Raw genomic sequence first — 49141 nt, 5'->3', positions numbered from 1 at the left:
GTTGCGGCTGGACCCCGGTTCCCTATCGGCTACAATTTCCGGACAGCAAAATCGGGACGATGAATGAGTTGCGGCTGGACCCCGGTTCCCTATCGGCTACAATCAAAACCACGGTGACCAGCACTAGCGTCAAGTTGCGGCTGGACCCCGGTTCCCTATCGGCTACAATCCATGGGGCCGCCTCGTCCGGTCTGGCACAGTTGCGGCTGGACCCCGGTTCCCTATCGGCTACAATGATCACGCCGACAAGGCCGTCCCCCCAGGCGTTGCGGCTGGACCCCGGTTCCCTATCGGCTACAATCCGCTCGCGGCGATCGGCGACGCCCGGATCGTTGCGGCTGGACCCCGGTTCCCTATCGGCTACAATGGGCGCCTGGGGATACCTGGGATGTTTTGTTGCGGCTGGACCCCGGTTCCCTATCGGCTACAATGCTGCACTGCGACGGGGTGGACGGCAGTACGTTGCGGCTGGACCCCGGTTCCCTATCGGCTACAATAGCGGCGATCAGGGCGCGGCCACGGCTAGCGTTGCGGCTGGACCCCGGTTCCCTATCGGCTACAATTGGCCGCCGCCCCGCCGTGGCCGCAAGCAGTTGCGGCTGGACCCCGGTTCCCTATCGGCTACAATCCCCGGTTCGGTTGGGATGCCGGCACCCATGTTGCGGCTGGACCCCGGTTCCCTATCGGCTACAATCTGCGCTGTTATGTCCTGATCGGCTTCCCGGTTGCGGCTGGACCCCGGTTCCCTATCGGCTACAATCACCATCGGCGCCAGACCGCACGCTGGAAGTTGCGGCTGGACCCCGGTTCCCTATCGGCTACAATAAGGTTGACCAGTTCACCAAGGGTTTGTGGGTTGCGGCTGGACCCCGGTTCCCTATCGGCTACAATGGCGCGGTGAAGACGGCGGCGAAAGCCATCGTTGCGGCTGGACCCCGGTTCCCTATCGGCTACAATGGAGGCGGATGATGGGTCGGTACCCTGGTAGTTGCGGCTGGACCCCGGTTCCCTATCGGCTACAATCCGGCCATCGGCCGGGCGGTGGACGTCCGCGTTGCGGCTGGACCCCGGTTCCCTATCGGCTACAATTCCGGACGGAAATGGACGGCATGATCCCGGTTGCGGCTGGACCCCGGTTCCCTATCGGCTACAATATCGGCGGCGGAACCCCACTTTCCCTGGTCGTTGCGGCTGGACCCCGGTTCCCTATCGGCTACAATCAACCGGCCTGGTGGCCAACCGCATGTGATGTTGCGGCTGGACCCCGGTTCCCTATCGGCTACAATCCAGCGGTAGATGTGGCCGACCGACTTGCCGTTGCGGCTGGACCCCGGTTCCCTATCGGCTACAATACAACGAGAAGACGCGAAGGCACCTGTACGGTTGCGGCTGGACCCCGGTTCCCTATCGGCTACAATTTGCCCGGCTTGGCCCAGATCGGGCTATCGGGTTGCGGCTGGACCCCGGTTCCCTATCGGCTACAGTTGCGGCTGGACCCCGGTTCCCTATCGGCTACAATACAAACCCTTGCAACGCCCTGGAAACAGGGCGTTTTTTTTGGCCGTGCGGGGTGAAAAACAGGAGGGCATGGGTCAGAACAGGGCCAGTTGCTCGGGTTTTTTCGGATTGGCTTCGCGACCGCGTCCGACGAAGGAGATGCTTTGCTCGAACTGCTTGTCGGTGAAGAAGACGATGCTGACCTTGCCCGCCTTGGGCACGGACTTCTCGATAGCCTTGACGTGGGTTTCCGCCTGTTCCCGCCCGGTACAGAAACGCAGATAGACGGAAAACTGGCTCATCTCGAAGCCCCGGTCGAGCAGGAAATTGCGGAAACGGGTCGCCCGCCCCCGTTCCTCGCGGGTCCCCACCGGCAGATCGAACAACACCATCATCCACATCAGGCGGTATCCCGATAGAGCCGTCATGCCTCCGGCCTGCTCTCACCCCAGGCCGCCAGGTCCAGGGGCGGCGGTGGGTCCGGCAGGTCAAGCTCGGGCGAGCCGCTCTCGAAGGAGCGCGCCACCGACAGGGCCAGCCGTTCCAGGCACGCCGCCAGGGGCGTCCGGCCCTCCGCCGTCGGCAGATCGGCCCAGGACAGTCCCGCCAAGATCCGCTTGCTGTCGCGGTCCACCTCGCGCCGACCGCCATCGGCCAAACGCACCACCGCCAGGTCCACTAGGGGCCGGAAGGGCTCCATCAGGTCGTCCACCAGCCGCATGGGATTGCCCCGGTTGCTGTGGAACAGCCCCAGGGTGGGATGCAGCCCCGCCCCCATCACCGCCCGCGCCGTGGCCGCCCGGAGCACCGTGTAGCCGTAGTTCAGGAGGCCGTTGATCTCGCTCCCCTGGGGGTCGCGGCGGAAGTCCGCCCCCATCAGCAGGGGCCAGTAGCGCCGCGCCGCCTGGGCCTCGATGTTGTCGGGATCGCCGGACCGCACCTCCCGCGCCAAGGCCTCGAAGGCCCCGGCGGGCTGGCCCCGGGCTTCCAGGATGGCGCCCTGCATCTGGACCTTGGCCTTGACCAGCCCTTGCCAGAGGCGCTTGCGCAAGGGCTGGGGCGCGGCGATCTGGGCATCCATGCGGGCGGCCTGGACATGATGGCCGTCCACCGGCCACAGGAAGGCCTCGGGCCGGTGGTGGGGGCCGCACAGCACCACCGGCGCCCCCCGACGGGCCAGTTCCAGCAGGGCGTTGTTGCTGTAGGTCAGGCCATGGGCGTTGGCGATCAGGGCCGCGATGTCGTCCAGGGGCACCCGGCCCAGTTCGCGGCCCTTCTCCGTCACCACCAGGAAGCCCCGCTCCACCGCCAGGTGGCGGTTGTCCTCGGCGATTTCCACGAAGCGCCCCGGCATGGCACGGGCCTCACTTCGGAGGCGGAACGGCGAAGATCCGTCCCAGGGCATCCACCCGCACCCGGCGGGCCTTGCCTTCCTTGAGGCGGGAATAGGACGCCAGCAGCCAGCGGAAAGAGTCATCGGGATCGTCGTGGCGTTCCTGCAGGGCGCCTCCTTCGTTATGCGGAACCAGATGAACACGGTTCGCCGAAGGGGCCAACTGCACCACCTGCATGACTTGGCGCTTGCCGTCGTGGTCGATTTCCACGAAGTCCTTCTTGTGCAGCACCATCACCAAGCGGGCACCGGGAAACTCGGTACGCCAGCGCGGGCGATGGTCCTTCTGGTTGGCCTGAAAGACCGTCACCGCCTCGCCGGCCCAGGTGCCGTCCGCCTTCGCGAAGATCTCGATGCGGTGGTTGTCGCCGGGAATCACCGCCTTGTAGGCCTTGCCCTGACGGTTCAGGATCGGCACCACGTCCTTTTCCGGTTTCAGCAGGCGGATGTGGCGGATGCCTGTCTTTTCGGCGAAGGCGGACAGGATCAGCTTGAGCTTCTTGTCCGGCGCGGCTTGCCGTTCCTCGGCCACCCAATCGAGAATCCGTTGCCGCAGTTCCTTGTCGCGGATGCGGTCGATCTCCTTGTCGCTCAGGCCCGCCAGCGGCTTGCGGCGGACCAGGTTGCAGCCGTCCCAGTCCTCGGGCTTGCGCACCAGCCCATAGGCGGTATCCTCGTGCAGGCGGCCGCCGGTGCCATGTTCCGCCCGATGCGCCACCACCATCCGGTCCAGCGCGGCGCGGAAGTCCTCGCGGAAGCCGTCCCAGGGTTCCGGGAAGTTGGACAGGATGCGGCCCCGTTCGTCCGGATGGCCGGCGGTGGCGATGCGCTGCAACATGCTCCGGTCGGTGAGCGCCACCACGAAGGCATCGATGGCATGATGGCGGTGGTCGTCGCGGTTCTTCCGGTCGTTGTCCGACAGCAGGCCGTTGAGTCCCCATTTGCCACGCAGCATCTCGGTCAGCCGTCCCGGCACCACCCAGACCTGGTTGGGATCGCAGACATGGGCCAGGTAACGGCGCGACAGCCGCGCCAGGTACTGGGTGTCCTGAAGCTGGCGGTCCAGGAAATTCCGTTCCTCGTTCTCGAAGCGATCCATGGCGTCGGGATCGAAGCGCCAGCGCTTGTTGCCCGGCAAGGTCTGGGCGCGGGCCAGGATATCGGGCCAGTGGGGCTGGTGGCCGAAGGCCTCGAAGGGGGAGTCGTTGGTCTTGCCGCGATTGCAGGCGCGATGCACCACGGTCTTGTTGGCCGCCGAATTGTCCAGGGTGCGGCTGAAGGGCAGGATGTGGTCCACCTCCACCGCATCGGATAGCAGTTCGGCGGAACCGATGGTCCTGCCGCAGTAGACGCATTGGCGCTTGAAGGGATCGGCGCTCAATTCCTCCCACAGGCGGAGGCGGAGGCGGTTCTCGCCGGTGTCCGCCAGTTGCATGCCGTGCAGTTCCCGACGGCGTTCGTCGTTCTTCTCCCGGTTGGCGGCGTTCTCCTGCTCCTTCCTCCGGCGCTCCTCGCGGCTCAGCTTCAATTCGCGGGCCAGTTCCACCACCACCTGGGCCGGCGGCCCGTTGGCGTCGATGACGGCGTTCACCACCCGGCGCAACTGGTTCAGCCCGATATGCACCGTGGGATTGGGATAGCGGCCGTAGCGCCGTTCGGGGCCATCGGAAGGATCGCCGGTGCCCGCCAAGTCCTCGGCCAGCACCTGGCCGTAGTAGGGCAGACGCGGCAGAATGTTCTTGGGCCGGCGATCGGAGTGGTGCAGTTCCAGGCGGGCGATGGCCTTGTCCTCGCGGACGGGCACCGCCAGCACCTCGCCGGTGGCGGTGTCGGTCCATTCCACCGCTTCCCTTTCCAGGACCGGCACCAGCCGCGACAGGACACAGCGGCCGAAGCGCACGTGGCGTTCCGGCAGCAGCGTATCGGAAACCTTCTCGGCGGCTTCCGGCGCCAGGCCGCACTCGCTTTCCAGCCAGTGGATCAGGTCTTCCTCGTTCTCGTCGGCCAGCAGGCGCTCGACGATGGCGTGCTGGCGGACTGGCGGCAGGTCATGCCAGGCCTTGCCGAAGGCGTCCTTGTGAGCCAGGCGAGCCGCCGTTTCGTCGCCCTTCAGGCCCTTGCGGCCGACCCGTTCCAGGTTGAACTCCCAGTCCGTCTCCAGCTTGAGGGTCTTGCGGATGGCGTCGAAGGAAACCTCCTTGGCCCGCAGCAGCTTGCCCAGCAACAGGTCGCGCTGCGCCACGGTCAAGGGGCGGGAGGCCTGACCGGGCAGGCGGATTTCCAGGTTGGCCAGCTCCTTGAGGATGCGGAAACGCTGGGCGATGGGCAGCGCCCAGGGCGCGCGCTCGTGGCGGAGCTTCGCCTCTCCAGGAGTCAGGCCATCCCGGTTGTCGGGATCGAAGGCGCAGGGCTTGCCGGGGTCCAGGGTGCAGCGCCCCACCGGCACCGGCTTCAAGGGCCGCTGGTGCAGCAGGATGCCGCGCAGAACGTCACGGGCCGCACCGGGCAGGGTGGGATCGAGGCGGGCCTGGGTTTCCCAGAGAAGATCGAATTCCCGCGCCGTCATCTCGCGGGTGGGGTAGAGGTCGTATTCGGCCTTGGCGCCTTCGCCCCTAAGCCGCGCCCGCACCGGCTGGCGCTGGGCGTGCAGCAGGGCCAGGTATTCGCCCAGGGTGCGGGCACCGGCATCTTTCATCGCCGCTTCCAGCTTGCGCGTGGCCGTGCGGATCTTGCCCTTGTCGTCGTCGCCGCCCTTGTCCACCTTGCGGTTGCTGGCGAAGCCCCGGCGCTGGTTCATATGGAAAAGCGCCCGCCCCAGGTGGGCACGCGGCAGGAGTTCGTCCAGACCCTGGCGGCGCAGGCAATAGGGGTCCAGGGCTTCCAGCGCCTTGCGGTGCTTTTCCTCGGCGGGCATCAGGCCGAAGGCGATGAGCTTGGCCATCAGGGCCGCCTGGCGCCTGAGGAAGCGGTCGCGCCGCTTGCGGGCCGAGCGGGCCAGCCGGCGATCCTCGGCCAGCGAGGAGCCCTTCTTGGGGTCGCGGCCGTCGCCGAAGATGCGCGCCCCGGCGGCGGCGAGCGCATCCGGCTCCCCGTCGTCCCCCAGCCGCAGCACACACCAACCGATGGATTTGCTGCCCACGTCGATCCCGAGTCGATAGGTCATGACTCCCCCCACGAGTATGGATTGTACATGGCGAGACTATCCTATGGTGTATTGCCAAGGAAGACCATTTCCTATAGGGTGAGACCTTGATAGGTGGCTCCAATCTATTTAGCCGATAGGGAACCGGGGTCCACCCGTTAACAAGCCTTTTAAAGGCACAAGATGAGGGCAGGCTCCGGCCTGCCCTCGTTCGTTTTGCGCTACGCATGGTGATGATCTTGGATGCAGAAATCCACCACCAGTCAATTGGACATCTCGAAAAACCATCATTCTGACGGTGTCCAGTATGGCCTGATTGCGGACACGCTGGGTGGGGTGGCGGCCATGTTCAGGCGCCCTTCACTTCGGAGGTGCTGGAAACCTTCCGTGCAGAAGGGCCGGGGCAATGCTCCGGCGGCCCCCGTCGGAATCCCGGCCTGAATCCTTTACTCCGCCGTTCGCCTGGCGCAGACTGGAAAGCCGGTAGGGGCCTTGGATCGGCGGCGGGCGTTATGGCTGGAGTGGCGGAACTCATCGCGGCGCTATCGATTCTGATCAGCTTGGCGGCCATCTGGATGGTCTCGGACCTGATGAAGAAATCGGATGCCAACAACCGCGAATTCTACCTGATGCACATCAAGACCCTGAAGGATGCGGTGGCCGACCAGAAGGCCACCCTGGACGCCGTCATGCGCCGCATGGGCGAGGTGGAGCGCCAGTCCGCCGCCGCCCGCGAAACGGCCGAGCGGGCCGAGGCACGGGCCGCCGTGATGGAAAACGCCTTGCGCGGCCTGGCCGAAGGTGTCGCCGCCCTGGACCGCAGCATTCCGCAGCGCTATCGTGTCGCCGGCAGGCAGGCAGGCGATTCCGCCAAAGGCGGGGATCAGCCGAGCGTGCAATAGCCCGTTCGGGTGGGACTCCCCTCCCCGGTTGGGCGTCATCTATCGGAAAGATAAGAGTTTTTCTTGCCAGGCACGGGGGTTGCTGCTAACACGCCCGGCGCATTGCGGAAGAACGCGGAATTCAGCGAAGGAACCGACACCATGACAGCGTCCGCCAATCTGCCCACCCGGCATCCCAAGGTGTTGGCCTGGCTCGAGGAAGTGAAGGAACTCTGCCAACCCGATTCGGTTTATTGGTGCGACGGTTCCCAGGAGGAATACGACCGCCTGTGCCAGGAAATGGTCGACAAAGGCACCTTCATCCGCCTGAACCCGGACAAGCGCCCCGGCTGCTTCCTCGCCCGTTCCCATCCTTCCGACGTGGCGCGGGTGGAAGACCGCACCTTCATCTGTTCGCGGAACGTGGAAGACGCCGGCCCGACCAACAACTGGTCCAATCCCGAGGAAATGAAGAAGACTCTGCGCCGCCTGTTCAAGGGCTCGATGCGCGGGCGCACGCTCTACGTGGTTCCCTTCAGCATGGGCCCGTTGGGATCGCCCATCGCCCATATCGGCGTGCAGTTGTCCGATTCGCCTTACGTGGCGGTCAACATGCGGATCATGACCCGCATGGGCGCCAAGGTGTGGGACGTCCTGGGCGACGACGGCGACTTCGTGCCCTGCCTGCATTCGGTGGGCGCCCCCCTGGAACCCGGCCAGGCCGACAGCCCCTGGCCCTGCGAGGGCGATCCGGCCAACAAGTACATCGTCCACTTCCCCGAGGAAAAGGCCATCTGGTCCTACGGCTCGGGTTACGGCGGCAACGCGCTCCTGGGCAAGAAGTGCTTCGCCTTGCGCATCGCGTCTTCCATGGCCCGCGAGCAGGGCTGGCTGGCCGAACACATGCTGATCCTGGGCCTCGAAAGCCCCCAGGGCGAGAAGACCTACGTCGCCGCCGCCTTCCCCAGCGCCTGCGGCAAGACCAACTTGGCCATGATGATCCCGCCCGAAGGATTCCCGGGCTGGAAGACGCTGACCGTCGGCGACGACATCGCCTGGATCAAGCCCGCCCCCGACGGCACGCTGCGAGCCATCAACCCGGAAGCCGGTTATTTCGGCGTGGCGCCCGGCACCTCGATGAAGTCCAACCCCAACGCCATGATGATGCTGGATCGCGACTGCATCTTCACCAACGTGGCGCTCACCGACGACGACGACGTCTGGTGGGAAGGCATGGACGGCCCGGTGCCGTCGCACGCCATCGACTGGCAGGGCAACGACTGGACGCCCGACGCGGGCCGTCCGGCGGCCCATCCCAACGCCCGCTTCACCGCGCCGGCCCGCCTTTGCCCCAGCCTCGATCCGGCCTGGGAAGACCCGGCCGGCGTGCCGATTTCCGCCTTCATCTTCGGCGGGCGCCTGTCCAAGACTTTCCCGCTGGTCTACGAGGCCTTCGACTGGTCGCACGGCGTCTACCTGGCGGCGACCATGGGTTCGGAAGCCACCGCGGCGGCCATCGGCCAAGCGGCGATCCGCCGCGATCCCATGGCCATGCTGCCCTTCTGCGGCTACAACATGGGCGATTACTGGAAGCACTGGCTGGAGATGGAAAGCCGCAGCCAGGAGTTGCCGAAGATCTTCCGCGTCAACTGGTTCCGCAAGGATGCCAACGGCAAGTTCATCTGGCCGGGCTTCGGCGAGAACATGCGGGTGCTTAAGTGGATCGTCGATCGCGTCCACGACCGCGCGCACGCGGTGGAAAGCCCCTTCGGTTTCATGCCGCGCTACCTGGACCTGGAATGGAAGGGTCTGGACTTCGGTGCCGAGACCTATCACCGCCTGATGTCCATCGACCGGGCCGAGGCGGCGGCGGAAGCGGAAGACCAGAAGGAACTGTTCACCCGCTTCGGCCCCCACCTGCCCAAGGAACTGGAGTTGCAGCGCCAACTGCTGGCCGAACGCATCGCCCGCGCGCCCGAGGTGTGGGAACTGGAACGCTAGCAATTCCGCTCTTGACGGAATTGCGTCGTCGCTCCGCCCGGAGGGCGGGCGGCCAAAAGCAGTGACGAGGGCCGATTCCGTGATTTCCGGATCGCCCCCCTTCAGTCACGGGCTGTCCGGTTGCAAGGCGAATCGCGGTTTCGTAGTATCGGACACCGCGCTTGCGCCGAATGCATAGGGAGGCCTTCATGTCCGCCATGCTGCCCGCCACGCCCATCGGGGCGCTGGATATTTCGTCCACCAGCCTGAAGCTGAAGATGCATCTGGCTGTGACGGCGGCGAAGCTGTTCGGGTTCTGGAAGCGACCGGACCCGAGAGCCGCGACCACGTTCGAGGAGATGGGCCTGCGGGACATCTTCTACTGGGTCTACAAGTGCACCCACCCCGTAACCCGGCCCGAGGCCGGGGTGGACATGGCGAAGCTTTTGATGCGCGATGCCGGCAGCGTCCGCCTGCCCGACGGGTTCGAGAAACAGGCGACGCTCACCCTGGGGGCCGGCGGGGACCTATTGCAGGCCAAGGGGCTGGCCCATTCCAAGGACGTCCTGTTCGAAAGCGTGGCCGACCTGCTGTTCGGCCAGACCGTCTCCTATGCCAATTTCGAATCGCCCATCACCACCCAGGAACTGAAGGAAGAAGTCATCAGCGACCGCGAAGCCCCCTACGAATGCTGTTCGCGCGACCAGTTCGACATCCTGAAGGGCCACAAGGGCAAGACCTTCACCGTGATGCATACGGCGAACAACCACATGTTCGATTACAAGGTGGAAGGCCTGGAGACCACGCAGAAGGTCTTCGCGGAAGAAGGCATCCTGCCGGTCGGTACCAACGCGACGCCGGACCGGTACGGCCGCGGCCGGGTGCTGGAAATCGGCGGGATGAAGCTGGGCTTCGCCGCCGCCACCTTCGGGCTCAACGGCCATGCGATGCCGGACGAGGAAAAGTTCCGCATCCATCATGCGAAGCTGTCCTCGAAATTCGCCGATCCCGACCTGGACCTGGTGGGGCGCCAGATCGAGGACTGCAAGGCCCAGGGCTGCGACTTCATCTTCGCCTCCCTGCATTGGGGCTGGGAGTTCGAGTTCTTCCCGCGCCGCCAGCAGGTGGAAGCGGCCCGGCGGCTGGTCGAAATGGGGGCGGACGCCGTCCTCGCCCACCATCCGCACGTCATCCAGCCGGTGGAATACTACCGCACGCGGCGCGATCCCGACCGGGTGGCGGTCATCGCCTATTCCCTGGGCAGCCTGACCTGGGGCTATTCGGCGCCCCATCTGGTCCTGAGCGCCATTCTCAACCTGTCCCTGGCCAAGGGGCGCCACCAGGGGCGCGAGGCCACCTACATCGAGTCCGCCAGGGTGACCCCGATCTTCCGCAGCGCCGCCGACGAAGGCGGCCGGCTGGTGACCCGCCTGGAAAGGCTGGCCGACCATGTGGACGGCCGCGGCACCCGCCATCCGCCGGCCTATATCGCGGAAATCAAGCGCCTGTCCGACCTGGTGCTGGGACCGGAGGTCTTGGGCTGAGGCGAGGCAACCCCAGGCCATCCAGAAGGTTGCATCTCGCGCAAAAGCATGCGATTTCTTGGCGATGCAGCCTTTGACCCCGCCCTTCGCCACCCTTCTGGACAACCTGAACCGGCCTTCCGCGCCGGTCGGACATCAGGCGATGGCGGACAACTTCCTTTGGGAAAACCGGGTGGCGGAAGACCGCCAGCGGGGCTACGAAACCGGCTATCCGCCGGTATTGCCCCGCCTGGCCCGCACCAAGGCCCCCGTCGCCGCCGCCCCCTGGACGGCGGCCCATGGGCGCTATCTGGCGGACCGTATCCGCAGGTCCCTGCCCGAAACCTTCCAGGGGGGAAACCCGGCGGGCCTCTCCGCCATCGACGAAGGCATCACCCTGGTGCGCCTGGAAGACCTGGACTGGGCCTTGGCCGGAAGCCGGGTTCCCGCGGACAGGCTGCTGGATGCCTTCGCGGCCCATAGCGAAGATCGCGACCGGGGGGGCATGACCCCCGACGAGGGGCGGGAACTTCTGGCGAAGGCCCTGCGCCGTCTCCATCGCATGCGGGACGCCCGACCGGTCTTCGCCACCTTACGCGACTGCGTTCCCGAAGCGGCGGGTGCGGACTGGGCGGAAGCGCTCTGCCGCCGCCTGGGCCTCGCCCATTACCTGGACGGCCGGCGGCGGCTGCTTGCCCGCTTCGAATACAAGGTCGGCGAGGTGCTGCGCCCGCTGCCGCGGGCGGAACGCCCGGACGCCTTCAGCCAGCCCACCTTGCTGGACGGCGACCTGCACGGCTGGTTCATGCCGGTGCCGCCGGGACAGGACTACGGGCGGGCGGTCTTCCTGGGCCCGGCGCCGGGGGCCGGCGCGGCGCCGGAAATCCTGCACCGCAAGAAGCTCTATGGGCTTTCCGACCTGAAGGGGCTATCCTACCTGGAAGCGACGGCGACCGAAGACTTGGCCCAATGCCGCGACGCCCATCTGGAACGGCTCCGGACGGCATCGGGGGCCGGGGCGTTCGGTCGTTTCCTGGCGTATCGAACGGGCAGCCCATGACCCATCACCGCTGGCTGGACAGCTTCGCCTTGGACCCGGACGGGCAATTGGATGCCCTCACCGGCGGCTTCGCCGACATCGCCCCCTACGAACGCCTGCCGGCCGACGAAATCCTGGCCGCCCTGTTCGATCCCCTGCCGCCCGACGACGAACGGCGCGGGCAGTTGGACGCGGCGGCGCTCGGCTGGTTCCGCTACCGCATGGCCTGGACGCCCGCCGACCGCCTGGAATACGGCATCGACGGCTACGTGGCGGAAGCGGTGGAAATGCTGCGCGCCGTCCACCGCCTGCCGCTGGAACGGACCGGCAAGGCCATCCACGACGACTTCTTCCGCTTCCACCGCTGGGCCTGGCCCCTGGTGCAGGGGCCGGAACGGGACCCGCTGGACGAACTCCGGCGCGTGCTGGCCGGCTTCCAGCGGGACCGGCGCTGGCTGCCCCTGTGGTACCGGCTGTGCGAAGGGGCCGGGACGGACACGGAAGGCCGGCTGGACGCGGGCATCCTGGGCCTGCGCCGCCTGCCCAAGGCCGCCGGGACCGATCCCGACCTGCGCGACGAGGTCCTGATCGGCCTGCTGCGCTGGAGCCAGGATTTCAAGGGCGCGGACAGGAAGCTGTTCGAACGGGAACTCCTGGTCCTGCGCGCCCTTTACCCCTATCCCGAGGCCGACTGGCGCCGCCGCCTGGCCCAGGCCGCCGCGGGCTTTCCGGGGCATCGGGCGGTAAAGTGGCTGGGGTTGGAGGATTTGTCGAACGCGAGCCCGCGGCGGCCCGAACGCCAGGAACGGGAAGACTTGCTGAACGACATCGACGAGGCTCCCCTCGCCGACCTGGAGCCCCGCATCCATGACCTGATCGATCGCCACGAAGCCTACGCGCGGGCCACCGGGACCGGCGAACACCTGGTCAAGACCGCCTGCAACATCGCCAACCGCATTCGCGACCGGGACGCCGATCTGGCCGTGGAACGCCCTGGCGGCGGCCGGAAAGGCGGATGCCGCCCTGGCGGTGGCCTGGGAAGCGGCGGAAAACCGCTTTCCCCATGTCGTCCAATGCCGTGCCCAACTGGCCGAATGCCTGATCGCGGCCGACCGGCCCGCCGAGGCCGAGGCCGTCTATCGCCAGGCGATGGCGGACTTTCGGGAGAATGTGGTTTGCCGGGCCGGCCTGGCGAAGGTTTATTTGATGCAGGACCGCCATGCCGAGGCCGAGGCGGCCTACCGCGAAGCGCTGGCGCTCGACGCCGGGAACAAGGTGACCATGACCGGTCTGGCGGACGTGCTGTGGAAGCTGGGCAAGGACGAAGAGGCGGCGGCCCTGACCCGCCAAGTCATGGAGCGGTGGCCGGACGATCCTTATACCCGGAGCCTGGCCGCGAGGCTGGCGGACCACGACGCCGGCGGCCATGTGACGGCGGTTCCCTCACCCCAGACTGCTGGCCCGCAAAGGAAAGGGGGCACGCGGCCGTCCCGTCGGCCGTGGGGGGCGGAGATTGCGGAGATCGCAGAGGCGGCGAAGGCGGCCGAGGCCCGCTTCCTGGCGCGGCTGGACGCGGAAAACGGCGATGCCCCCTGGTACGTTCTTCTGCGCGACCGGTTCCGCAACCAGGGGACGGCCAGCCTTGGCGAGGCGGTGGAAAGCCGCCAGAACGACGTCTACGCCCGCCTGACCCTGGCCCTCCACCAGCCGGAAGAAAAGGCGAGGCTGGCGGCCGAGGCCGCCGCCTTCCCGGGGGCCTGGAGCGTGCAGGCGATGGCGACCCTGGCCGCGGGCGGGGCGGCCAACTGGAACGCCCTGGACCGCCGCTTCCCCACCCACGCGGGGGCCACCGCCCTGGCCGGCCTGCTGGCGGCGGCGGACGCCCAGGCCCGTCGGCAGTTCTGGGGGCGCCAGGAAGACTGGACCCGCGCGGCACCGGAAAGGGACGCCCTGGCGAAGGCCTTGCGGGACGGCCTGTTCCAGGGCCTGGGCGACGGGCCGGCCGCGCCAACGGGCGACAACTTAATGGCAGGCAAGCTGAAGGCCGCCATGCGGGCCCGGATCGACGACGATTTCATCCGCGACCGCCTGGAAGCGAAGCGGGCCGACCTGGAAAAGCTTCTGGAATCGCACCTGCTGGCCGACGCCGCCGGCGCCCTGGCCGCCTGACCCGTCCGTCAGCCGCCCTTGATTTCCACCCGCTTCGGGCGCTTGCTGCAGCGCTTGGGCAGGGTCATGTGCAGGACGCCTTGGTCGAAGAAGGCGGTGATGCGGTCCGCGTCCACCCGTTCGGGCACCGGAAAGCTGCGGCGGAATGAGCCGTAGCTGCGTTCGGCGATCAGGGAATTCCGCCGCGCCTCCTGGCGTTCCGTCCGCTTCTCGCCCTTCACGGTCAGGGTGCCGTCAGCCAGGATGACCTCGATGTCGTCCTCGTCCATGCCGGGCAGTTCGGCGCTGACGGTGAATTCGGTGTCGGTCTCGCCCACCTTGACCTTGGGGGTCAGCGGGCAGGTGGGCGCGATGGCCCGTTCCAGATGCCGGAAGGGCGAAAGATTCCATCGCCCCGATCCATAGGGCGAGGCCTTGTAGAAGCTGTCGACCAGGGTGTCGATCTCCCGGCGCAACGCCACCAGGGAATCGGCGATGCCCAGACTCAAGGGTTCCGGGCCCGCCGGGGCTCGCGCGGCCTTCCTGGATTTGGCGACCTTGACCTGCATGGCGGTCTCCCAAGGAAAATGCCGCCTGCAGAAGGCGGCTCTCCCCTCCGCGGCGTTTTCCATTATACCACGAAATGCGGCATTCTTGTGGTGGGACGCCGGCTCAGCCGCCGAAACTCTTCACCAGGCTGCCGACGATCATGTACCAACCGTCCACCAGCACGAAGAAGATGATCTTGAACGGCATGGACACGATCACCGGCGGCAGCATCATCATGCCCATGGCCATCAGCACCGAAGCCACCACCATGTCGATGACCAGGAAGGGAATGAAGATCAGGAATCCCATCTCGAAGGACCGGCGCAATTCGCTGATCATGAAGGCCGGCAGCAGGATGCGGAACGGCGCGCCCCCCTTCAACTCTTCGTCGGAGACCTTGGCGATGTCGGCGAACAGGTGGAGATCCTGCTCGCGGGTGTAGCGGACCATGAACTTGCGGAAGGGCTCGGCCGCCTTGGTGAAGCCTTCCATCTCCTCCATGCGGTTCTCGATCATCGGCCGGATGCCCTGGTCGTAGGATTCCTGAAAAGTCGGCATCATGATGAACAGGGTGACGAACAAGGCCAGGCTGGTCAGGACCTGGTTGGGCGGAACCGACTGGGTACCCAGCGCGGTGCGCAGGAACGACAGGACGATGATGATGCGGGTGAACGACGTGACCATGACCAGCAGGCTGGGCGCAATGCTCAGTACGGTCATCAAGGCGACGAGTTGCACCACCCGGGCGGTCGCCATGCCGCCTTCCTCGCCCAGGTCGAGCTGGATGGACTGGGCGGCGGCGGGCCCCGCGAGAAGCAGGCCTCCGAGGCCGACGGCGGCCAGGGCGATCCACGGGCGGCGGTTCATGGCTTGATCTCCGCGACGGGGGCGGGAATGGCGGTCTCGACGAGCAGGTCCGCCTGGGTCCCCAGCAGCACGAGATGCTCGACGCCATCGCGGCGCAACAGGACCAGGCGGCGACGGGTGTCGATGGGGATGATCTCGACGATGGCGAGGCGGCGCTGTCCGGCGCCGCGCAGGGCGGGGCCGTAGCCGAAGCCGAACCGCCGGGCCATGGCCGCCCCAAATCCGATCAGCGCCAGCACGAAGATCAAGGCCAGAACGAAGCGAATGTAGCTTTCCGGTTCGCTGGGCATGGCTACTTGCCTTCCCGCAGGATGTCGAAGGCGCGCGCCGCCTGGTGGCGCAAGGGCGCCGGGAAGGGATCGCCGTGGCGGGCCGCCAAGTCCCTTTCCAACCCGTCCAGATCCTGCAGCAGATGCCCAAGGAGCGCCCGCGCCTCGCCCCGTTCGGCGCCATCGGCCGGCGGATTGCCGGCCAGCATGACGCAAAGGGCGCGGACCCGGCCTTCGAGGGCCGAAAGGTCCACCGACCGGCCAGCCGCCAGATGACGGCGGGCCATGGCGATCAGGGCGCCCACCCGCTCCGCGTCGGCCCGGAAGGCACTCATGGCCCCTGCTCCCGAGCCTCGGGCGGTGACTGGCGATTGACCTTGTAAAGGTAGACCAGGATTTCGGCGACGGCGGCGAAGGCCTCGACGGGAATCTCGCTGTCGACGTCCACCGCGGCCAGAACTTCCGCCAGATCGGCGTCCTCGCGCACCTTGACCCCGTGGGCGAAGGCGATCCCGAGAATCTGTTCGGCGATCACGCCCCGCCCGCTGGCCACCACCACCGGCGCGCGCCCCCCGGTCCCATCGTAGTCCAGGGCGACCGCCACCGGCCGCTTGGCGGGGGCATCGGTCTTCTCGCCGCCGTCGTCGTCCCGGATGTCGATCACGCAGAGGTATCCCTTGCCGATTCGCTCTCCAGGATGGCAAGGCATGCTTAAGGAAGGCTTAAGCGGGAACATCGGGCGTCATTCGGCGGCGGGAAGGCAGGGAATTTACGTCTTGTTAACGATAACCGCGCATACTGGCTTCCTCGGAGCGAAGAAAGGCGGCGTTCCATGGAACTCGAAGATCCCATGTTCGGCCTGATGAAGCAGCGCATGAATTGGCACGCGCAGCGGCAAGAGGTCCTGGCCCACAACGTCGCCAACGCCGACACGCCGCGCTTCCGGCCCCGCGATCTGATGCCCATGAAGTTCACCCAGATGCTCCAGCGCCAAGCCATGCAGGTCAACATGGACGTCACCACGCCGGGTCATTTGCCAGGCACGCGCAAGCGCGTCCGCGATTTCACCGAGCAGGAAGAGGCCAAGCCCTTCGAAACGGCACCCGCCGGCAACGGGGTGATCATGGAAGAGCAGATGGCCAAGCTGAACGAAAACCAGATGGCACAGAAGATGACCACCGAGCTTTACAAGAAACACATGAACAACATCCGCGTCGCCATCGGCAAGCGGTAATCGGGTTCGGGACGGAACGCCATGGACGACATCTTGAAGACATTCCGCATCTCGGCGGCCGGCATGAAGACCCAAGGCACGCGCCTCCGGGTCATTTCCGAGAACGTCGCCAATGCCAATTCCCTGCCCCGCAAGCCGGGCGACCAGCCCTACCGGCGCAAGGTGGTGACCTTCAAGAACGAGTTGGACAAGGCGACGGGACTGCCCCTGGTCAGGATCGACAAGATCAAACCCGACCGCTCCCAGTTCGAGAAGCGCTTCGACCCCCACCACCCGGCGGCGGACCAGGACGGCTACGTGCAGGTGCCCAACGTCAACAGCCTGATCGAGATGTCCGACATGCAGGAAGCCCAACGCAGCTACGAAGCCAACATGAACGTCATCAAATCCTCGAAGAGCATGATGACCCAGACCATCGACATCCTCAAGTAGGCCCAAGGAGCGAGCCATGTCCGGCCCCACGACCAGCTTCAACGACGCCGTTTCCGCCTATGGCCGTATCGCCAAGATCGCCGGCGGCGCCAAGCCTGCGGCATCCGTGGGCGGCGGCGGCGAGGACGATTTCGCCGGTCTGGTCAAGAGCGCCATCCAGGAAGCGGTCCGCATCAACCGCGACGGCGAGAAGTTGTCCATCAAAGCCTTGCAGGACAAGGCGGATCTGAGCCAAGTGGTCAGCGCCGTGGCCGAGGCCGAACTGACCCTGCAGACCTTCGTTGCGGTCCGCGACAAGGTGGTGGAAGCCTACAAGGAAATCCTCCGCATGCCGGTCTGACCCCCGGACGGCTTGGCGAAAAGGAAACGGGGATGGATCAGGCGGCCGTGCTGGAGGTGGGACGCGACGCCATGTGGGTCATTCTCGCGACCTCGGCCCCCATCATGTTCGCCGGCATGGTCGTCGGCATCCTCATCGCGCTCTTGCAGGCGCTGACCTCGATCCAGGAAATGACCCTGACCTTCGTGCCCAAGATCGTGGTGATCTTCCTCGCCATCCTGGTCTTTCTTCCCTTCATGATGAACACCGTCCTCGAATTCGGCTTGCGCCTGTTCGATCGCATGATCGCCGTCGGGTCATAGTCGCGGAAGGCTCCCAACGGTCATGAACATCCTCGAAGAGTTCCTGACCTCCAACATCTACGCCTGGATGCTCATCTTCGCCCGGGTCGGAACCGCCTTCGTGCTGCTGCCCGGTTTCAGCGCGCCCTACGTCGACGTCCGGATGCGGGTCGCCATCGCCCTGGCTCTCAGCCTGTTGCTCATGCCCAGCCTGGTCGGCAAGCTCCCGACGCAACCCGTGTCGGTTCTGGCCCTCACCCTCCTATTCACGGGCGAGATTCTGGTCGGAGCCTTCCTGGGGGTGGTCGGCCGCGTGCTGGTCGGCGCGTTGCAGACCGCGGGCGTCCTGTTGGCCATGTTCGCTTCCCTGGCCAATGCCCTTACCCAGGACCCCATCGTCGAACAGCAGAGCGCCACGGTGGCGACCCTGCTTTCGACCATCGGCCTGGTTCTGGTCTTCGCCACCGATCTGCACCATTTGATGCTGGTCGCCGTCGCCGACAGCTATAGCCTGTTCGACCCCAATACCGCGTTTCAGGTGGGCGATGTGGCCGATCTTCTGGCCCACAAGGTCGACGACAGCTTCGCCATCGGCTTGCAGCTCTCGGCGCCGTTCCTGATCGTCTCCATGACCTATTACGTCGGCCTGGGCATGATCTCGCGCCTGTCGCCGCAGATGCAGGCCTTCTTCTTCGCCGCCATGCCGTTGCAGATCATGGTGCAAATTGCCGTGCTGACGATGACGCTCTCCAGTATCATGTTGGTCTTCCTTAGGTACTTCCAGGACGGGTTCACACCCTTCCTCGCCCCCTAGGCGTCCCATGGCCGACGACGACGACGACGCAAGCAAAACAGAAGAACCGACAGGCCGAAGGCTGAGCAAGGCCCGCGAGAAGGGCCAGGTCGCCCTTTCGCAAGAAGTCAAGATCGGCTTCCTGCTGCTGGGAACCGCCTTCGCCCTGTTCACCTTCATCCCGTCGATGGCCAAGCATATCCAGGCCATCTCGACGCCTTACATCGAGTCGCCCCATTCCATTGCTCTGGACCCAGGGTCTCTGCAGCGCATGATGGTCGACCTGTCGCAGGAAATGGCGATTGCCACTTGGCCCATCTTCATCCTGTTGATGGTGATGGCGGTCGCCGCGACCATCGGGCAGATCGGACTGCTCTGGGCACCGGAAAAGATCCGGCCCAAGCTCGCGGCCATCAGCCCCCTCGCCGGCTTCAAGCGACTCGTTTCCATCCAGCAGATGGTCGAATTCGCCAAGGGAGTGGCGAAACTGATCGCCGTCGGCGCGATTTCCTATTTCATGGCCATGCCCCTGCTCAAGGACCTGGACCTGATCCCGGGCATGGGCATGGGCGCCATCGTCCAGCGGCTGGAGGACATCACCTTCAGCCTGATCGCCAGTACGGTGGCGGTCATGGTGGCCCTGGCGGGACTCGACTGGTTCTATCAGAAGTTCAGCTTCATGAAGAAGATGCGCATGACCAAGCAGGAGGTGAAGGAAGAGGTCAAGCAAACCGAAGGCGATCCCCACATCAAGGCCAAGATCCGCAGCTTGCGGGTGGCCCGGGCGCGCCAGCGAATGATGCAGGCGGTCCCCCGGGCCAGCGTGGTCATCACCAACCCGACCCACTACGCGGTGGCGCTGCACTACGAGATGGAAGCCATGGGCGCGCCCCGCCTGGTCGCCAAGGGCGTCGACCACATCGCCTTGCGGATTCGCGAGGTCGCGGAGGAAAACGACGTGCCGATCGTCGAGAATCCACCCCTGGCCCGCGCGCTCTACGCCACCGTGGAACTGGACCAGGAGATTCCGCCCGAACATTACAAGGCGGTCGCCGAGGTTATCGGCTATGTGATGCGCCTGCGCGGCGAGTTGAAGGGCGAGCCCGAACGGCCGAGGACGCAATAGGGGGAAAGCTTGGACGGCAAGACGACGGCAAAGGGACGGATGTCCACCGGCAAGGACCGGCTCCGCACCGCCTTCCTGGGCGACGGCAACCTGCCGCCCTGGCGGCAGCCCCCGGTCTGGGCGGCGACTTCCGCCCTGGCGGCGGGGGCGGCGGGCGGCGTTCTTGCCCTGTCCGGAGAGCCGGGGGGGGCCGGAGCCTTCGCCGTCGTCGGACTGGTCGCCACCCTGGGGTTGGCGGCACTCATGGGACGCCGCTGGGACGGGCCGGTGGCGGGCCTGCTGCTGGAGGCGGCCGAAGAAAGCCCCGCGGCGCGCATGCTGGCCGATGGCGAGGGCCGACTCATCTACGCCAACCCGGCGTTCCATCGCCTGTTCGCCATGGCCGTGTCCCTGGACGATATGGCCGCCATCCTGGACGGCGAGGATGCCACCGAGGCCTTCCGCCGCTTGCGTGGCAGTGCGGCGGCGGGAATCCCCGATCGCGCCGAGGTGCCCCTCAAGCTGGCGACCTCGGGAACACGCGAATGGCGCCGCATCTCGGTGGCCCCCCTGAAAGGGCACCGCCACATGGTGCTCTGGCAGGCCGAGGACATGACACCCGAGCATGAACTCGACCAGGTGCGCCGTCGTGAAGAAGATCGGCTGACCGACTTTCTCGACCACCTGCCGGCCGGCTTCTTTTCGGTCGATGCCCAGGGCCGCATCGTCTTCGCCAACCAGACCATGGCCGACTGGCTGGGATTGCCGGTCGAGGATATCCTGGCCCGCCGTCCACCCTTCGCCGAGTTCGTGGTTTCCACCGCCGGACGGCCGGAAGCCGGCACCGGAGGCGATGGAGACGTAGTGCTGCGCGCCGCCGACGGGGACACCTTTCGCGCCAGCCTGGTGCAGTCTGCCGCCACCGACGGGCGGGGCCGCCTGGCCTTCACCCGCTCCCTGATGCTGCGCGATCTGGCCTGGCGCCAGGAAGAGGACGAGCGCCGCCAGGCCGCCTTACGCCGCCTGCACGGCCTCTTCGACGAAGCCCCCGTGGGCATCCTGCTTCTCGACATGCAGGGGACCATCACCGACTGCAACCGGGCCTACCTCAAGCTGATCGGGCTCCATCGCGATGCCGTGGTCGGCCGTTCCTTCGCCGAACGGCTGAACAAGGAGGACCGCGCCGATGCCCTGGCCCAGCTTTCCAAGGTGGTGATGGGCACCTCGCGCGCCGCCACCCTTGACGTGCGCATGCCCGGCGCCCGCGAGCGCCAACTGGTGGCCTCGCTCTATGCCAACCGGCTGGAGGACGAATTGGGCGAGGTGGACGGCTTGGTGCTGCACTTCATCGACACCACCGAACGCAAAGACCTGGAAGTGCAGTTCGCCCAGGCCCAGAAGATGCAGGCCGTCGGGCAGTTGGCGGGCGGAATCGCCCATGATTTCAACAACCTGCTGACCGCCATGATCGGCTTCTGCGACCTGCTGCTGGAACGGCATGGCGAAGGCGACCCCTCCTTCGCCGACATCATGCAGATCAAGCAGAACGCCAACCGGGCCACCAATCTGGTACGCCAGATGCTGGCCTTCTCGCGTAAGCAGACCCTGAAGCCGGTGGTGCTGCACGTCAACGACGCCCTGTCGGAACTGGCCAATCTGCTGCGCCGGCTGATCGGCGAGAACATCGACCTGAAGATGGAAAGCGCCCGCGACCTCCATTCGGTGCGGGCCGATCCCAACCAGTTCGACCAGGTGATCGTCAACCTTGCGGTGAACGCTCGCGACGCCATGCCGCGCGGCGGCACGCTGGCCATCCGCAGCGCCAACGTGACCCTGGACCAGCCCGTCGAGCGGGGTGCCGAATCCATGCCGGCCGGCGATTATGTGCTGATCGAGGTGGCCGACACCGGCACCGGCATCGCCAAGGAGAACCTGGGCCGCATCTTCGAACCCTTCTTCTCCACCAAGGGGCCGGGCAAGGGCACCGGCCTCGGGCTCAGCACCGTCTGGGGCATCGTCCACCAGAGCGAGGGTTTCATCTTCGTCGATTCCGCACCCGGCGAAGGCACGGTCTTCTCGCTCTACCTGCCGCGCTACGAACCCGGCGACGACGAGCTTCCGGCCCCGGCGGGGGTGGAAGACATGCGTGCCAAGCCGCCGGCCGCCGACCTTACCGGAGCGGGCACCGTACTGCTGGTCGAAGACGAAACGGCGGTCCGCATGTTCGGCTCGCGCGCGCTGCGCAACAAGGGCTACCAGGTGCTGGAGGCGGCAAGCGGCGAGGAAGCCCTGGAGGTGGTCAACCGGGCCGGACGGCCCATCGATCTGATCGTTTCCGACGTGGTGATGCCCGGCATGGACGGCCATACCCTCATCAAGCTGCTGCGCCAGGAGTTTCCGGACGTCAAGGTGATCCTGATGTCGGGCTATGCGGAAGACGCGCTCAACGAGGAAATCCAGAACGATCCGACCATCCATTTCATCGGCAAGCCCTTCACCCTGAAGGACCTGGCCAGCGCCGCCAAGCGGGTAATGGGATCCTAGGAATGACCATCGCGACGCTTCTCCAGCCGTTCCGGCCTCTTCGCATCATGGATGTCGGCGCCATGCCGGAAGGAAAGCCGCGCTACGCCCCGCTTCTCGAGAGCGGCGGCGCCACGGTCGACGCCTTCGAACCGGACCCGCGTTCCCTCGCCCGGCTGCGCGAACAGGCGCCCGAAGGATACCGCTATCATGGGGTCTTCCTGGGCGATGGGGACGATCATGACTTCCACATTACCCGCTACCCGGGCTGCTCTTCTCTTTTCGCGCCCGACCCGACGATCATCGATGCCTTTATGACCATCGGCACCGGGACGGAAACGGGCAATTTCGGCCTCGTCCGCAAGGAGCGGGTCGCCACCACGCGCCTTGACGACGTTCCCGGCCTGGCGCCGCCGGACCTGATGAAGCTCGACGTGCAAGGTGCGGAATTGCTGGTTCTGCAACACGGGAAGCGCACCCTGGCTTCGGCTGCCGTCGTCGAGATCGAGGTGGAGTTTCTGCCCCTATACCGCGGACAACCCCTGTTCGACGAGGTCTTCACCTTCATGCGGGAACAGGGTTTCGTGTTGCACAAGCTCATCGACGTGGCGGGGCGAACCCTGCGCCCGATCGTTGGGCCCAACCGTTTCCTGCCGCTCAGCCAAGTCCTGTGGTCCGATGCCGTGTTCGTCCGATCCTATTTCGACCTGGAAGGATGGAGCCTGGATACCCTGACGGCGGCGGCCATCGTCCTTGGCGACGTCTATCGATCCTTCGACGTCGTCTTCCGCCTGGTCACCGAACTGGATCGCCGGGAGGGAAGCGCGCGGATCGTGCGTCTGGCCGCCGAGTTGAAGAGCGCGGGCGACCTGAACCGGCTTTACTTCAACGAGCGGGATACCCCGTGAACGGAAACCCGATCGACCAGGGCCGGGCGCTTCATCGCGCCGGCGACCTGGCGGGCGCCGCCGCCCTTTACGAAGAGGCGCGGCGACAAGATCCCGGTCATCCGGAACCCTGGCACCTGCTGGGTGTGATCGCGCTGCAGAAGGGCGACGCGGCGGGCGCCGAGCGGCTGATACGCGAAGGAATGGAAAGGGGCCAGGCGACGGCCGCCATGCTGTCCAACCTTGGCGCCGCCTTGCTGGCCCAGGGGCGCAAGGATGAAGCGGAAGGCGTCTTCGTCCGCGCCACCCGTCTCGCCCCCGACGATCCCGCCGGCTGGTACAATCTGGGCAGCCTATGCCAGGGACAGGGACGGAACGCCGAGGCAAGGGAGGCCTTCGAGCGGGTCGTGGCGCTGCGTCCCGACCATTCCGCGGCCTTAAACAACCTCGGGGTCATGGCGCGCGAAGGCAACGACTTCGCCGCCGCCCGGACTTGGCTCGAAAGGGCGGCGGCCGTGCCGGGCGGGGGCGCCCTGCCCTTTCTCAACCTGGGCGGCCTGTTCAAGGAACGGGGCTTGGCGCCGGCCGCCGAAGCCGCCTTCGCCGAAGCCGCCCGCCGGGGGGCCTCGGATGCGGCGGCCGTGCAGGAAGCGACGCTGCTGCCCGCGCTTTATGACGACCTGGAAGACCTGCAACGCTGGCGGGCCCGCTTCGAAGCCGGCATCGCCAACCTGGAAAGCCGCCCCCTGACGCTACGGGACCCGCTGCGCGAGATCGGGCTCTGCGCCTTCTACCTGGCCTACCAAGGCCTGGACGACCGGGCCTTGCAGGAAAGGCTGGCCGCCGTCTACCGGCGCGCCTGCCCGGCCCTGTCCTACACCAGCCCCCACAGGGCGGAGCGGCGGCGGGACGGGCGCCTGCGCATCGGCCTGATTTCCAAATACTGGCGCAACCATACCATCGGCAAGCTGAACCGGGGCCTAGTGGAACGCCTGGACCGAAACCGCTTCGAAGTCGTCTTGCTGGCGGCGCCTGGGCCGGTCGACGAGACGGGGCGGCAGATCCGGGCTGTCGCCGACCGGGCCGTCGCCCTGCCGCCCGACCTATGGGCGGCCCAGCGGGCGGTGGCCGCAGAGCGGCTGGACCTGCTCTATTTCACCGACATCGGCATGGACCCTTTCACCTACTTCCTGGCCTTCGGACGCTACGCCCCGGTCCAATGCGTCGCCTGGGGCCATCCGGTCACCACCGGCCTGGATACCCTGGATTGGTTCGTCATCCAGAAGGACATGGAAGATGCGGGCGGGGAGGAGCGCTACACCGAACGCCTGTTGCGGCTGAACGAGATTCCCACCTTCTATCGCCGCCCCCCCGCGCCGCCCCGGCGCGACCGCGCCCATTTCGGGCTGGCGGAGACGGGCACCCTCTACCTTTGCCCCCAATCCCTGTTCAAGCTGACGCCGGCCTTCGATCCCGTCTTCCGCGCCGTGCTGGACGGCGACCCGACAGGGCGCCTGGTGCTGATCGACACCATGAGCATCGCCGAACACCGCGACGCCTTGGACCGCCGCTTCCGCCGGCACTTGGGCGAGGCGGCCAGCCGCGTCCATTTTCTTCCCCGCCAGACGGAAGAGGATTTTCTGGCCCTCACGGCCCTGGCGGACGTCATCCTCGATCCCTTCCCCTTCGGCGGCGGCAACACCTCGCTGGAGGCGCTGTCGGCCGGCACCCCCATCGTCACCCGCCGCACCGGCATGCTGCGCGGCGATCCGACGACGGCCATGCTTTTGCGCCTGGAGGTTCCCGAACTGGCGGCCGCCGACGAGGCGGGATATGTCGCGACCGCCCTCCGCCTGGGCCGGGAGCCGGATTTCCGCCAGGCCATGCGGGACCGCATCGCGGCGAAGGCGGGAATCCTGTATGAGAACCAGACCTACATCGACGAAATATCGGCCTTCTTCGAACGGGCGGTCGCCTTGTCCTCTTGACGGCGGAAGCGGAGCAAGCCATTGCTCTCCCCTTCCCGGAGACTGGAGGACGCCCATGACCCCCGACGCCCTGTTCGATTCCGCCCTCGAGAGCCTGCCTTTGCTGCGCAAGGGCAAGGTCCGCGACGTTTACGCGGTGGACGAGGACAAGCTGCTGATCGTCGCGTCCGACCGCCTGTCGGCCTTCGACGTCATCCTGCCCACGCCCATCCCCGGCAAGGGCCGCCTTCTGACGTCGGTGTCCAATTTCTGGTTCGAGCGTACCAACGCGACGATGGACAACCACATCCTGGATATCCCCCTGGAGCAGGTGCTTTCCGACCCGGCCGAACGCGAACGGGTGCGGGGCCGCGCCGTGGTGGCCAAGCGTTTCAAGCCCCTGCCGGTGGAAGCCATCGTGCGCGGCTACATCGTGGGAACCGGGTGGAAGGACTACCAGGCGAGCGGCGCGGTCTGCGGCGTCAAGCTGCCCGCCGGCTTGCGTCTGGCCGATCGCCTGCCCGAGCCCATCTTCACGCCTTCCACCAAGGCGGCCGTGGGCGAGCATGACGAGAACATCAGCTTCGACGAAGCCGCCCGGCTACTGGGCGGCACGGTCGCGGAACAGGTTCGCGACGCCACCCTGAAGGTCTACAAGGAGGCGCGGGATTTCGCCGCCTCGCGCGGCATCATCATCGCCGACACCAAGATGGAATTCGGCATGGACGACGACGGCCGGGTCGTGCTGATCGACGAGTTGCTGACCCCCGACTCGTCGCGCTTCTGGCCGGCCGACGAATACAGGCCGGGCGCCAACCCACCCAGCTTCGACAAGCAGTATGTCCGCGACTGGCTCGAAGGCTCGGGCTGGGACAAGAAGCCCCCCGCACCGGACCTGCCGGCCGACGTGGTGGCCCGTACCGCCGAGAAATACCGCGAGGCGGAAAGGCGCCTCACCGGGAAGTAATACCTGCGGTGTGGAATAACAGAGGCAGGGAGTTTAGCTCGGCGACGACGAACGGCGAGAGCCGGGCTCCCTCTTGAACCCCTTCCGGATTCCCTGGATAAAGAAGCCCATGGCAAGGGAAATCCTCCGATGAACCCGATCATCCGCGGCATGACGATCCGGTACGGGCTGGTTCTTTTCGGATTGGCGCTGCTGACGTTCGGCTCGCACCTCCTCCTCGCCAACATCCTGGACAGCGAGCGGACCAGCGCCGCCGAACTCAACCTTGCCGGCCGCCAGCGCATGCTCAGCCAGCGCATCGGCCTGTTGGGTATGGAACTCGACCGGCTGTCGGAAGGCCCCTTGCGGGCGGCGGTGCGCGCGGAATACCGCCAGGCCTTGGATCAGATGGACCGGTCCCACCGCATCCTCGTCCAGGGTGACCCCACGCTCGGCATCCTGCCGCCGCGGACCGAGGCCTTGCACACGCTCTATTTCGGGCCGAGACGTTTCCTTGATCGCGACGTAGTCTCGTTTCTCGATCAGGCCCGCCAGCTTTTCGAGGAACATGCCGTCGGCGTTCCTTCCCGAGAGGCCGGCCATGACCATGCGGAGGACTTCGCCATCCTGGCCTTCGGCCGCTTACTGGATGGCTTGGAGGAAGCGACCAGCCAGCATCAGGCGGATAGCGAAGAACGCCTTCAAGATCTGGCGCGGTTGCAGGACGCCACCTTGGGGGCGATCCTGCTGGTCCTCGTGCTGTCGGCCTTCGCCGTCTTCCGTCCCACCGTGACCAGGCTCGCCGCTCATATCCGCGAAATCACGGAAGTCCAGGAAAGCTTGCGCAAGCTATCCCGGGCCGTCGAGGAGAGTCCGACCTCGATCGTCATCACCGACGCCCATGCCCGCATCGAATACGTCAATCCCAAGTTCTGCGAACTTACCGGCTACACCATGGCGGAGATCCTGGGCCAGAATCCCAGCATCCTGAAGTCCGGCAACACCCCCGCCGCCGCCTACGGGAACATGTGGCGGGCCCTTAGGGCGGGCCAGGAGTGGCATGGAGAGTTCCTCAATCGGCGCAAGGATGGAACCACCTTCTGGGAAATGGCCTCCATCTCCCCCATCAAGGACGCCGCCGGAAGCGTCACCCATTTCGTCGCCGTCAAGGAAGATATTACCGTACGCAAGGCGATGGAACATAGCCTCCGCGCCGCCCGGGCGGAATACGACAGCCTGCTGACCAGCATCCGCGCCGGAGTCAACAAGATCGATCTGGAGGGCTCCGTCACCTTCGCCAATGCCGCTCACGACGCCATGTTCGGCCTTCCGCCCGGCGGAAGCCTGGGTCTGAAGGTCTGGGATTTCGTCGATGCGGCCGAACGTCCCGCCATGCTGGAGATGTTCCGCAGAGTCATCGCCGAGCACCCGGAGCCCACGCCTTACGTGGCCGTCTTCCGCCGGACGGACGGGACCGAAATGGTGGTCCAGACCGACTGGGGCTATGAATTGGGGGCCGCTGGCGACGTGATGGGCTTCGTCTCGGTGATGAACGACATCACCGACCGGAGGCGGGCCGAGGTCCAACTCCAGGAGGCCAAGGAAGAAGCGGAACGCGCCAACAACGCCAAATCCGAGTTCCTGTCGCGCATGAGCCACGAACTGCGCACCCCCTTGAATGCGATCATCGGCTTCGGTCAACTCCTCGAATACAACCCGAATGAACCCCTGACCGAAAAGCAGAAGTCCTCGGTCGCTTATATCGTGCAAGGGGGACACCACCTGTTGGAGTTGATCAACGAGATCCTCGATCTGGCGAAGATCGAAGCCGGGCACCTCGAGCTGTCCTTGGAAAGCGTGGCCGTGGCCCCGTTGGTTGCCGACTGTCTGCCGTTGATCCAGCCGCGGGCGGACGAACGGCACATTACGGTGCGGGTCGCCGCGGACCAAGGCAGGGTGGTCAGAGCCGACCATACCCGCCTGAAGCAGGTGCTGCTCAACCTGATGTCCAATGCCGTGAAATACAATCGGGACGGGGGCGCTATCGACATCTTCTATTCCGACGCGCCGAACGGCCTGCTGCGTATCGCGGTCGCCGATACCGGTCCCGGCATCCCGGAGGAGCACCAGGGGGAAGTCTTCCAGCCTTTCAACCGTCTGGGGGCCGAGGGTTCCACCGTCGAGGGTACCGGCATCGGTCTCACCATTACCCGCCGCTTGATCGAGGCCATGGGAGGCCGCATCGGTTTCGCCAGCAAGCCGGGCGAGGGGACCACCTTTTGGGTGGAAGTGCCGACCGCCGACGCCCTGGCCTCCGCCGAGGCGGCGCCGGAGTCCGAGGCGGGAGCGGGGGTGGGGACGGAGCCGCATGCCTGGGCCGGGGCCCGTGTCCTCTACGTCGAGGATAACCCGACCAATGTCGAGTTGATGCAGATATTCCTGGCAGGAACGAAGGGCTTCCATCTTCTCGTCGCCGTCACGGCCGAGGAAGGGCTGGATATGGCGCGGCGGGAAAGACCCGACATCATCCTGATGGACGTCAATCTGCCGGGCATGAGCGGCGTCGAGGCCGTCCGGCGGCTCAAGGCCGATCCGGAAACCCGAGGCATCCCGGTAATCGCCGTCAGCGCCGCCGCCATGCCGCGCGACGTCGAAGCAGGCGTGGAGGCCGGCTTCGACTCATACCTGACCAAGCCCATCAACCTGCGAGAAGTCCTGAAAACCATCCACCACCTGCTCGCGAACCGAGCGAGCGTCCTGACATAAACAGAAGATCAACGAATGGCCTATGCTCCCGCCCAGGGATCGCCTTCCCCCTGGGAGCGCGGGCCTCCGGCGGATGGAACGCGCTTCCAGAGCCCGACGCAGCCTAGAATGATGGTGTATGAGCCGTCCGCGCTGAGGCATAATCCGACGTCATGGCGATGCGACCTTCATCCAATCCGGCGATCCAGGGACCGCAGGCGACGTTGCCTTTGGGGGGAGCCAATCCCAGCCCCGAAGAGCGGGCCGAGACCCTGATCCGCCGCCTGGAACAGTTCATCCGCGAGGGAAAGTCCCCCGACGGCATCGCCATGCCGTTCCGGAAGTGGCAGGAGATGGCCTATATCGAAATCGCCGAGGCCATCCGCGATGCCGAACGGATATGGCGCCAGGACCAGCGGTTCGTCGATCGCTTCTTCATGGTGGGCGCGGCAGCGCTGGTGACGCTCGGCATGTGGGGTACGGCCCTGGCCTTTCAGGCCGGCCCCGACCGGCGGGTGACCGCCTTCCTGTTCCTGGGGGCCGGGGCGACGGTCTTCTTCCTGCTGGCGCTCTGGGGCATCCACAAGGTGCAGAAATACTACCGGGCGGGCGAACGCCGCCGCATGTTCCGGCGCGTGCGCACCATGGACGCCCGCTTGCGGGCCCTGGAAAAGCACCTGGAAAAGCGTCTCGACCGCCTTGAGGAAATCGAAGCGGAAATCGGCGAGCGCGAAACCGCCGCCACCGCGCCACGCGGCGAGACCTGATCAGGAAGAAGCGACGGGCAGGCGCTTGGTGCGGGAGGGAACCCGGGCGGTGGGCAGGCGGCGGGATTCGCGGCCGTTGAGGCCGGCGACCTGCTGCTTGATCTCGCGGATTTCGGCCGCCTGGGCCTCGGCACGCCGCAAGGCGGGAGCGATGAGGGCGCTGCGCAAGGTCTCCAGGTCGGCCGCCGCCCGTTGGAACAGGCCAGTCACGCCACCCACCGCCAAGCGCGCAGGCACGGCCAGAGGGCCGAGAAAGGCCAGGACGTCTTCCAGCACCTCGATTTCGGCGCCGTCGACCGCATTGCGCAGGGCCACCACGGCACCGGTGTCGCCTTCGATGGTCAGATCGCGGGCGAAGAACATGGCATCGCCGTCGATCTTGCCCTCCAGAAGTTGGATCAGCGTAAGCAGGGGGCCGCGGATGGTGGCATCGGCTTCCAGCCCCTCGACATCGGCGAAGACTCGCAAGGAAGGCAACAGGGCATCGGGCTTCAGCAGGAAAACAAAGGGCAAATCGGTGGGCACGATCAGGAAAGCCGGATCGCCCACGCCCGACAGGCGGTCGAACAGGCCGGGATGGCGCCGCTGGATCGCCCGCATGGCGAAGTCCAGCGCCGGCTGTAGCGCGGCCGGCGGCAGGGGGCGCAGGGCCAGCCCCGCCAGAAGGAAGGGCGTCAGGGGCGGCGGCATGGGACTCGGCTTGGCGACGGTCATCACCGACCTATACCGCAGGGAGCCGGTATCTTTCAACGCCGCTTGTCGCCTCCCCCCCCACGTGGCACGATCTGGCGTATTCTCCCGTTGTCGGGAGGAACGGAACGGCGAGGCGGGCCAAGTGCGAGACGCGGAACTCCTTGAACAGATCCAGGCCGGGGACGCGGCAGCCATGAATGCCGCGGAGGCTCGGGCATCGGCCGAGCCCGACCGGACGGCCGCCATGGCCCGAATCCTCGTCGAACGGGGACGGCGGCTGGAAGCGCGCCGCCTCCTCATGCCGCTCCTCGCCGCCCATCCCTGGCATGCGGCCGCCTGGGTGGCGATGGCCGAGGCCCAGCGGTCCGTCGACCGGATCGGCGAGAGCCTCGAAGCCTGGTGGCGGGCCACCCAGTCCGATCCCGGCTTGGCCGAGGCCCATTTCGGCTTTGCGGCCTTGCTGGCTTATGTGGGCGACTCGGATCTGGCGCTGGTCTCTTTTCGACGAGCCCTGGAGTTGATGCCCGACTCCCCGCAGGTCCACAGCAGTTATCTGGTGGCCATGCAGTACACCTCGGGCGTAGGGCGGGAAGACATCGCGGCGGAGCACCGCCGTTGGGCGGCCAAGTTCGCTCCCACCCTCCCGCCCCGCCCGGAGCTGCGAGATCCCGATCCGGAGCGGCGGCTGCGGATCGGCTTGGTTTCGGGGGATTTCCGATTCCATGCCCTGGAGCACTTCTTCCTGGAACCCTTGCGTCAAAGGTCCCGCGACCGCTGGGAAGCCATCTGCTATTCGAACACCCCGGTCACCGACAACTCGACAAGGGCCTTCCAGTCCGCCGCCGATGCCTGGCGCGATGTCACGACCCTGGATGACGACGAGATGTTCGACCTCATCCGCGCCGACGGGATCGACCTGCTCGTCGACCTCAATGGACAGACCCGGGGCAATCGCCTGCCGGTCTTCGCAAAGCGGGCGGCGCCCATCCAGGTTTCCTGGATGGACTATGTCCATTCGACCGGCCTGGCCGCCATGGATGCCTTGATCGTCGACCGCCATCTCGTGACTCCGGAAGATGAGCCCCTGTATGCCGAACCCATCTTCCGCCTGCCCGACGATGCCATCTGTTTTTATCCCCTGCCCTACCTTCCCGCGGTGACTCCGCCGCCGCATCGGCGCCGCGGCCACGTCACCTTCGGCTGTTTCAACATGCCCCAGAAGATCGGCCCCGCCGCCGTCGCCGCCTGGGCCCGGGTCCTGCACAGGGTTCCCGGATCGAGAATCCTGTTGAAGGCCAGCGAATTCCGGCATGCCTGGGTGCAGAATCGCTACCGGCGCCTGTTCGCCGGCCACGGCATCGGCATGGAGCGTCTGGAATTCCAGGGTGGCGGCGCCCATCCCGATTTCGTCGCCGGCTACGGCGGCGTCGATATCGCCCTCGATCCGTTCCCTTATTCGGGGGGGCTGAACACCTGCGAGGCGCTATGGATGGGCGTTCCGGTCATCACCTTCGCCGGAGACCGCCAGGGAAGCCGACTCGCGGCAAGCCACCTCCACAACGCCGGCCTGCCCGAACTCGTCGCCCCCGACTCGGAAACGGCCATCGATCTTGCGGTATCCCTGGCCGGAGAACCGGATCGCCTGAAGGCCTACCGCGAGGAGTTGCGGCCCACCATGGCGGCTTCTCCCCTCTGCGACGTTCCCCGGTTCATCCGGAATTTCGAAGCGATCTTGCGCGACCTGTGGCGGAAGGCCTGCACGTCATGATGCTGTACCGGGGATTCGGCCTGCTGCTGCTGGGAGCGGCCTTCTTGGGAGGCGCGGCGGAAATCGCCGCCCAGGCCACCCTTTCCGACCGCCCGTGGATGCTGCCGGCCATCGACGTCTGGATCATCCTCGCGCCCTCCTCCCTGGAAGCGGCGCGCCGGGCACTGGGGCCGGAAATGCTGGACGCCTTGGCCGGAAGTCTCCTCATCCTGCCGGCTTGGCTCCTGTTCGGTCTTCCCGGTGCGGCCCTGGCTTGGCTTGGGCGCCCGCAAGACGACGAGACGGAAGGGCCGGACGAGGAATCCCTGTTCCTCTACGACCGCTTGGCCAAGCTGGCCCGCGAAGAAGGCTATGGGAACGAACCGGGCGACGGCCCCGATATCCACACCACCCTGGCTGCCGACGACGAGGACGGGCAATCCGGCGACGACCTCGCCCCCACCCAGCAGTTGCTGGCGGAAGACGAGGACTCTGGACAGGAAGGCGACGATTCCGCGCCCACGGATCAGGGATACGCCCCGGCCGACCTGGGCGATGCCAAGACCTGGATCGATGCCGAGGGCGCCGACCGCCCCAGCCGCCCACCGGAAGCGGAGGGCCAAACCCCGGCCCCGGCCGAAGAGAAGCCTCGCCCGTTCTCCGTCCCCAAACCGCCCCCCGCCGGCCTGGGCCACTGGGTGCCGCCGGCGCGGAACGAATAGCCCCGTCAGGTGCGGGCGCGCTTCTGGATGAAGGCATCCAGCCGCCCGGCCTGCTCATCGTCCAAATCCACCCGCAGATGACTGGAATGCTGGGTGGTGGCGACGATCATCCCGGGCAGCCTGCCCACATCCGGAATTTCTATTTCGAGAGCCGCGCCGCGCGCGCCCCGCAGCGACCGGTCGATCACCACCGCCCCGCCGATGGAAACGTCCTGCAACAGGCAGACCATATTCTCGCCACCCATGGAGAGGCTGCACGCCACGTTCACCGTATGGCGCCGGTTGCGCTTCCTCTCTTCCTCGTCGGTGACCGCATGCATGATCCCGTCCAGAGTGATCTCCATTTGCTGCACGCGACCGCGCACCTGCTCGGCCGACTGTTCGACGGAGCGGGAATGGCGGCTGGTTTCCCCGGTGGTCTGCGAGACCTCGCCGATGTTGGAGGTGGTCTCCTGGGTGCTGCGCGCCGCTTCCTGGGCGTTGCTGCTGATCGAGGCGGTGGCCGCCGCCTGCTTTCCGACTGCCGCGGCGATGGCGGTGGTAATCTCGTTGATCTGGCCGATGACGGTGCCGATACCCTGGATCGCCGTCACCGCATCGCGGGTCGCCGTCTGGATGCCGCCGATCTGAGCGCCGATCTCCTCGGTGGCCTTGGCGGTCTGGTTGGCCAGATTCTTCACCTCGGAGGCCACCACGGCAAATCCCTTGCCCGCCTCGCCGGCGCGCGCCGCTTCGATGGTGGCGTTGAGCGCCAGCAAGTTGGTCTGTTCGGCGATGTCGGTAATCAGGTCTACCACCTCGCCGATCTTCTGGGCGGCGCGAGCCAGGCCCTGGATCTTGGCGTCGGTGCTTTGCGCCTCCGACACCGCCCGGTCGGCGATCTGGGTGGACTTGGCCACCTGCTGGCCGATCTGCTGGATCGAAAGGGTCAGATCCTCAGCCGCCGAAGCTACCGCATCGACACTGGCCGAGGCATCGTGGGCTGCACCGGCCGCCGCTTCCGAAACACCTTCGGTGATCGTCATGGCGCGGCCCATGTCGACGGCCGCCTGATGCATGGTCTCCGCTTCCTTCATCACGGCGGCGATGGCCTCGCGCACCTCCTCGTCGAGGGCATTGGTCAGCGCCAGCATTTCGCTTTGCAGCTTGCGCTGATCGCGACGGTGCTGGGCCTCCTGGCCCGCCGAGATATGGGCGAGCTTGAGCGCGTTGGTCTTGAAGACCTCGACCGCCGCGGCCATGTCGCCGATCTCGTCCCCCCGCCCCTTGCCGGGCACCGAGACGGAATTATCCCCGTCCGCCAGCCGATGCATGGCTTCGGACATGGCGTTGAGCGGCCGACTCAACAGGCCACGCAGCACCAGCACCAGCACCACCACGGCGACCACGAAGAAGCCCATCTTGGACAACAGGCTCCAAGTTCCGGCGCTCGCCTGCAGGTCGACGAGGTGGGCACGCACCTCGGCAATGCGGTCCGCGACCGCCTTGGACTCGGCGGAGGTGTCGGCGATCGCCTTGCGGCTGGCGCCTTCCAGCGTTTCCAGGTCGACCTTCTGCTGAGCGGTGAGCGCCGCCATGCGCGAATCGGTCTCGGTCTTGAGACGGGCCAGTTCTTCCCGCGACAGCGCGACTTCCACCACGCCGCGCGGAACGTTTTCATCGCCGTGGCAGCCTTGGCATTCCTCGGTATTTTCCAGGATCTGATAGGCGTAGGCGACCGCCATCCTGCCGCCGTTCCTTTCCACCTCGCCATCCAGGGCCAGGTCGGCGCTACGCGAGGAGACTGCCTCCTTCAACACCCTGCCCCTTTCGGCGGGGATGGTGACCGCCGGCTCGACCTTACGCTTCTTGAAGGCATCGCCACCCATGCGCTTGTTGACGTCGTCGATGGTCTTGTTGTCGTGGAAGGCCAAGGTGCCGTCGACCCGCCACAGGCTGATCGAGGCGATGGCCGGATTTTCCAGGAGCGTTTCCATGATCGCCTGGGCCTGGCTGGCCTCGCCGGTCATCATGGCGTTGCGCACCAGGGTGACGACGCTGGACGAAATGCCGCGATGCAGACCGCGAAGACGGCTTTCCTCGCGCTCCGTCTTCAGGGTCTCGCGCATCTCGGTCAGGGTGTGGGACTGCTCCAGCTTGTTTTCCTGCAGGCCCAGGGACCCCTTCATCAGTTCCTGAAGCTGGGAGTCCTTCTTCTCGATGGCGGCACTCATCTCCGCCACCAAGCGCCCCGCCTCGTCGTTGACCGACCGGTTGATCTGGCGGGCGATCACCAGATCGGCGACGAAAGCCACCGCCACCAGCAGGAAGACGGCGGCGACGATCTTGGCGCTCAGGGACTTGAAATTCATGGTTCCCCCAACCGGAAGTCACATTTTTTTTAAGAGGGTAGCATAGGGGGTGCCCAAACGGGTATCCAGTTAGGACTTTTTCCCATCTCGCCGGCCGTATCCGGGCGAAAAGGGGGGAAACGGACCGAAATGGGCCCGGACCGCCGCCTTGGACCGCAGTTCGCAGGTCCGGCGCTCCGGCCCGCTGTCGCCGACGATCACCAAGCCGCGCGCGGCATCGAGGCGGATCGAACGCTGCACCGGAGGCCCGAAGCCGTGGTGGATGCCCAGGAAGCCGGCGGCGTCGAAGCGCAGACAGGTCGCCCGGCACCGATCCTCGAGGCGGAACAACCCCAGGTCGAGTGGCGAAGGCTCGTCCCGCCCCCGGCGCGGGGCGGCGTGGGCGAGAACCGACCTGTACGCGTTCCGCAGCCCCGAATCGGCCGTATAGACGAAAGAGCCGGGATCGGCCAGCCAGTCCTCCCCGTCCACCTGAAGTTCGAGGGCGAGTTGGTCGTTATGGGCGTGGCCGCCGCTGCCGTCGGCCCCGAAGCCGCCGCACCGCACCGCCAGGAAGAAGCGCGGCCCCCGCCACAGATAGATCCCGAAGTCGGGATAGGCGGCGGCCTCCAGGCCTTCCAGGAGGCGCGGGTCCGGCAGGTGGATCACGGTCTCGACCGGCGTGCATTCCACCCCTTGCGCCCCGACGCGGCGGGCCATGGCGGCCAAGCCCGGCCCGCCGTCCAGGCGCCGGCCGCCTGCCAGGGCAAAAACCAAGGCCCCGGCGACCCCGGCTTGAGGACCGGCGAAGGCGGCCAGGTCCTCGCGGCCGAACAGGCCATTGATGGCGGCGACGCTCGTTCGGTGATCGAGCGCTTCCTCTTGCGGCAGCAAGGCGAAGAAGCGGCCGTTGTCGGTATCGCCCACCTGCGCCGCCCGGCCATCGGGCTTGGTGACGTGCAGACTGAATTCGGCCGCCCGCATCAGACGTTCCGCGCAGGGTGCCGGAAAGGCCGCGGGATCGAGAGCCAGGCACCAGGCGGCCATTTCGGCGACCAGGCGGTGATAGCCCGTGGAGGCTTCGAATCCCCCGCCGTCGGGGCCTAACTGGCGCGGAATTTCCGCCGCCAGTTCCCGCGTCGCCAAGACGAGCCAATCCCGGGCCTCGGGAACTTCGGGCAAGGCCCTGGCGATCCACGTCAAGCCGGCCAGATCTGCCAGGTAGTGGTTGCCGCGCCGGGTCGGATGCCATTCCAGGTTGGCCCGGACATGGCGGCCGTGGGCGACCAGACCGGCTCCCAGTTCGGCCAGGAAGGTAGAATCGAACCTTGCCCCGTGACGGACGAACAGGCCATGGGCGAGCACCAGGTTGGCGCCCCGGATGGCCACGTCCATCGGGCAGGCCCATTGGATGCCGAAGCCGGGCGGGTTGGCAGCCAGGAAGTCGAGAACCTGAGCGCGGTATTCGTCGCGCAGGCGGCTATCGTCGGGATCGAGTGCGAAGGCCAGGGCCAGGCGCGGCAGATGTTGCAGTCGCCCCAGTTCCCACGGCACCTTGACGTCGACGCCCGGCAGGTGTCCGTAAGGCTGGGCCGCATGCCAGACCGCCTCCGACCAGCGATGGCCGGATCGGAAGTCGATCTGCCAGTCGATGGGGCGGTAGCCGACCCCGATCAGGGCCCGGATGGCCTGGGAGCGCCCCCGGTTGCCCGGCGATAGCGAACTCGCCAAGTCGCCTTCGGCCGGCGGCGGCACGGCCGGGAAGCGGATGCCGAGAAAGCCGGGGCAGGTCATGCCGTGGCCGATCTCCACCTCGCCCGACCCCAGCAGATCGAAACGATGGGCCAGGAGGCGTCCGGCTTCCGCCCGCAGCAAGGCGGCCAGAGGCTCCAGAACAGCGGACGGAAGCGCCGGAATGAAATCGACGCCCAGGCCGCCCGTCGCGTCTGCGTAGGTGCAGGTCCGGCTCCATCGGGCCTGGGCCAGGCGTCCGCCCACAAGGCGCCGGAGATAGCGCCCCCCTTGGACCGCAACCGCGCGCGGCGACAGGCGCAGAGCCTGGCGGACCAGATGGGTCAAACCCATCGGACTATCGTCCCAGGCGCTTCTCGCGCCGTTCCTGCGCCCACTGGGGGAACAGGATGCCGCGCTGGGGCGCCCCGTCCAGCACGTACTCGATACTGCCCTTGAACAGCACCGCCGGAAGCGGGCCGGGAATGCGGAAGACCTCCCGGCCGGCGGGATCGAGGAACAGGGTGGTGGGGGTGAAGTTGACCCCGGTCTTCCGCGCATAGTCCTTTTCGGTCATCGCCTTGCCGTCGAAGCCGGTGACTTCCTGGCTGCCGTGGATGTTGATCTGCAGGGTGTCGAAGTTGGCCGACAGCAGGGCGACGACATCCTTGTCGGCGAAGACTTCCTTGTGCAGACGCTCGCAGCCGGGGCACCCAAGTTGCTCGAAGATCACCACCAAACCCTTCCTGCCGGCCGCCACGGCCTCCTTCATGTCATCGGCAAGCACCAGAAAGGACAGACCCTTGATCCAGGGCTGGGTATGCAGCCCGTCGGGCCGCAAGGGGCCTTCCGCCCGCACCGTACCGGCCGCCAGCAGCAGGGCCAGGGCGATCCACAGGGTCTTTCGCATGACGAGCCTCCCGGCAAAGCGATTCGCCGGGCATGGTAGCGCAAAATGGCGTCTGGCGTCAGTCCGCTTCGGCGTCCAGCGCGTAGCCGGCGGAACGGACCGTGCGGATCAGGTCCCGCTCGCCCACGTCGTTGAGCGCCTTGCGCAAGCGGCGGATATGGACGTCCACCGTGCGCAGTTCGACGTAGATGTCGCGCCCCCAGACCTTGTCCAGGAGCTGTTCGCGGGAAAAGACGCGGCCGGGTTTTTCCAGGAAAACCCTGAGCATGCGGAACTCGGTGGGCCCCAGCCGGACCGCCCGCTCGCCCCGGTTGACCCGGTGCGAGGCCAGGTCCATGGCCACATCCTCGTAACGCAGCGTCTCGCCGTCGCCGCCCGGCGCGGCGCGGCGCAATACGGCACGGGCGCGGGCCACCAGTTCCGAAGGAGAAAACGGCTTGACCACATAGTCGTCGGCGCCGCTGTCCAGGCCGCGGATGCGGTCGCTTTCCTCGCCGCGCGCGGTCAGCATGATGATCGGCAGGCCGCGGGTCTCGCCCTTCTGGCGCACCTGGCGGCAGACCTCGATGCCCGACAGCTTGGGCAGCATCCAGTCCAGGATCACCAGGTCGGGAGCTTGTTCGGCGATCTGCAATAGGGCTTCCTCGCCGTCCATGGCTATGGCGGTGCGGAACCCTTCCTTCTCGAAGTTGTATTTCAGGATCTCGACGAGAGGGGGCTCGTCCTCGACGATCAGGGCCAGCGGCTTCATTCGGCGCCCTTCCTGTCCGGTTGAATGACGGTGAAGCTGGAAGTGTCGCCCTTGGGCCGACTGTCTTCCGGTTCGGTGCCGCGCACCAGGAACAGCACGTTTTCGGCGATGTTGGTGGCGTGATCGCCGATGCGTTCCAGGTTCTTGGCGACGAACAACAGGTGTGTGCAGGCCGAGATGTTGCGGGGATCTTCCATCATGTAGGTGAGCAACTCGCGGAACAGGCTGGTGTGCAGCGCGTCCACGTCGCCGTCGCGCCGGCGCACGTCCTCGGCCTTGCCGGCGTCGCGGGTCAGATAGGCGTCCAGCACGTTCTTCATCATTTCCTGGACCAGACGCGACATGCGGGCCACCGTGGCGGCGGCCCCCATGGGCGGCGTCTGGGACAGGGCGACGGCCCGCTTGGCGATGTTCTTGCCGTAGTCGCCGATGCGCTCGATCAGCGCCGATGTCTTCAACGCCACCACGACCGCCCGCAAATCGCCCGCCACGGGCTGGCGAAGCGCCAGAAGGTTGATGGCGGCATGGTCGACTTGGCGTTCCAGCAGGTCGATGCGCTTGTCGGCGGCCACCACGCGGGCCGCCTTTTCGCTGTCGCGCTTGACCAGGGCGTCGATGGCGTCGGCCAGTTGCGCCTCCGCCAGCCCGCCCATCTCGGCGATCGCATTGTCGAGGCGGACGAGTTCCTCGTCGAACGACTTGACGATGTGGTGGTCGGTCATGACCCGCTCTCCCTCAGCCGAAGCGGCCGGTGATGTATCCCTGGGTCCGCGGGTCCCGGGGATTGGTGAAGATCTGTCCGGTGTCGCCCACCTCGACCAGTTCGCCCAGGTGGAAGAAGGCCGTGCGCTGCGAGACGCGGGCCGCCTGCTGCATGGAATGGGTGACGATGATGATGGTGTAGTTGGCGCGCAGTTCGTCGATCAGTTCCTCGATCTTGGCGGTGGCGATGGGATCGAGGGCCGAGCAAGGCTCGTCCATCAGGATCACCTCGGGCTGCACGGCGATGGCGCGGGCGATGCAAAGGCGCTGCTGCTGGCCGCCGGACAGGCCGGTGCCCGGTTCCTGCAGGCGGTCCTTGACCTCGTTCCACAGGCCGGCCTTTTCCAGGCTGGTGCGCACCACCTCGTCCATCTCGCCGCGAGTGGCGGCCAGGCCGTGGATGCGCGGACCATAGGCGATGTTGTCGTAGACCGACTTGGGGAAGGGATTGGGCTTCTGGAAAACCATGCCGATGCGCGCCCGCAGGTGCACCACGTCGACCGCCTTGGCGTTGACGTCGGTCTCGTCCATCTCGATCTTTCCCGTCACCCGGCAGCCGGGGATCAGATCGTTCATCCGGTTGAGGCAGCGCAGGAAAGTGGACTTGCCGCAGCCCGAGGGGCCGATCAGCGATGTCACCACATGCTCGGGAATTTCCAGATTGATGCCGAACAGCGCCTGCTTGTCGCCGTAGTAGGTCGACACGTCGGCGGCCTTCATCTTGATCTTGCCGTTTCCGTTGCCGTTGCCGTTGCCGAGATCGGCGGAGCGGACCTTGTGGGAGAGAGGTTTGAGGCTCATGGGATCCCTTACCAGCGTATCTCGAACCGTTTGCGCAGGTAGACCGCCAGCGCGTTCATGAACACGAGGAAGCCCAGCAGCACGATGATGGCGGCCGACGTGCGTTCCACGAAAGCGCGCTCGGGGGCGTCGGACCAAAGGTAGACCTGGACCGGCATGACCGTCGCCGGATCGGTAAAGCCGGCCGGTACGTTGACGATGAAGGCGACCATGCCGATCATCAACAGCGGCGCCGATTCGCCAAGGGCGCGCGCCATGCCGATGATGGTGCCGGTGAGGATGCCCGGCAGGGCCAGCGGCAGCACGTGATGGAAGACCACCTGGATGGGCGACGCGCCCAGGCCGAAGGCAGCCTCGCGGATGGAAGGCGGCACCGACTTCAGGGCCACCCGCCCGGCGATGATGATGGTAGGCAGAGTCATCAGGGCCAGCACCATGCCGCCGACCAGGGGCGCGGACCGGGGCAGGCCGAAGAAGTTGAGGAACATCGCCAGGCCCAGCAGGCCGAAGACGATGGACGGCACGGCCGCCAGGTTGTTGATGTTGACCTCGATCAGCTGGGTGAAGCGGTTCTTGGGCGCGAATTCTTCCAGGTAGACCGCCGCGCCCACCGCCACCGGGAAGGACAGCACCAGGGTCACCGCCATGGTCAGCAGCGAGCCCGTGAGGGCGCCCAGGATGCCAGCCTGTTCGGGTTCGCGGGAATCGCCCGCGGTGAACAGCACGCTGTTGAAGGCCTTCTTGACCAGCCCCTTGTCCTCCAGGGTCTTCACCCAGGCGGCCTGGCGGTCGTTGACCCGGCGTTCGGTCTCGGCCAAGTCGCGACGCACGTTGCCCTTGACGTGCTGGTCCACGTCGGCCGAAGCAGGCAGGGCCACCATCGCCTTGCCGCCCACCAGGGACGGGGTCTTCTCGACTTCGGCGCGCAAGGCGAAGCCGGCGCCCGAACTCAGCAAGGCGGCAAGCATCTGCCGGTCTCGGCGTTCCGCGATCTCGGGAAACTGGGCCCACAGGGCCTTCTTGGCCAAGCCTTGCCAGTCGCCGTCCTTGACCTGTTCGGGAACGAACTCGACCTCCAGGGATATCCGGGTCTGCAAGAAGGCCGAAACGCCGTTGGCGCCGATGGCGACGAACAGCAGCGCCAGGCAGGACAGGGCGAAGACGATGGCCGACAGGCCGTAGGCGCGGAACCGGCGCTCGGCGGCGTAGCGGCGCCTGAGGCTCGCCTCGATGCGGGCGGAAACGGTCATGGTCTCGCCGTTCATGCGGACTTCCCGGGGCAGGTGGGCGGCGGCGGCGTCACTCATACTGTTCCCTGTACTTGTTGACCACGTGGAGGGCGACCACGTTGAGCACCAGGGTCACCACGAAAAGCATCAGGCCCAGGGCGAAGGCCGCCAGGGTCTTGGCGCTGTCGAATTCCTGGTCGCCCACCAGGAGGGTGACGATCTGCACGGTCACCGTGGTGACCGCCTCGAAGGGGTTGGCCGTCAGGTTGGCGGTCAGGCCGGCGGCCATGACCACCACCATGGTCTCGCCGATGGCGCGCGACACCGCCAGCAACAGGCCGCCGATGATGCCCGGCAGGGCGGCGGGGATGATGACCAGGCGCACGGTCTCGGAGCGGGTGGCGCCCAGGCCCAGCGAGCCTTCGCGCATGGCGCTGGGCACGGCGGTTATCACGTCGTCCGAAATCGAGGACACGAAGGGGATGATCATCACCCCCATGACCACCCCTGCGGCCAACGCGCTTTCCGACGAGATGGCAAAGCCCGCCATGGCCCCGGTGTCGCGGAAGAAGGGCGCCACGGTCAGGGCGGCGAAGAAGCCGTAGACCACGGTCGGGATGCCGGCCAGGATTTCCATCAGCGGCTTGACCGTGTCGCGGAACTTGGGGTGGGCGTATTCGCCCATGTAGATGGCGGCGAACAGGCCCGTCGGCGCCGCGACCACCATGGCGATCAGCGAGATCAGCATGGTGCCGGCGAACAGCGGGATGGCGCCGAAGCGGCCGGAAGCGCCCACCTGGTCGGCACGCAAGGCCGTCTGGGGGCTCCATTCCAGGCCGAACAGGAAGTCGAGCGGCGGCACCTTCTGGAAGAACCGCATGGCCTCGAACAGCAACGACAGCACGATACCCAGGGTGGTGAAGATGGCGATCACCGAACAGACCAGCAGGAAGACGCGCACCAGGGTTTCGATGCGGTTGCGGGCCCGGAAGTCGGGATGGATGCGCCCGCGGGCATAGGTCAGGCCCGCCGCGGCCAGGGCGGTGGACACCGCGGCCATGGCAAGAAAGCTGGTCTGGCGGAGTGCGGCGTAGTGGTCGGCGGCGGCCCGCATCTCGGCCGATGGCTCGCCCCCGAAGACCTGGCCGCGCGCCAGGTTGCGGACTTCGGTGAGCAGCAGGCCGATGCGCGAGCCGTCCAGGCCGCGCAGGGATTCGGGCAGGGCGGAAACCACCAGGGTTTCCACCACCCGCCCTTCGAAAACCAGCCAGACGGCCAGCAGGGCCAAGGCCGGCAGGCCGCACCAGGCGGCCACGAAGTAGCCGTAGTAGTCGGGAAGCGAATGCAATTGGCGGAGGTTCCCGCCGACGCCGGCCACCGCCCGCGACCGCCCCAGGGCGAAGCCCGCCAGGGTGAGCACGATCAGGACCAGGAGGAGAACGGTCGTCTGCACGGGAAACCTCGCCGATTGCCGTCAGGTTACTTCACGTTGTTCGCCAGGTCGCGGGCGGCCTTGCCCAGGGTCTCGCGATCCGCCTTGGGCAGCGGGATCAGACCCTTGTCGGCCAGGTAGCCGCTCTCGCCCCAGGCCTTCTCGCTGGTGAATTCGGCCACGAATTCCTGCATGCCGGGGATGGTGCCGACATGGGCCTTCTTCACGTAGAAGAACAGCGGACGGGAGACCGGGTACTTGCCCGACGCGATATTGTCGAAGTTGGCGTCGGTGCCTTCCACCTTGGTGGCCTGGATCTTGTCGGCGTTCTGGTCGAGGAAGCTGAAGCCGAAGATGCCGAAAGCGTTGGTGTTGGATTCCAGCTTGCGCACGATCAGGACGTCGTTCTCGCCGGCTTCGATGAAGGCGCCGTCCTCGCGGACGCCCTGGCAGACCGCCTGGTGCTTCTTCTTGTCGGCTTCCTTGAGCGCCTTGGATTCGGGGAACTTGTCGCAGCCCGGTTCCATGACCAGTTCGACGAAGGCGTCGCGGGTGCCCGATGTCGGCGGCGGGCCCAGCACTTCGATCTTCTGGGCAGGCAGCGAAGCGTCGATCTCGCTCCACATCTTGTAGGGGTTGGCCTTGAAGCCGCCGGCCCCGTCCGGCACGTCCTTGGCGAGCGCCAGGAAGAGCTGCTGGCGGGTGACGGTCATCTGCTTGGCGCTCTTGGAATTGGCGATCACGATGCCGTCGAAGCCGATCTTGACCTCGGTGATATCGGTGATGCCGTTCTTGACGCAGTCCTCGACCTCGGACTTCTTGATGGCGCGCGAAGCATTCGTCATGTCCGGATTGTTGGGGCCGATGCCGGCGCAGAACAGCTTGAAGCCGCCGCCGGTGCCGGTGCTTTCCACCACCGGGGACTTGAACTTGCCTTGCTTGCCGAACTGTTCGGCCACCGCGGTCGAGAAGGGATAGACGGTCGACGAACCGACGATGCGGATCTGGTCGCGGGCCTCGGCGGCGCCGGTAAGGGCGACGGTCGCCACGGCGGCGAGCAGGATGGAATTCTTGAGCATGGATGGTCTCCTCGGGGTTTCACCTCAATGGGGCGGAACCTATGAAGCGTCGGCTTCGATTTTATGACTGCTCGGTTACGCTTTTATGACATACGGGAAGAAGGACCGTCACCGTCGTCCCTTCGCCGACCTCGCTGGAAATCATCAGCCGGCCGCGGTGGCGGTTGACGATGTGCTTGACGATGGCCAAGCCCAGCCCGGTTCCGCCGGCGCCCCGCGAGCGCGCCTTGTCCACCCGGTAGAATCGTTCGGTAAGGCGCGGCAAGTCGTCGCGGGCGATGCCCTCGCCCTGGTCCGCCACCGTCACCGCCACGCCGGGACAGTCGATGGAAGGCAGCCGTTCGACGGTGAAGGCGGAAACCTGCACCGTCGAGCCCTCGCGGGCGTATTTCAGGGAATTGTCGATCAGGTTCTGGAAGACCTGGGTCAGTTCGTCGGCCGCGCCCATCACGGCCGGCAGGTCGGGCGGCAGGTCGAGGCGAATGGTCATCCCGCGACCTTTCGCCCGCTCGGCCACCAATTCTGCGACCTGGCGCAGCAGGCGGTCGACCGGAGCCTTGGCCCGGGGCAGGATGTGCTCGTTGACTTCGACCCGCGACAGGGACAGCAGGTCGTCGATCAGGCGGGCCATGCGGCCCGATTCGCGGGCCATGATGGCGAGGAAGCGGTCACGGGCCTCGGCGTCGTCGGCGGCGGGACCGCGCAGGGTTTCGATGATGCCGATCAGGGCCGAAAGGGGCGAACGCAGTTCGTGGCTGACATTGGCGACGAAATCGGCCCGCATCTGCTCGGCGCGCCGGGCCAGGGTGGTGTCGTTGAGCACCAGCACGGCGCGCACCGCCCCGCCGGACTGGACCGGCACGGCCACCACCTGGACGCGGTAGTCGCGCTGCACGGGCACCGGCAGGGAGACTTCGACCTCGCGACGGTCGTCCTCGCCCTCCAGCACCGCGTCGACGGCGTCCAGTGCCGCCGGGTGGCGCAAGGCGCGGGCCAGGTTGAACCCCACCAGCCCGCCGCCCAGCAACTCGTCGGCCGCCCGGTTGGCGGCCAGCACGCGCCGGTCCCCGTCCAGCAGAATCACCGGATCGGGCAGACTGTCCAGGACGGCATCGGGAATCGGGAACATCGGGGAAGGATAGCGACAGTCCGGTCCGCGCCAAGTGAAATCTCAGCGATGCCGGTCGGCATTTCCGCGCCCGGTCCCTTCGTCTCTCGCCAAGGGAAGAGCCATCGTCACAGTCCCGTTCGTGACGCTCGCCGCCCGCGCGGCGGGAGAATCCTGCTTCTGGGGAAGGGAAGTGGGCAGGACCAACCACGACACCATCGCGGCCATGGCCAGGGCCGCCACCCTGCCCGAGGACACGATCAAGCGTCGGGGCAGAGAAGGCGCAGAAAACCGTTCCGCCTTGGGCCGTCGGCGCTGGCACCGGAAAATCTCGCGCCGGACCACGCCCCCTTGTTCATCCTCGGTATCCAGGCATATCTGGACGATATCGAAGGCCGGGTTGCCAAGCGCGCCGACAGCGATGGAAGCCGCCCTTTCCGCCCGCTCGGGCGACAAGACCGTGATGGTGACCCAGGTTGCCCCGTGCCGCGCCTCGACCACCAAACGTCGTCCCGAATGCTCCGCCATGTCCGCTCCCCGGCTTGCCGCCGTTAGAACTGGCCGCGTGAAATCATTGGGGAAATTCTGACTCTCCCATGGTTAACGAACCCATAAGGGCCAGTCTCCTTCAATCGGCAAGCGGCATTCCGGCTCAAGGCTCTTGCCAGGCCGCGCGGAGGGCTCCACAAAGAGGTCATGCTCAGTCCCACCGATCTCCGCCGTGCCGCCGCCTGGGTGTTCGATCTGGACAACACCCTCTATCCCGCCTCCTGCGACCTGTTCGCTCGCATCGACGAACGAATGAAGGCCTGGATCGCCGATTTCCTGGGGGTCGACCACGAGGAGGCCTTCCGGGTCCAGAAGCTCTACTTCCGGGAATACGGCACCACGCTACGGGGCCTGATGGACCGCCACGGGGTGGAGCCCGAGCCCTATCTGGATTACGTCCACGACATCGACGTCTCGGCGGTGCAGCCCAATCCCCGGCTGGGACGAGCCTTGGCGGCCCTGCCGGGGCGCAAGCTGGTCTTCACCAACGGCTCGGTCCGCCATGCCAGGAGGGTCACCGACCGGCTGGGCGTCACCCACCTGTTCGAGACGGTGTTCGACATCGCCTCCGCCGACTACGTCCCCAAGCCCGACCCCGCGGTCTACCGCCAGTTGGTGGCCGACCACGATCTCGACCCGTCCGGTACCGTGATGGTCGAGGACATGGCCCGCAACCTGGAGCCGGCGGCGGCCATGGGCATGACCACGGTCTGGGTGGACGCGGGAACCCCCTGGAGCCGAGAGGGCTCGGACCAGCCCTACGTCCATTACGCTGCCGGGGATCTGACCGGCTGGCTGGCGGGAATCGCAGACGTTTAGGCCTCCTTCCCCCTTTCCGGCGGATTCGACTGGGCCTGTACGCAGGCGGCGGATCGGGTTACAGTCGCCCATCCGCCACAACCGGGCGCCCACCGAATGATCCGCGAGCTTGCCCTGGCCTTCCAACTCGGTCCCGCCGAGGCGGCGACCCTGCGGGGCGCGGCGCCGTGGCGCGGGCTTGGTGCCGGCCGCGCCACGACGCGGACCGTGACTCTGACGTGGTTCGACACCCCCGACCAGGCCCTACGCGACCGCTACATTTCCCTTTGCGTCGAGGCGGCCGGAACCCGCCGCCGGGAACGGGTCGAAATGGTGGGGCTGCGTCTCGCCGCCGCCGCCGAGCATCTGGCCTGGGAGGCCCCTCTGCGTAGCGAGGCGCCCACCCTGGCGACCCCGCGGGACGAACGCCTGCGTTCCTACCTGGACGGCCTGGAGGAAGCGCCGCTGGCTCCCGTCTACCGCGCCGAGATCAAGCGCACGTCGCGCCGATTGTCCACCGCCGACGGCACTATCGTCGACGCGATCCTCGAAGAGGGCGGGATCGTCGCCCAGGGCAGCCCGCGGGAAGTGTGCCGCCTGGTGCTGAGGGCGGCTCCCGAGATGGCTTCCGGCCTGTTCGCCCTGGCCCGTCACATCGCCGTCGAATGGAAGCTGCCGCTCGCCACCCGTTCCCTGGCCGACCGGGCCCGCGACCTCGTCGCGAACCAGCCCCCCGGCTGGACCCGCCGCCGGCCTTCGGACCTGGGGCCCGACTCGACGGTGGAACAGGCCATGGCCTCGATGGTCCGCCAAGGTTTCGACCATATCCTCGCCAACCAAGCCTCGGTACTGGAAAGCGACGATCCCGAAGGTATCCACCAGATGCGCGTCGGCCTGCGCCGTACCCGCTCGGCGCTACGCCTGTTCCGTAAGCTGTTGCCGGCCGCCCAGTACGATTGGCTGACCGCCGAGATCAAATGGGCGACCGCACAGTTGGGCCCGGCCCGCGACATGGACGTCTTCGAGGACGAACTGGTCGCGCCCGCCGTCGCGGGGGCCGGCGATCACGCCGCCTTCAAGGCTCTGGCCGGGCGCATCCGCGCGGAAAGGACCCGCCGCCGCCGCGCCGCCCGCCGCGCCCTCGAATCGGCCCGCTGGAGGATCTTCGTCCTCGAAGTCGGCGGGTGGTTGACCGGGCAGGCCTGGCGGGTCGCCTGGGGGCCCGACCTGCCCGACAAACTGCTGTCGCCCATCGGCGACTTGGCGGCCCGGCAACTGGCCCGCCGCCACCGGCAGATACATCGCGACGGCCGCCGCTTCCACGAACTGACGCCCGAAGAGCGACACCAGTTGCGTATCGACGTCAAGAAGCTGCGCTACGCCCTGGATTTCTTCGGCCCCCTTTACGCGGAGCGGCGGGTCACCCGTTACCTGGAACGCCTGGCAGGCCTGCAGGACGGCCTCGGGTACCTGAACGACGTGACCGTGGCCCGCCGGCTGATCGACGGACTCTGTGCCGGCTGCAAGGGCGAGACTCTGGTCCGCTGCCTGCTGGCCGGCGGCCTGATTCTCGGCTGGCACGCCCACGGGGCAGTGGCGCGCGAAGATCAGCTCAAGGCCGATCTGGCCGTCTTCCTGCGCGCCAAACCTTTCTGGAACTCCTGACGCCCCTGCGGCGCCGCGCAAGATTTTTGCGCGCGCCGACCCCGGCCGCGAAAGCTTCGAACAACAAATAACCGCTATTACGTTAAGTTACAATTTCGCATTTGCTTACAGTGCGTTGCAGCATTTCATTTGCTTGCTTTTTCGTCCGATCCCGACTTACCCTAAAGCCCAGCGATTCAGGCGAAGGAGACGATCCATGGCAAAAGCGGCCACCCGCAAGTCCGCCAAGGCCCCGGACCCGGCACTGCCGGGCCGCGAGGAACTGCTCGGATATTACCGGCAGATGCTGCTGATCCGCCGTTTCGAGGAAAAGTCGGGCCAGCTCTACGGCATGGGTCTGATCGGCGGTTTTTGCCACCTCTACATCGGCCAGGAGGCCGTGGTGGTCGGCCTGCAATCGATCGCCAATCCCCAGGACACCGTGGTCACCAGCTACCGCGACCACGGCCACATGCTGGTCTGCGGCATGGACCCCAAGGGCGTGATGGCCGAACTCACGGGCCGGGCCGGCGGCTATTCCAAGGGCAAGGGCGGGTCCATGCACATGTTCTCGCGCGAGAAGAACTTCTTCGGCGGCCACGGCATCGTCGGCGCCCAGATGCCCATCGGCACCGGGCTCGCCTTCGCCCACAAGTACAAGGACGACGGCGGGATCTGCTTCGCCTATTGCGGCGACGGCGCCATCAACCAGGGCCAAGTCTACGAGGCCTTCAACATGGCGGCGCTCTGGAAGCTGCCGGTGGTCTACGTGATCGAGAACAACCGCTACGGCATGGGCACCTCGGTGGAACGCGCCTCGGCGAACGCCGAGCTTTACCGGCGCGGCCAGGCCTACGACATCCCCGGCCAGCAGGTGAACGGCATGGACGTGCTGGCGGTGCGCGAGGCCGGCGCCAAGGCCGCCGCCCACTGCCGGGCCGGCCGGGGCCCCTACGTGCTGGAAATGAAGACCTACCGCTACCGCGGCCATTCCATGTCCGACCCGGCCAAGTACCGCACCAAGGAGGAGGTCGAGCGGGTGCGCAAGGAAAGCGATCCCTTGGATACGCTCCGCGACCTGCTGTTCACCCGCGGCCTGGCGGACGAGGCGGCGCTGAAGGAGATGGACCGGCAAGTGAAGGACATCGTCGGCCAGGCGGCGGAATTCGCCCAGGCCAGCCCGGAACCCGGTCCGGCGGAGCTGTATACCGACATCCTGGTGGAGGCCTGAGCCATGCCCGTCAACATCCTGATGCCCGCCCTCTCCCCCACCATGACCGAGGGCAAGCTGGCGCGCTGGCTGAAGAACGAGGGCGACGCCGTGAAGAGCGGCGAGACCCTGGCCGAAATCGAGACCGACAAGGCGACCATGGAACTGGAGGCGGTGGACGAAGGCACGCTTGGCAAGATCCTGGTCCCCGCCGGCACCGAAGGGGTCAAGGTCAACGCTCCCATCGCCGTCATCTTGGAGGAAGGCGAAAGCGCCGCCGCCCTGGACGCCGCGCCGGCGCCGATGGCCGCCCCGGCGCCCGCGACCGTCGCGCCCT

The 49141-nt window shown here is 66.7% G+C and carries 43 protein-coding genes and 1 CRISPR repeat array; of the genes, 22 read left to right on the top strand and 21 right to left on the bottom strand.

Features of this window, described 5'->3' with window-relative positions; translation table 11 throughout:
- Position 1 precedes the first annotated feature (1 nt).
- Positions 2–1519: direct repeats of the CRISPR family, unit length 35 nt; unit sequence TTGCGGCTGGACCCCGGTTCCCTATCGGCTACAAT.
- A 73-nt stretch (positions 1520–1592) separates the two neighbouring features.
- From cas2 to cas9, 3 genes are read right to left on the bottom strand one after another with little or no spacing between them, the layout of a single operon-like run.
- Positions 1593–1925 (bottom strand): CRISPR-associated endonuclease Cas2, encoded by a 333-nt coding sequence (gene cas2 / locus H7841_09760; protein MEO5337165.1) that lies wholly within the window; start codon positions 1923–1925, stop codon positions 1593–1595.
- Positions 1922–2851 (bottom strand): type II CRISPR-associated endonuclease Cas1, encoded by a 930-nt coding sequence (gene cas1 / locus H7841_09755; GenBank protein MEO5337164.1) that lies wholly within the window; start codon positions 2849–2851, stop codon positions 1922–1924. Before cas1 ends, cas2 begins: the two co-directional genes overlap by 4 nt.
- A gap of 10 nt (positions 2852–2861) precedes the next feature.
- Positions 2862–6053, bottom strand: coding sequence for a type II CRISPR RNA-guided endonuclease Cas9 (gene cas9 / locus H7841_09750; GenBank protein MEO5337163.1), 3192 nt, complete (start codon positions 6051–6053; stop codon positions 2862–2864).
- A gap of 500 nt (positions 6054–6553) precedes the next feature.
- Here cas9 and H7841_09745 point away from each other — a divergent pair, with 500 nt between their 5' ends.
- The 3 genes from H7841_09745 (at position 6554) to H7841_09735 (ending at position 10437) form a co-directional block, all read left to right on the top strand.
- Positions 6554–6934, top strand: coding sequence for a hypothetical protein (locus H7841_09745; protein MEO5337162.1), 381 nt, complete (start codon positions 6554–6556; stop codon positions 6932–6934).
- A 141-nt stretch (positions 6935–7075) separates the two neighbouring features.
- Positions 7076–8914 (top strand): phosphoenolpyruvate carboxykinase (GTP), encoded by a 1839-nt coding sequence (locus H7841_09740; GenBank protein ID MEO5337161.1) that lies wholly within the window; start codon positions 7076–7078, stop codon positions 8912–8914.
- 188 nt (positions 8915–9102) lie between these two features.
- Positions 9103–10437 carry a CapA family protein gene (locus tag H7841_09735; protein MEO5337160.1) on the top strand — a complete coding sequence of 445 codons (1335 nt, stop codon included), beginning with the start codon at positions 9103–9105 and terminating at the stop codon, positions 10435–10437.
- Positions 10438–11349: 912 nt separating this feature from the next.
- Here H7841_09735 and H7841_09730 read toward each other — a convergent pair.
- Positions 11350–12342: a hypothetical protein gene (locus H7841_09730; protein ID MEO5337159.1), complete on the bottom strand. Its 993-nt coding sequence runs from the start codon at positions 12340–12342 to the stop codon at positions 11350–11352.
- Positions 12343–12484: 142 nt separating this feature from the next.
- On the opposite strand from H7841_09730, the gene H7841_09725 reads away from it, so the two are divergent.
- Positions 12485–13624, top strand: coding sequence for a tetratricopeptide repeat protein (locus H7841_09725; GenBank protein ID MEO5337158.1), 1140 nt, complete (start codon positions 12485–12487; stop codon positions 13622–13624).
- Positions 13625–13632: 8 nt separating this feature from the next.
- On the opposite strand, the gene H7841_09720 is transcribed toward H7841_09725, so the two are convergent.
- The 5 genes from H7841_09720 to H7841_09700 all read right to left on the bottom strand — a co-directional run bounded on the left by H7841_09720 (position 13633) and on the right by H7841_09700 (position 15952).
- Positions 13633–14172, bottom strand: coding sequence for an Hsp20/alpha crystallin family protein (locus H7841_09720; protein MEO5337157.1), 540 nt, complete (start codon positions 14170–14172; stop codon positions 13633–13635).
- A gap of 103 nt (positions 14173–14275) precedes the next feature.
- Positions 14276–15019 carry a flagellar type III secretion system pore protein FliP gene (gene fliP, locus H7841_09715; GenBank protein MEO5337156.1) on the bottom strand — a complete coding sequence of 248 codons (744 nt, stop codon included), beginning with the start codon at positions 15017–15019 and terminating at the stop codon, positions 14276–14278.
- Positions 15016–15309, bottom strand: coding sequence for a flagellar biosynthetic protein FliO (locus H7841_09710; protein ID MEO5337155.1), 294 nt, complete (start codon positions 15307–15309; stop codon positions 15016–15018). The genes fliP and H7841_09710 overlap by 4 nt, the downstream gene beginning before the upstream one ends.
- Positions 15310–15311: 2 nt before the next feature.
- Positions 15312–15623, bottom strand: a complete 312-nt coding sequence (locus H7841_09705) for a hypothetical protein (GenBank protein ID MEO5337154.1) — start codon at positions 15621–15623, stop codon at positions 15312–15314.
- A complete protein-coding gene (locus tag H7841_09700) occupies positions 15620–15952 on the bottom strand; it encodes an EscU/YscU/HrcU family type III secretion system export apparatus switch protein (protein ID MEO5337153.1) in 333 nt (110 codons plus the stop codon). The genes H7841_09705 and H7841_09700 overlap by 4 nt, the downstream gene beginning before the upstream one ends.
- 168 nt (positions 15953–16120) lie before the next feature.
- Here H7841_09700 and flgB point away from each other — a divergent pair, with 168 nt between their 5' ends.
- From flgB to H7841_09640, 12 genes are all read left to right on the top strand, one after another.
- Positions 16121–16522, top strand: coding sequence for a flagellar basal body rod protein FlgB (flgB, locus tag H7841_09695; protein MEO5337152.1), 402 nt, complete (start codon positions 16121–16123; stop codon positions 16520–16522).
- Positions 16523–16543: 21 nt separating this feature from the next.
- Positions 16544–16954 carry a flagellar basal body rod protein FlgC gene (gene flgC, locus H7841_09690; GenBank protein MEO5337151.1) on the top strand — a complete coding sequence of 137 codons (411 nt, stop codon included), beginning with the start codon at positions 16544–16546 and terminating at the stop codon, positions 16952–16954.
- A gap of 16 nt (positions 16955–16970) precedes the next feature.
- Positions 16971–17294: a flagellar hook-basal body complex protein FliE gene (locus H7841_09685; GenBank protein MEO5337150.1), complete on the top strand. Its 324-nt coding sequence runs from the start codon at positions 16971–16973 to the stop codon at positions 17292–17294.
- A 32-nt stretch (positions 17295–17326) separates the two neighbouring features.
- A complete protein-coding gene (gene fliQ / locus H7841_09680; protein ID MEO5337149.1) occupies positions 17327–17596 on the top strand; it encodes a flagellar biosynthesis protein FliQ in 270 nt (89 codons plus the stop codon).
- 22 nt (positions 17597–17618) lie between these two features.
- Positions 17619–18389, top strand: a complete 771-nt coding sequence (locus H7841_09675) for a flagellar biosynthetic protein FliR (protein MEO5337148.1) — start codon at positions 17619–17621, stop codon at positions 18387–18389.
- A gap of 7 nt (positions 18390–18396) precedes the next feature.
- Positions 18397–19494 carry a flagellar biosynthesis protein FlhB gene (gene flhB / locus H7841_09670; protein MEO5337147.1) on the top strand — a complete coding sequence of 366 codons (1098 nt, stop codon included), beginning with the start codon at positions 18397–18399 and terminating at the stop codon, positions 19492–19494.
- A 9-nt stretch (positions 19495–19503) separates the two neighbouring features.
- Positions 19504–22017 (top strand): PAS domain-containing protein, encoded by a 2514-nt coding sequence (locus H7841_09665; GenBank protein ID MEO5337146.1) that lies wholly within the window; start codon positions 19504–19506, stop codon positions 22015–22017.
- A 2-nt stretch (positions 22018–22019) separates the two neighbouring features.
- Positions 22020–22904 carry an FkbM family methyltransferase gene (locus H7841_09660; GenBank protein MEO5337145.1) on the top strand — a complete coding sequence of 295 codons (885 nt, stop codon included), beginning with the start codon at positions 22020–22022 and terminating at the stop codon, positions 22902–22904.
- Positions 22901–24871: a tetratricopeptide repeat protein gene (locus H7841_09655; protein MEO5337144.1), complete on the top strand. Its 1971-nt coding sequence runs from the start codon at positions 22901–22903 to the stop codon at positions 24869–24871. Before H7841_09660 ends, H7841_09655 begins: the two co-directional genes overlap by 4 nt.
- 55 nt (positions 24872–24926) lie before the next feature.
- Positions 24927–25817, top strand: coding sequence for a phosphoribosylaminoimidazolesuccinocarboxamide synthase (locus H7841_09650; protein ID MEO5337143.1), 891 nt, complete (start codon positions 24927–24929; stop codon positions 25815–25817).
- A gap of 129 nt (positions 25818–25946) precedes the next feature.
- Positions 25947–28562 carry a PAS domain S-box protein gene (locus tag H7841_09645; GenBank protein MEO5337142.1) on the top strand — a complete coding sequence of 872 codons (2616 nt, stop codon included), beginning with the start codon at positions 25947–25949 and terminating at the stop codon, positions 28560–28562.
- A gap of 152 nt (positions 28563–28714) precedes the next feature.
- Entirely contained in the window at positions 28715–29308 is a 594-nt protein-coding gene (locus tag H7841_09640; protein ID MEO5337141.1) for a hypothetical protein, read from the top strand.
- Here H7841_09640 and H7841_09635 read toward each other — a convergent pair whose 3' ends face one another.
- On the bottom strand, positions 29309–30022 hold the full coding sequence (locus tag H7841_09635) for an SCP2 sterol-binding domain-containing protein (protein MEO5337140.1): 714 nt from the start codon (positions 30020–30022) through the stop codon (positions 29309–29311). It abuts the gene before it with no gap.
- A gap of 121 nt (positions 30023–30143) precedes the next feature.
- On the opposite strand from H7841_09635, the gene H7841_09630 reads away from it, so the two are divergent.
- Together H7841_09630 and H7841_09625 are read left to right on the top strand one after the other, a co-directional pair.
- Positions 30144–31769 (top strand): glycosyltransferase, encoded by a 1626-nt coding sequence (locus H7841_09630; GenBank protein ID MEO5337139.1) that lies wholly within the window; start codon positions 30144–30146, stop codon positions 31767–31769.
- Complete coding sequence (locus H7841_09625; protein MEO5337138.1) at positions 31766–32470, top strand: hypothetical protein; 705 nt, start codon at positions 31766–31768, stop codon at positions 32468–32470. Before H7841_09630 ends, H7841_09625 begins: the two co-directional genes overlap by 4 nt.
- 5 nt (positions 32471–32475) lie before the next feature.
- On the opposite strand, the gene H7841_09620 is transcribed toward H7841_09625, so the two are convergent.
- The 11 genes from H7841_09620 to H7841_09570 all read right to left on the bottom strand — a co-directional run bounded on the left by H7841_09620 (position 32476) and on the right by H7841_09570 (position 45131).
- Positions 32476–34821, bottom strand: coding sequence for a methyl-accepting chemotaxis protein (locus tag H7841_09620; GenBank protein MEO5337137.1), 2346 nt, complete (start codon positions 34819–34821; stop codon positions 32476–32478).
- 69 nt (positions 34822–34890) lie between these two features.
- Complete coding sequence (locus H7841_09615; protein MEO5337136.1) at positions 34891–36885, bottom strand: heparinase II/III family protein; 1995 nt, start codon at positions 36883–36885, stop codon at positions 34891–34893.
- Between the two features lie 4 nt (positions 36886–36889).
- Positions 36890–37441, bottom strand: coding sequence for a thioredoxin family protein (locus H7841_09610; protein ID MEO5337135.1), 552 nt, complete (start codon positions 37439–37441; stop codon positions 36890–36892).
- A gap of 58 nt (positions 37442–37499) precedes the next feature.
- The gene (phoB, locus tag H7841_09605; GenBank protein MEO5337134.1) at positions 37500–38192 is read right to left on the bottom strand and encodes a phosphate regulon transcriptional regulator PhoB; all 693 of its coding nucleotides are present in this window, start codon (positions 38190–38192) and stop codon (positions 37500–37502) included.
- Positions 38189–38914 (bottom strand): phosphate signaling complex protein PhoU, encoded by a 726-nt coding sequence (gene phoU, locus H7841_09600; GenBank protein MEO5337133.1) that lies wholly within the window; start codon positions 38912–38914, stop codon positions 38189–38191. Before phoU ends, phoB begins: the two co-directional genes overlap by 4 nt.
- A 13-nt stretch (positions 38915–38927) precedes the next feature.
- Positions 38928–39674, bottom strand: a complete 747-nt coding sequence (gene pstB, locus H7841_09595) for a phosphate ABC transporter ATP-binding protein PstB (GenBank protein ID MEO5337132.1) — start codon at positions 39672–39674, stop codon at positions 38928–38930.
- Positions 39675–39763: 89 nt separating this feature from the next.
- A complete protein-coding gene (gene pstA / locus H7841_09590) occupies positions 39764–41005 on the bottom strand; it encodes a phosphate ABC transporter permease PstA (GenBank protein MEO5337131.1) in 1242 nt (413 codons plus the stop codon).
- Positions 41006–41054: 49 nt separating this feature from the next.
- The gene (gene pstC, locus H7841_09585) at positions 41055–42437 is read right to left on the bottom strand and encodes a phosphate ABC transporter permease subunit PstC (protein MEO5337130.1); all 1383 of its coding nucleotides are present in this window, start codon (positions 42435–42437) and stop codon (positions 41055–41057) included.
- A 26-nt stretch (positions 42438–42463) separates the two neighbouring features.
- Positions 42464–43495, bottom strand: coding sequence for a PstS family phosphate ABC transporter substrate-binding protein (locus H7841_09580; GenBank protein MEO5337129.1), 1032 nt, complete (start codon positions 43493–43495; stop codon positions 42464–42466).
- Positions 43496–43556: 61 nt separating this feature from the next.
- Complete coding sequence (locus H7841_09575) at positions 43557–44624, bottom strand: ATP-binding protein (GenBank protein MEO5337128.1); 1068 nt, start codon at positions 44622–44624, stop codon at positions 43557–43559.
- 42 nt (positions 44625–44666) lie between these two features.
- A complete protein-coding gene (locus H7841_09570; GenBank protein ID MEO5337127.1) occupies positions 44667–45131 on the bottom strand; it encodes a hypothetical protein in 465 nt (154 codons plus the stop codon).
- Between the two features lie 168 nt (positions 45132–45299).
- Between H7841_09570 and H7841_09565 the strand changes: the two genes are divergently transcribed.
- The 4 genes from H7841_09565 to H7841_09550 all read left to right on the top strand — a co-directional run.
- Complete coding sequence (locus tag H7841_09565; GenBank protein ID MEO5337126.1) at positions 45300–45971, top strand: pyrimidine 5'-nucleotidase; 672 nt, start codon at positions 45300–45302, stop codon at positions 45969–45971.
- A 96-nt stretch (positions 45972–46067) separates the two neighbouring features.
- Positions 46068–47615 (top strand): CHAD domain-containing protein, encoded by a 1548-nt coding sequence (locus tag H7841_09560; protein MEO5337125.1) that lies wholly within the window; start codon positions 46068–46070, stop codon positions 47613–47615.
- 196 nt (positions 47616–47811) lie between these two features.
- Positions 47812–48825, top strand: a complete 1014-nt coding sequence (gene pdhA / locus H7841_09555; protein MEO5337124.1) for a pyruvate dehydrogenase (acetyl-transferring) E1 component subunit alpha — start codon at positions 47812–47814, stop codon at positions 48823–48825.
- Between the two features lie 3 nt (positions 48826–48828).
- On the top strand, positions 48829–49141 hold a 313-nt coding region (locus H7841_09550; protein ID MEO5337123.1), incomplete at its 3' end, for a pyruvate dehydrogenase complex E1 component subunit beta.

It is taken from the genome of Magnetospirillum sp. WYHS-4, assembly GCA_039908345.1.
Lineage (GTDB): Bacteria > Pseudomonadota > Alphaproteobacteria > Rhodospirillales > GLO-3 > JAMOBD01.
Note: the sequence above shows the minus strand (reverse complement) of the source record. Positions and strands in the feature narration are given on the sequence as shown.

Excerpts from the sequence above, each read along its gene's own strand:
- flgB (MEO5337152.1), top strand. The coding sequence starts at position 16,121 with ATGGAACTCGAAGATCCCATGTTCGGCCTGATGAAGCAGCGCATGAAT.
- H7841_09615 (MEO5337136.1), bottom strand. The coding sequence starts at position 36,885 with ATGGGTTTGACCCATCTGGTCCGCCAGGCTCTGCGCCTGTCGCCGCGC.
- H7841_09620 (MEO5337137.1), bottom strand. The coding sequence starts at position 34,821 with ATGAATTTCAAGTCCCTGAGCGCCAAGATCGTCGCCGCCGTCTTCCTG.
- H7841_09645 (MEO5337142.1), top strand. The coding sequence starts at position 25,947 with ATGAACCCGATCATCCGCGGCATGACGATCCGGTACGGGCTGGTTCTT.
- H7841_09685 (MEO5337150.1), top strand. The coding sequence starts at position 16,971 with ATGTCCGGCCCCACGACCAGCTTCAACGACGCCGTTTCCGCCTATGGC.
- H7841_09710 (MEO5337155.1), bottom strand. The coding sequence starts at position 15,309 with ATGCCCAGCGAACCGGAAAGCTACATTCGCTTCGTTCTGGCCTTGATC.
- H7841_09720 (MEO5337157.1), bottom strand. The coding sequence starts at position 14,172 with ATGCAGGTCAAGGTCGCCAAATCCAGGAAGGCCGCGCGAGCCCCGGCG.
- cas9 (MEO5337163.1), bottom strand. The coding sequence starts at position 6,053 with ATGACCTATCGACTCGGGATCGACGTGGGCAGCAAATCCATCGGTTGG.
- H7841_09625 (MEO5337138.1), top strand. The coding sequence starts at position 31,766 with ATGATGCTGTACCGGGGATTCGGCCTGCTGCTGCTGGGAGCGGCCTTC.
- phoB (MEO5337134.1), bottom strand. The coding sequence starts at position 38,192 with ATGAAGCCGCTGGCCCTGATCGTCGAGGACGAGCCCCCTCTCGTCGAG.
- H7841_09735 (MEO5337160.1), top strand. The coding sequence starts at position 9,103 with ATGTCCGCCATGCTGCCCGCCACGCCCATCGGGGCGCTGGATATTTCG.
- H7841_09570 (MEO5337127.1), bottom strand. The coding sequence starts at position 45,131 with ATGGCGGAGCATTCGGGACGACGTTTGGTGGTCGAGGCGCGGCACGGG.
- flgC (MEO5337151.1), top strand. The coding sequence starts at position 16,544 with ATGGACGACATCTTGAAGACATTCCGCATCTCGGCGGCCGGCATGAAG.
- cas2 (MEO5337165.1), bottom strand. The coding sequence starts at position 1,925 with ATGACGGCTCTATCGGGATACCGCCTGATGTGGATGATGGTGTTGTTC.
- pstB (MEO5337132.1), bottom strand. The coding sequence starts at position 39,674 with ATGAAGGCCGCCGACGTGTCGACCTACTACGGCGACAAGCAGGCGCTG.
- H7841_09560 (MEO5337125.1), top strand. The coding sequence starts at position 46,068 with ATGATCCGCGAGCTTGCCCTGGCCTTCCAACTCGGTCCCGCCGAGGCG.
- H7841_09650 (MEO5337143.1), top strand. The coding sequence starts at position 24,927 with ATGACCCCCGACGCCCTGTTCGATTCCGCCCTCGAGAGCCTGCCTTTG.
- pdhA (MEO5337124.1), top strand. The coding sequence starts at position 47,812 with ATGGCAAAAGCGGCCACCCGCAAGTCCGCCAAGGCCCCGGACCCGGCA.
- H7841_09675 (MEO5337148.1), top strand. The coding sequence starts at position 17,619 with ATGAACATCCTCGAAGAGTTCCTGACCTCCAACATCTACGCCTGGATG.
- H7841_09640 (MEO5337141.1), top strand. The coding sequence starts at position 28,715 with ATGGCGATGCGACCTTCATCCAATCCGGCGATCCAGGGACCGCAGGCG.
- phoU (MEO5337133.1), bottom strand. The coding sequence starts at position 38,914 with ATGACCGACCACCACATCGTCAAGTCGTTCGACGAGGAACTCGTCCGC.
- H7841_09565 (MEO5337126.1), top strand. The coding sequence starts at position 45,300 with ATGCTCAGTCCCACCGATCTCCGCCGTGCCGCCGCCTGGGTGTTCGAT.
- H7841_09705 (MEO5337154.1), bottom strand. The coding sequence starts at position 15,623 with ATGAGTGCCTTCCGGGCCGACGCGGAGCGGGTGGGCGCCCTGATCGCC.
- H7841_09740 (MEO5337161.1), top strand. The coding sequence starts at position 7,076 with ATGACAGCGTCCGCCAATCTGCCCACCCGGCATCCCAAGGTGTTGGCC.
- cas1 (MEO5337164.1), bottom strand. The coding sequence starts at position 2,851 with ATGCCGGGGCGCTTCGTGGAAATCGCCGAGGACAACCGCCACCTGGCG.
- H7841_09660 (MEO5337145.1), top strand. The coding sequence starts at position 22,020 with ATGACCATCGCGACGCTTCTCCAGCCGTTCCGGCCTCTTCGCATCATG.
- H7841_09575 (MEO5337128.1), bottom strand. The coding sequence starts at position 44,624 with ATGTTCCCGATTCCCGATGCCGTCCTGGACAGTCTGCCCGATCCGGTG.
- H7841_09635 (MEO5337140.1), bottom strand. The coding sequence starts at position 30,022 with ATGACCGTCGCCAAGCCGAGTCCCATGCCGCCGCCCCTGACGCCCTTC.
- fliQ (MEO5337149.1), top strand. The coding sequence starts at position 17,327 with ATGGATCAGGCGGCCGTGCTGGAGGTGGGACGCGACGCCATGTGGGTC.
- flhB (MEO5337147.1), top strand. The coding sequence starts at position 18,397 with ATGGCCGACGACGACGACGACGCAAGCAAAACAGAAGAACCGACAGGC.
- pstA (MEO5337131.1), bottom strand. The coding sequence starts at position 41,005 with ATGACCGTTTCCGCCCGCATCGAGGCGAGCCTCAGGCGCCGCTACGCC.
- H7841_09580 (MEO5337129.1), bottom strand. The coding sequence starts at position 43,495 with ATGCTCAAGAATTCCATCCTGCTCGCCGCCGTGGCGACCGTCGCCCTT.
- H7841_09610 (MEO5337135.1), bottom strand. The coding sequence starts at position 37,441 with ATGCGAAAGACCCTGTGGATCGCCCTGGCCCTGCTGCTGGCGGCCGGT.
- fliP (MEO5337156.1), bottom strand. The coding sequence starts at position 15,019 with ATGAACCGCCGCCCGTGGATCGCCCTGGCCGCCGTCGGCCTCGGAGGC.